The organism is Streptomyces sp. NPDC006458 (assembly GCF_040612135.1).
Lineage (GTDB): Bacteria > Actinomycetota > Actinomycetes > Streptomycetales > Streptomycetaceae > Streptomyces.
This window is the reverse complement of the sequence record NZ_JBEXPR010000001.1, coordinates 136,933-190,545: the sequence shown is the minus strand read 5'-3', so window position 1 is coordinate 190,545 and position 53,613 is coordinate 136,933. Positions and strand designations below refer to the sequence as shown.

Below are 53,613 nucleotides of genomic sequence, written 5' to 3'. Positions count from 1 at the left end.
GGCAGCTCTGGCTCGTCGACTACAAGACGTCGGCGAAGAAGCCGGCCGACACGGTGTACGACGAGCAGCCGCTGCAGCTCGCTGCGCTGCGGCACGCCCCCGAGTGGCTGCTGCCCGACGACAGCAGCGAGGCGGCGCCGCGGGTGCACCGTACGGCGCTGCTGAACCTGCGGCCGCGGTCGCACCGGTTCATCGAAGTGCCGTCCGGCCGCGAGCAGTTCGCCGCGTTCCTCGGTGCCATGCGCACCGCTCGATACCTGCACGGCGCCCCGAGCGTGTACCCGGCGGTCGTCCCGCCGTGGGCGCCGGGCGCATCCGAACGAAAGGCAGCGTGACCATGGGATCGCGCATCATGACCATGAGGCGGGCGGGCGCCGAACTCGGCCGGATCCGCACCGGGTACAGCACCCCTCACCCCGACCCGAAGAAGCGGGCGATCGCGCAGCGCAGCGCGACGTTCATCCTGTCGTCGCACTCGCGCGAGTACGTCGAGCGGGCGGCCGCCCTGTACGGCGGCACGGCCGAGGAGTGGACCCCGCAGGGTTCGAAGATCTCGCAGTTCCGGGTCATCACCGAGGCGCGTGAGCTGCGGGCGATCCTGCCGCCCGGCGACCCGCTGTCGCAGGACAACGAGCTGTGGACCGGGGGCGGTTGCGCCCGGCGCTGCGACGGGATCACCGAGAAGCTCTCGCGGCGGCCGTGCCTGTGCCTCGCCGAGCACGGCGAGCAGTGGCACGAGCAGCCGGCGGGCACCGTGTGCAAGCCGACGTCGCGCCTGAACGTCATGCTCGCCGACCTCCCCGACTTCGGCGTGTGGCGGCTGGAGACGCATTCGTACTACGCCGCCGACGCCATGGCGGGCGGGATCGACGCCGTGCTCGCGGCGACCGACGGCAAGAGCCCGATGCCGCTGCGTATGTGGATCGAGCAGCGCGAGGTGAAGCGCCGGGGCAAGACGAAGCGGTTCCCGGTCGTCATGGTGGTGCCCGCGATTCCCTCGCTGCGGCACGCCCTGTCGGGCCCGCTGTCCATGGCGGCCGCCCTCGACCCGAGCGCGATCGAGCGGCCCGCGATCGAGGCGGCGCCGGCCGAGGTGCCCGACTACCTCGACGAGGCGCGCAAGTGCCGGACGTCCGACGAGGTGCGGCAGGTGTGGCACAAGGCGAACCGCGCCGGCCACGTCGCCCGCGACGGGTCCGACGAGCTGTCGCGCGACCTCATGGCGATCGCCGAGGACATCGACAAGGGGATCGACCCCCGGACGGGCGAGGTCGGCGACCAGGACGACGACGGCGAGCAGCACGACGACGAGGGAATCGTCGACGCCGAGTTCGTCGACGACGACCAGGACGCGAGCAGCGAACCGCCGACCGCGCACCCGGCGGCCGCGTGGCCGACGGCGGCGCAGCCCGGATCGGGGGCCCGCCGATGACGTGGCACCTCGGGCGCCTGTCGGCGTTCGACCTTGAGACGACCGGTGTCGACGTCGAGACCGACCGGATCGTGACCGCCGCCGTGCACACCCGCGGCGGCGGGCTCGACCCCGACGCGGGCGAGTGGCTCGCCGACCCCGGCGTCGAGATCCCGGCCGAGGCGACCGCCGTACACAAGATCACGACCGAGTACGCGCGTGAGCACGGCGAGCCGGCCGAGCACGTCGTGAACGACGTCGCTGCCCGCCTCGCCTCGCACGTCGTGTTGGGCGGCGCGGCGATCGTCGGGCACAACGTCCCGTTCGACCTCACCATGCTCGACCGCGAGTGCCGCCGCTACGGGCTGCCGACCCTGCACGAGCGGCTCGACGGGCACCCGCTGCACGTCATCGACACGCGCGTACTCGATCAGCACGCGATCCCGTACCGCAAGCGCCCGAGCGAAGAGCAGGGGGCGCGGCAGCTCGTCACCCTCGCGCAGGTCTACGAGCTGCCGTGGGACGACGAGGCGGCGCACGGCTGCTCGTACGACGCGATCACCGCGGCGCGCATCGCCGGCCGGATCGGGCAGCTCGCGCACATGCGGCGGGCGGACTGGCCCGAGCACATCCGCGGCGAGCGCCGGGTGCGCTTCCACGCATTCCGCGACCTCACGCTCGCCGAACTGCACGACCGGCAGATCGAACTCGCCGCCGAGCAGGCGGCCGGCCTCGAAAAGCACTTCCGCAAGACCGACCCGCAGGCACGCGTCGACGGCTCGTGGCCGCTGCGTCCGTGGACCGAGCCGACCACCGAAGGGGCCCCCGCATGAACGACCGATTCATGTTCGTCGACCGCGAAGAGAACCCGCTCGTGTTCCTGATCGACGCGCACGGCGACGTCGAGGTGCACGGCGAAGACCAGGTGTGCAAGCTGCGCGCGGCCGCGATCCTGCGGTACGTCGCGGCGCAGTTCATCGCCGAGCACCCGCGGGGCGCCTGCACGCCGCAGCCGGACGCGAAGGGGCACCGGCCGGTCGAGCCGCTGCACAGCCACGCGGGCACCCTCGACCGCGACCGAAAGGTGTGGACCGACGGCACCGGCCACGCGTGGAACCTGTCCCTGCCGTGGGGCGACGTCGACGACCGTGCGTGGCGGTGGCGCGGTGTCCTCGACCGCCGAGGGACGCCGCTCATGCGGGCCGACGCCGAGGGCGACGACGAGGTGCAGCCGCTCGACGTCGTGCGGTCCCTGTACGGGCCGATCGCCCCGCTGTCGGGCGGTGCGGCATGACCGAGATCCCTGGACTGATCCCGGCCGACGAGGTGCCGCTCGACGACCGCGCCGCGGCACCGACCGACGTGCAGGTGATCGGGCTCGACCTGTCGATCACCTCGACCGGCGTCTGCCGGGTCGACGGCTCGACGTTCCGAATCCGGACCCGGCAGAAGGACGGACCGAAGCGCCTCACGGTGATTCGCGACCGGCTGACGATCGAGGTCGCCAAGCAGCAGCCCGACCTCGCGGTGATCGAGGATCTACCGACCAAGATGCACCCCAAGTCGCTCAAGCCGGTCGCGGCGCTGCATGGCGTCGTGCAGGCGCTGCTCGTCGACGCGGGTGTGCCGTGGGCGTACATCGCGCCGGCGACGTTGAAGAAGTTCGCGGCCGACAACGGCGGCGCGTCCAAGCGGGACATGACCGCGGCCGCGTTCCTCGCGGACGGTGCGACGTTCGAGGACGACGAGGGCGCCGACCAGGTCGACGCGTGGTGGCTGCGCGCCGCCGGGTTCGACTGGCTCGGGCTGCCGCTGTTCACCATGCCCGAGGCGCAGCGCGAGGCGCTCAGCAAGGCGGATTGGCCGGACACGTACGCGCAGCGCTACGTGATGGGGGCCGCCTCGTGATCGTCGAGGGATTCGGCGGGCCCGGTGGTTGGGCCGTCGCACTCAAGCGGCGCGGCGAGCGGCACGTCGGCATGGAGACCGACCGCGACGCGTGCGCCACCCGCGCCGCGGCCGGACACCCGACGATCCGGTGCGACGTGACCGCCTACCCGACCGCCCCGTTCCGCGGCCGCATCACGGGCAAGGTCGACTCACCGGTGTGCACGCCGTACTCGCGCGCCGGCAAGGGGCTCGGCAAGGTCGATCAGCCGCTCGTCGCGCAGGCGATAGACGACCTTGCGCACGGCCGGGACACCCGCGCCGCGTTGCGGGCCGAGTGCGCCGACAAGCTGTCGATCCTGGCGGCCGAGCCGATGCGGTGGCATCACGACCTGCGCCCCGAGTGGATCGTGATGGAACAGGTGCCCGACGTGCTGCCGCTGTGGCAGCAGTACGTCGAGGTGCTGACTCGCTGGGGGTACTCGGCGTCGGCGCGCGTGCTGAACGCAGCCGACTACGGCGTGCCGCAGACCCGGCGCCGGGCGGTGCTCGCCGCCTCGCGGATCCGCGACGTCGTGTGGCCGGAGCCGACGCACTACGACCCGAGCCGCGGCGACTGGTTGTGGGGTATGCCGTGGGTGTCGATGGCCGATGCGCTCGGGCTGCCGTCCGGCGTGGTGGTGAACACCCGCGGGGATCGCCCGACGGACGAACGCGGGCGGGCAGCCGGCGGCAACGAGTTCCCGGCCGACGGTCCGTGCCAGGCACTCACCGGCCGAGCCCGGTCATGGAAGCTGCGTTCCGGGCAGGGTTGGAATCTGCAGTCCGGGCAGAGCGTCGGCGGGAAGGGGCGTTACGAGCGGTCGATCAGCGAACCCGCGTTCACCATCACCGGCACGGCGGGCCGCTGCAAGTGGGTGAACGACGGGGTCGAGGAACGCAGCCTGCAGCTTGAAGAGGCGGCCGTGCTGCAGTCGTTCCTCGCCGACTACCCGCTCGCGGGCAGCCGCACCTCGCAGTTCCGGCAGGTGGGTAACGCCGTGCCCCCGCGGCTGGCCGAGGTCGTCATCGAGGCCGCGGCCGGCCCGGTCGCCGATCGCGACGGCAGCGGGCTGCGCGTCGAGGTCGCGGCATGAGGCGCCGCTGCGCCGCGCCCGGCGCCGCCACAATCCCCGGCACGGCTGTGACGCCGCGCCGCCGATCGGCGGACGAGATCACCGCGGCGCTATCGCGGCCGGTCCCGCCGGTCCCTGATCAGGGCGACCTCGTCGAGCACTGGCACGAGTGCGGACTGCTCGACGACGACCAGGTCGACGCCCTCGGCGGCGAGCAGCCGTGAACGGGATCGGGCCGACGATCGGCAACCCGCACCCCGGCTACGGGCTGCGGGTCCGCCTCGACAGCAACAAGGCGAAGAGCCTCGCCTCGGGTGACTTCAACTGCCCGTGCGGGCACGCCGAGGACGCTGTCGGGTACGCCGAGGTCGCGTCGCTCGTGATCCGGTACGGCCGGCACCGCCGAGACGACTGCCCGATTCCCGAAGTACGAGCAGCGGCCGCACGCCAGTACGCGGCGCTGCAGCACTCCATGAACAAGCGAAGGAAGTGATCCACCCATGCCGAGGCTGGAAGACGACGCCGAGGTCGAGGTCAAGCTCGACAGTGCCGCCGGGATGCTGCAGCAGGCGATCCCCGCGATCCTGCGCCGCGGGCTGTTCGAGGCGCCCGGCGCCCGGATCGTCGCGGTCGTCGAGTTCGCGAGCACCTCGTACACCGGTCACGCCGCGAACGAGGACAAAGACCCGCAGGTGAAAATGCGGGTCAAGTTGGCCGAGGTCGCCGTCGACGGCGATCAAATGCGGCTGCTGCGCGAAGTCATGCGCGCCATGTACCGGAAGCGCAAGATCGACGGGACGCTCGACGAGATGGGACCCGCCGCGTACGACCTCGACACCGCGGTCGAGCTGCTGCTCGCCGAGCACCCGACCGAGGGCGAGTTCGAGGCGCACGAGGCGCGCGAGCGGGCCGCGAAGCGTGGCAGCCGGGTCGAGCAGTACTGATGACACGGCCCCCGAGCAGCAGCAGCGGCGCCCGCCGGGTGCGATGCCGTTGTGGGCGGTTCGTGCTGCGGCAGCTCGTCGGCAACCGGGCGGCGCTCGATGTGACCGCCGACATCGACGAGTTGACCCCGGCCGAGGCGTTCAAGCTGCGCGAGCCGAACCGGCTCGACTGGTGTGTGCGCACCGCGTCGGGCGGGCCCGACCTGCAGTGGGCCCACTGCCACAGACGCAAGGCGGAGTGCACCCGCTCGCACGTGATAGATCACCAGTGCACGGCGCCCCCCGGCACCTCTGCCCTCGCCCACGGGCGCGGGCAGGGGCGCCGCCCCCGAACGACCTCGGTTCCCGAGGGACAGCTCACCCTCGGATAGGAGACAACCCCGATGGCTTGGCTCGCCGTTAGCGACAACGCCCACTCACACCCGAAGATGATCGCCGCCGGGAACGCGGCGCTCGGGCTGTGGCTGCGGTGCGGTGCGTACGCAGCGCAACACCTGACCGACGGCATCGTGCCCGGCGCCATCGCGAAGATGTACGGCTCGAAGCCGCAGATCGCAAGGCTGCTCGCGGCCGGACTGTGGCACGAGCACGGTCATAAGTGCCCGCACCCGAAGTGCGTACAGCCGCAGCCCGGCGACTTCTACATTCACGACTACCTCGCCCCGTACAACCCGTCGCGGGCCGAGGTCGAGCAGAAACGCGATCGGGCTGCCGAGAAGAAGCGGAAGCAGCGCGCGGCGCAGGACGCGCAGGGGAATCGCGGCGGATACGACGACGATCCGCACAGGAATCGCGAGGGATTCGACGAGGAATCGCCCGCAAATCCGTCGCGGAATTCTGACGGCGCCGCAGGTCACGGCGGTACGTCCCCAGGGGACGGCTCGGGGACTCGTGCGCGCGGGAACCCCTCCCCTCCCCGCCCCTCCCATGAGGGGGGTGCAGGTAGAGAGTCGGGCGGCCGCGGTCGCGCTGCTCTCTCTCCGATCCCCGCCGACTGGCAGCCGAGCGACGACGACGTGCAGGCGGCGCAACTCGCCCGTGCGGACGCCGGCCGCGAGCAGCTCACCGCGCAGCAGATCGCCACGGTGACCCGGAAGTTCGTCCGGCGCATGACTGACGACCAGGTGACGGCGGCCGCGTGGGGCGGCCGCTGGCAGCAGTGGGCCGAGAACGAGCGCCCCGAGCCGGCCGCCGGGCCCGGCGGTGTCGTCGTGCATCTGCCCGGCGCCATGACCAAGGGACAGCAGCAGCGAGCCGGACTCGACCGGCTGCGCGAGCGCATGAACGGAGGACACAGCGCATGACCCTCGACGAGACCCTCGAACTGCTCTCGCAGATCTCCCTCGTCGACGACCGCGTCGTGCGGCTCGACGACACCGAGCAGGCGGCGCAGCTCTCGATGTGGGCGGCGATCCTGCGGGACGTCCCCCTGCAGTTCGCCGGCGAGGCAGTCGGCCGCCACTACGCCGAGTCGGCGTGGGCGATCATGCCGAAGGACATCGCCGAGCGGTGGCGAGCCGAGTCCCGCCGCCGGCTCGAACGGGCCGTCGGCACCTTCGAGCCGCGCGCGCACCCGCAGCTCGACCCCGACGACATCCCCGGCTACCGGGCCGCGCTGCGCGCCGAACGCGAGGGCGTACGCCGCGGCGGATACGACCCCGTCGCGTGGCCCGAACTCATGGCGGGCTCGGACCCGATCACGGCCGGCTGCCCGAACGACGAGTACCTGCGAGCCCGCGAGGCTCTGCGCACAGCGCGCGAGGCCGCTCGCACCGCACCCCAGGAAAGCGAGGCGACGTCATGAAGAACCGACCGCTGCTCGCCGAGACCGTGCCCGACGGCACGTTCGGCGGCGCCCGGACCCGCCGCGAGCAGCAGCGCCTCGGGCCGGACCCCGACGCCGCGCGTCACTGGGCAGACCTCGGCGCCGCCGTCGCCGAGATCGACCACGCCCGCGGCTACGGCGTGAACCGCCGGTACCGGACCCGCGAGGGGTGCTCGTGACCGCCGCCATGCAGTTGGACCTCGCGGCGATCACCGCCCCCGCAGCCGGCTTCTTCGAGACGGACACCGCCGCGGCGAACGCCTTGCTCACGTGCTGGGGGCACTACCTCGGCCCGAGCGACCGGCCGTTCGGCTCGCAGGCGTGGCGGCTCGACGTCGGCGGCGAGCCCGTGAGCGTCGCGATCAGCGCCTCGACCGTGAGCGCGACCGTCGGCGGATACGCGCGCAGGCAGGTGGTCGAGTTGGCCCGTCTCTGCACCCGCCCCGGCGAGCAATGGGCAACGCGCGTGACGCTGCGGCTCTGGCGGCAGGTGGGTGCGCCCGCGTGGCCGTACTGGGACGTCGCGGCGGCGGTCGCCTACTCGGACAACAAGCGGCACCCCGGCCACATCTACCGCACCGACGGTTGGCGGCGGCTCACCGACCGCGCGGGCGCCCCTTCCGGCCCGAACGCCACGTGGTCAAAGCAGCGGGCCGAAGGGCACCCCGCCCGCGGCCGGAAGTCGCTGTGGCTCTGGCAGTACGACACACCGACGATCAAGGAAGTGCAGCGATGACCGACCCGAACATGACCGCCGTCGAGGCACTGCTCGCGTTTGCCCGCAGGGCTGTCGACGCCGAGGCGGCGCAGGCGCTCGTCGACGAGGCCACGCGCGAACTCACCGGCCGCACCGTCGTACGGCCCGACCAGCCGCTCAAGCCCCTGCGGTTCGTGCTGCGCCGCCGCCGGGACGTGTCCGGGATCAGCGGACTCGGCGACGTCGCCGACGGCGTGCTGTGGCCGGACGGGACGGCGAACGTCCGGTGGCGCGGCGAGCACCCCTCGGCCGTGTTCTGGGACCGCGGCCGCGTGTCCGTCGAGTTCATCCACGGCCACCAGGGCGCGACCGAGGTCGAGTTCATCGACCATGACGGCGAGCCGGTCGCCATGCCCTCGCCCGCGGGCGAGGGCGGCACGACGGCGGCCGCCCCGCTCGTCGTGCGGCGCGTCCTCGAACACGCCCTGCGCAGGCCGGTCCCATGCCCGAAGTGCACGCGCACCGCGAGCTGCAGGTGCATCGCCGACCGGACCGAGGCACGCGTCGACGTCGTGCTCGGCGCCCTCGCCCCGTGGCTCAACTCCGGTACCGGCGAGGCCGCGTGAGCGAGCCCGACGACCTCGACGGGCTCGACCAGGACGACGCCGAGGCGCTCGTCGACCTCGACCCGGTGCAGCTCGAACTCGCCCTCGCGTGGCTGCACCGAGAGAACCCGCTCGCCGGATACGGCACGCCCGTGACCCGGCAGCGGAAACCGAACGCGGTCGGCCGCGCCGTGCACGACGTACTGCCGACCCTCTGACCCGCCCGCCATCCACAGACTGTGAGGAACCCCGTGGAAAACGCGACCGTCACCGAGACCGCCGCCACCCCAAACGCCGCCGACCCGGCGCCCCATTACGCGCTCGTCGCCCTCGATGAGATCCGCACATGGCGGCACCGGCAGCCGCACAGTGACGCCCCGCGGTTCGCTGAACTCGACGCGATCCTCGACGCTGCCGCCGTCGGCCGGATCGAGCGCCGCCTCGATCTGCCCGAGCCGATGTCGCTGCCCGAAGCGGTCGCAGCGCATCACGCCGTGCTCGACCTGCGGCGCCGGATCCTGGCAGACGCCGGCCGGGCGTGGGATCTCGTCGAGGCGCGCGTGATCCGGCAGATCGCGCGGTTCATGCCGAGCGCCGACACCGAGATCGCGAGCGGCCGATGAGCGAAAACACCGTGGCGGCGATCGTCGTCGTCTGCGTGACCGCGATCGTCATCGCCCGCATATGGGCGTCGACCAAGCGCAAGTACCCGCGCTGAACGTGACGGCGGGGCGCCCCAAGCCGGCAAGCACCGGGCGCCCCGTCCCCTTCGCGGTGTGATCAGCCTACGCCCCACGCACCACAGGAGCGCTCACCATGCAGCACACCGCCCGCCCCCGTACCGCCCTCGACGACTTGCAGGTCGTCGTCGACCACTGGACCCACTTGCGCGCCCTGATCGACACCTCGCAGACCTCGGACACGTGGCCCCCGGCCATGGGCAAGGCCGAGTACCTGCGCACCCTCGACGAGCACGACCGCGACGAGACCGCCCTACTGCTGCAGCACGCGCAGCACCTCGTGACCAAGACCGACGAGCACGGCCGCCCGCGGTACGAGTGCCTGCACTGCGACTACGTCGGCGAGGGACGCAGCCACCTGCCGCGCCCGGACCGGCAGCCGGGGCAACTCGGCGAGCGACCGGTGCCGCTGCGGCTGCACGTCGTCGACGCGTGCCGCGCGGTCGAGGTCGCGCTGTGCTCACTCGCCGACCAGATCGCGGCCGAGATCCAGCGGGACACGGTCAAGGGCCTGCGCCGTCCGATCCCCGGCGACCCGGTCGGGCTCGCCCTCGGCATGCTCGCCGCCCGCGACGAGGCCGACCCCGCCCGGTGGCACTTCACCATGGGCGACCGCAGCGCGGTGCGCGCCGCCGAGTGGCTGCTCGGCCGGCTCCGCGGTGACGAGGGGCCATGCATGCCCCTGCGCGACCATCACCGGGCGTCGATCGGGCTCGTCGCCCGCGAGGCTGCCCGCCGGATCGAGCGGACGATCGGCGGCACCGTCGACCGGTACGCCGTGGCGATGGATCGGCCGTGCCCGTACTGCGGCAGCGCGCTCACGATGCACGCCGGCGGCGGCGAGGACGACGCCGTGACTTGCGCGGGCCCGGATTGCATGGCGCCGGTCGGGCTCGACGGCGGCCGCCGCACCTGGTCGACGCCGGCGCAGCTCGCTGTCCTGCAGCGGGAACTCGACGAGGCGGCGCGGCGCCGGAAGCGGGCCGATGACCGGGCTCGGCAGCGAGCAGCAGCTCGCGCTCGTGGGGCGGCCGCGTAGCGCTCACCCCTCGGCGGCGGTTCCCCACTCATGGGGCCCGCCGCCTCGCCATTCGATCAGGTCGGACTCGGCGACCTCGCTCGGGTCGAGTTCCAGGCCGGCGCGGCGCAGGAACTCGGCGACGTCGACGAGACTGTGCGCGAGCCCGAGAATCTCGCCGTCGACGCGCACCCGGCGGCCGCCGCTCGGCGAGGGCGGGTTCACGATCACGGGGCGCTCGGCGTCCATACGGCCATGGTCGGGCCGGACGCCGCCGCTCGCAGCGCGAGGTACCCCATGCGGACATGCGCAGACCCCGCCGCTTCGGGCGGGGTCGACTGGCGGCGGCGGAGCTACTTCGGGACGTCTACGTACACCACGACGGACACGTGCTGCGCGCGGCTGTCGGTGTCGCCGGGCGAGCTGCCGAGCCCATAGTGCCGCACGACGTCGACCACTACGAGCGGCGCCTTCATCTGGTCCCACAGGGTGACCGTCTCGCCCTTGACCGGCACCGTCATCGGCCCCTCGAACATCGCGAGGTCGATCTCGTTGTCGCCGTCGCGGTACACGAAGGACGTCGACTGCCGCACGCGTCCGTAGTCCTGCAGCTCGATGTTCCGGGCCCGCGCCTGCAGAGTGGTCTCGATGGCCTGCGGTAGTTCGCTGCTCATGGTCGGTGCCTTCCTGTTGTCGTGTAACCGGGTCACTGCTCGTCGCCTTGCAGGTCTGTACGTTCGCCGGGGCGCAGGTCTCGCGCGTCCCAGTAGCGGCGCACCTCGTCGAGATCCCACTCGTCACGGGTGCTGCCGGGGCGGCGGTGCGGCTGCGGGAAGTCCTCGTGCGTGCGGCGCCACGTGTGCACGTACTGCCGGGAAACACCGAGTTCGGCAGCGACCTTCGACATGTTCCCCAACCTCGGTTCCCCCTCGCCGCCGCCCGGCGTCGGCGGCTCTTCCCGCTCTGGCATGGCGCTCATCCTGCCCTAACCTTGTTGACACTGTAAAGCAGGTTCACCTACCGTCGAACCCGCAACAACGGAATGCCCCGGCCGGCGCCGCGAACGCCACATGGTCGGGGCAGACCGTGCCCCCAACCGTCAAGCAGAGGGCCGATCCGTGGCTGATAGTAACGGCGAGCACCACAGCACACCCGAGCGTGACCGTCCGCAGCTCACCACCCTGCAGCGCAGGATCATCGCCGGGGTGGCGCTCGGCGCTGCCGTGATCGCCCTGATCGGGTTCATCGGCTCGTACGCCGCGGTTCGCGCCCTCGCGGAAGCGAAGCACTTCGGACAGTTCGCAATGATCTTCCCGATCGGGCTCGACGCCGGGATTCTCGTACTGCTCGCGCTCGATCTGCTGCTTACATGGCTGCGCATTCCGCTGCCGATGCTGCGTCACATCGCGTGGCTACTCACCGCGGCGACGATCGCCTTCAACGGCGCGGCCGCGTGGCCGGACCCGATCGGCGTCGGCATGCACGCGGTGATCCCCGTTCTGTTCGTCGCCGTCGTCGAGGCGGCTCGGCACGCGGTCGGCGTCGCCGCGGACATCAGCGCCGCCAAGCACATGGAGTCAGTACGGCTGTCCCGGTGGCTGCTCGACCCCGTCGGCACGTTCCTGTTGTGGCGGCGCATGAAGCTGTGGGAACTGCGGTCGTACGAGCAGGTGATCAAGCTCGAACAAGAGCGGCTGATCGAGCGGGCCCGGCTGCGTCGGCGGTACGGGCGCAGGTGGCGCTCGAAGGCTCCGATCGAGGCTGTGCTCGCGCTGCGGCTCACCCGGTACGGCCGCCCCCTCGCGCCGATCGAGGGCGTGCTCGACGTCGGCGGCGCCCCGGCCGCTGCGCTGCCCGAGGGCGATCACGTCGGCGGGCACGACGAGGGCGCCCCGGCGATCGCACCCGCCCCGCAGGGCGCCCCGGCTCTGCCGCCCCCGCCCCCGGCCGACCCTGCCGACCCGAGCGAGGGCGCCCCGCAGCGCCCCGCCCCGGAACCCGAGGGCGCCCCGAAGGAACTCGACCCGGCGAACGAGGGCGCCCCCGAGCGCCCCGCCCCGGACGACCAGGGCGCCCCGCAGGGCGACGCCCCCGACAGCGAGGGCGCCCCGCAGGATGACGCGTCCGACCCCGAGGGCGCCCCGGAGCGCCCCGACGGCGAGGGCGACGACGAGGCGCCCCGCGACGAGCAGCGGCCCCCGACCCGAGCCGAGGTGAAGAAGAAGATCAAGGCGCTGTACGCCGAACTGAACGGCCGCCCCGGCGAGGGCGCGATCGTCAAGCTGCTGGAGTCCGAGCACGCGCTCGGCTACCCGTACAAGTCCCGCCGCCACGCGCAGAAGCTGCGCGACGAGGTCGAGGCGGACGACCCGAAGCTGCTCGAACTCGGCTCGCCCAACGTGCGGGCGCTCACCGGCTCGTGACGGTCTGACTGTGACTGCAACTGCAGTCACAGTTCGACCTCACCCCCCTCTGACCGGCCCATACACCCCTCACCACCACACCCCGCAGCACCACGACCGCAGTCGCAGTGAAGGAGCAACCCCGGTGTCAGACACCACAGCACCGCCCGCACCCACGGCGGCCGCGCCCGATCCGCCCGTCGAGGCGGCACCCGCGCCGCCGCCCGTACCCGCGCCCGAGCCGGCTGCCGAGGCGGCCGACGACCCCGCGCCGCGTGCCACCCGCGGCCGCGGCGTGCCCGCCGAGCCGGTCGTGATCGGGGTGAGCAACGCCTCGGCCATGGTGGCGACCGCCGCGTACCAAGCTGCCGGGCCCGCCGGGCTCGCCGTCGCAGCCGGAACCGTCGTGACCCTCGCGGTCGGGGGCGCCCTGCAGCGCCGCCGGACCGTACGCCGCCGTACGACCGCCGCCGCGGGGCGCCCTCGCGCCGGGGCGGGCACCTCGAACCGAGGGCGGACGCGGGGCGGGACGCTCGGCAGCACAGGGCGGGGCGGGGCGTCACGCCGGGGCGGGTCATCGGGGCGCGGCGGCGCCCTCGGGGCGGGGGTGTCGGGGCGGGGCGGCTCGGGCCGTACCCGTCGGGGCGCCCTCGGCTCGTTCGGCGGTCGGGGCGCGGGGCGCCTCAAGCAGGGCGGCTTGCCCTCGCCCGCGGGCGCGGGCAAGCACAAGCGCCCCAAGCGGGGCGGCACCTCGACGTCGCCCTCGACCTCGTCGACCAGGACGCGCACGCCCCGCTCGCGCGGGCTGCTCGGACGAGTACGCCCCGCCGCGAGCGCAGCTCGCCGCGGCATGGCCAGCACGGGGCGCGGCATCCGTGCCGCGGGGCGCGGGATCGCTCGCGCCGCCCGCGGTATCGGCCGCGCCGGGCGCTGGGCTGCCGCGCCCGCCCGCGCGCTGTGGCGCAACACCGCTACGGCACGACGAGCTGCTGCTCGCCGCATCGGCCGCGCCGCCGGGGCGCTGTGGGACGGCGCCCGCGCCGGGCTCGCCGGCTTCGCCTCGGCCGTGTGGAACCGCAGCGTGCGGGCCGGCCTCGCCACCCTGCGCGCCGTCTGGCAGCGCCGTCGGCAGCGGCGGGCCGCTCGCCGTACGGCCGCCGGTCCGGCCATGACGGGCCCGGCTGTCGCCTCGGCGCCGCCGCCCGTCGCCACGTTCGTACGCCGCCCGGCGACCGCCGGCGGCTCCCGCTCGACCTACGGAGGACACGCCATGCCGGGAACCGGCGGACACCACTTCCTTGCACCCGCAATGGAGATGGAACGCATCGCAGCCACCTACGACCCCGACGGCATGATGCAGGTCGGCCGCGACTTCGCGGCGCTGCCCGACGCCCTCGAACACGTCGCCAACTCGATGAAGATCTCGACGGCCCGCGCCGACGCCGAGCAGCCGCTCGACCCCCGGATCATCGGGATCATGCAGGAGGTCTACAAGCTGCAGATGAAGGCAGCCGAAGTCTCCCGCGCGCTGCCCGACGCGTTCCGCAAGTGCCACGCGGTCGACATCGAGCGCATCACCAACCCGCGCAAGGGCCGCGGCGCCGAGGCCATGTGGGACGTCACGCGCAACGCCGACGCGACTCTCTGAAAGGGCAGACAGTGCGTATCGACTGGGAGTCGGGTCACGGCCCGCTCACTGCCCCGATCAGCGCCGCCGGTTCCGCGCTCGCCGGCTCGTACGCGGCGAACGCGGCCGGCGCGTCCCCCTGGTGGGGTGTCGGCGTCGCGGGCGCCGGGCTCGTCGGCTCGTTCATCGCGGGCCGGCGGGCCGGTCTCGGGCGCGTCGACCTCGTGCTCAACGCCGCGGCGTGGGTCGGGGCGGGCGCGTGGTGCTCGTGGGCGCTCAACTCGGGCCCGTGGACCGTCAACTGCCTCGCCGCCCTCGCCTCGGGGGCGGTCGGGCTCGGCGCCGCCCTCGCGGGGCGCCGGGCTGCCCGGCGCCGGGCCGAGGCCGCGCGCGAGGCCGAGAACACCGCCGCCGCGCACGACGGGATCATGCGCCGGTACCGGGCGCTCGCCGATCAGTGGTCAGCACGGTTCTCGCGCGTGACCGGGATCGAGGGCGTGCGGGTCGTCGGCGTCGAGATGTGGCCGAGCGGCGGCATGACCCTCGAAGGGCGGTTGCCCGAGGGCGGGTATACGTGGCGCGACATTCAGCGGTACCAAGACGGACTAGCGGGCGACGCGCGGCTGCCGAACGGCTGCTCGGTCGAGATCGTCGAGGGTGCCGACCGCGGCTCGTTCCTCGCGAACGTCGAGACCGAGAACCAGGTCGCGGCCGGCCCGACCATGTACCCCGACGACTACTCGCCCCGCTCGCTGAACGACGGTCTGCAGATCGGCCGACACAAGGACGGCAGCGAGGCAGCGCCGTGCATCCGGCAACTGACCGCCGTGTTCACCGGCCGCAAGGGGTCGGGCAAGTCGAACCTGATGAACGTCACGATCGCGGGTCAACTCCGCATGATCGACGTGCTCGTGTGGGTGATCGACCTCAACGGCGGCTCGCTCGCGCTGCCGTGGCTGCGCGCGTGGCACAAGGCGGGCCGGCCCGGACGACCGCCGATCGACTGGGTCGCCGACACCCCCGAGAAGGTGCTCGCCATGGCCGAGACGCTGCTGCGCATCGCCAAGGCGCGCAAGCCGGGGTACGCCGACCTGCAGATCGAGGCGGACGACGACAAGATTCCGGTGAGCCCGGCCGTGCCCGGCATCATCGCGAACGCCGACGAGATCGCCGAACTGTACTCGGGCAAGGCTCGCCGCAATCCGACGATCCGTAAGGCCGGCGACGTGCTGCTGCAGGTCGTCGAACTCGCGCGGGCCGTGGCATGCAACGTGATCGCCTCGGCGCTGCGGGCGACGCAGGATGTGCTCGAAGAGCCGCAGCTCGTCGTGCAGTCCGGTCTCAAGATCGCTATGAAGTCTGACGAGCGAGAGATCGCCTACCTGATGGGGTGGAACGACAAGATCTCGCCCGAGGACATGCCGACGGCCGGTACGGGCGCGATCAAGGTTCTCGACGACCCCGCCCGCGCCCTGGTCGTGTACCGCATGACCCCGAGTGAGATCGCGAAGATCGTCGTCGCGACCGCCGAGTACCGGCCCGAACTCGACGAGCTGTCCCGCCGCGCCGCGGGCGAGGCGTACGAGCGCAGGTGGGAGAACACCGACCACCTGTTCAGCGCCGCGGCCGCGCCCGCCCCGGCCGCCGTCGCCGTTGCCGACCCGCCCGCCGAGCGCCCGGTGCGCGAGGGGTGGACCGACCCAACCGCCGGTTGGGACGACCCCGCCGAGCCGGCCGAGTCCGAGCCGATCCCGACCGGTGATGCGGCGATCGCCGACGCCGACGCCACTCTGCGCCGAATCCGGGGCGAGATCGACGAGACGACCTCGCGCGACCCGGACATCGAGGCCGAGGCGCGCGCGATCTTCGAGGCGAGCGGACTCTCGTACACCCCGCCCGTCACCCCCGACGAGGCGTCGTCGACCAGTGTCGACCCGCGCAAGGCGATCGCGTTCGAGATCGTTCTCAAAGCTGGCCCGGACGGGATCGGGCCGGAGGCGATCCGCGACGTGTTCGCCCGCCTGCACCCCGACCTCGAAGCACCGCACGCCGCCACGCTCGGCCGATGGCTCGGCGACGACCCTCGCGTGCACAAGCCCAAGTACGGGCGGTACGCCGTGCGCCCCGGCCAGGAACCGCCCGCGGTCGGCGTCTCACCCGAACTGATCCTGCACGCCGCCGAGTTGATCGTGAGCACGCAGTTCGGATCGGTCTCGATGCTGCAGCGGAAGCTACGCATCGGTGCCGCCGAGGCCGATCGCGTGATGAACGCCCTCGAAGAGCACCGGGTCGTCGGCCCGCGCGACGGCAACCGCGCCCGCGAGGTGCTCGTGCCGATCGGCGCCCTGCCCCTCGTCATGTTGAAGCTCGCCCAAGACTTGGGCCTCGCTGGAGGAGACACCGGCTCATGACCCGCCCCACGCCCGCCCGCCGTCGTACCGCGCGAGCCGTACGCGGGGTCGGTGAGACCGTGCGGATCCTCGCCCCGGTCGGCCCGATCGCCGTGCTGCTGCTCAGCCTCGACCCCGTCGACGGCCCGCCGCGCCTCGATCTGCCCGCCCTGCACCTGGTCGTCGTGCTGCTCGCCGGGCTCGGCGTCGACCGGCTCGGGCTGCTGCTGCGCGACCTCGGCCGCCACATCGAGCGACACCGCCCCAACACCGCGAGCTAGGACCCGCCATGCACCCCGAACGCCCCGCCGTACGCCCGGCGCCCCTCGCCCGGACCGTGACCCCGACCAGCGTCGTGCCCGCCGCCGAGCAGCACCTCGCGCCCGCCCCGCCGCCCGGTATGCGCGTGATCGGGTATGTGCGGATCGAGGGCATGCTTTACCCGCAGTACGGGCCCGAGTACGCACCGGTCGAGACCGTTGCGGCACCGGCAACACCTGTCCTCGACCCGCAGGCGCAGCGCACTGCCGCGAAGGGTGTACTCGCGGTCGGGGCGGGCGTCGGCTCGTACTTCGGCATGCTCGCGCTGCAGATCCTCGTCGACAGCCTCGTGCGGCTGCTCGCTGCCGCCGCGGTGGTCGCCGTCGCGTGGGTGGCGGGCGGCGGCCGCCGCGGGGCGACGACGTACGTCACGCACAATCGCGGGTTCCTGGCAGGCTGGAAGTCGCAGAACGGTCCGCGGAAGTAGCCACGGAGGAACCATGCCGAAGAAGATCGAGCACGCGCCCGCGGGCAAGTTCATGACCCTCGAAGAGATCGCGGCGTTCGTCGCCGACGCGTACGCGGCCGGCGCGACCGGATCGGACACCCCCACGGGCCGGCTGTCGTTCGGCGGGAAGCTGCAACAGCTCGTCGTCTCAGTCGCCGACCCCGAGTAGACCGCCCGCCCCACTGCGCCCCGTACCGCACCCCTCGCGGCACGGGGCGCAGGCACGAGAGGATCAGTCCATGACCGACGAGTTCCTGCAGTGGCTGCGCGCGCAGCTCGATTACGACGAGCAGATCGCACGCGCTGCGAGCGCACCCGACATACAGGGGCAGGACCCGCAACCCTCGTGGGCGGCACGGCACTACCCGACCGGAGACACGGGCGGACCCCGTCAGGCCACGGTCACCGCCCGAGGCACCCTCGTCGCATCCGAGCTGAACCCCTGGAACATCGACGTCGCTATGGCCCGAGTCGTGCACATGGCCGAGCACGACCCGGCGCGCGTGCTCGCCGAGGTCGAGGCCAAACGCGGCGTCCTGCGCCAGTACGACGAGTTGCGCGAGCAAGTGCGCCACCCCGTAAGCGCCGAGAGCCGAGCGCGGGCGCGCGCCCTGCAAGGCGAGATCGGCGACGTGCTGTGTTTGCTCGCATTGCCGTACGCCGACCGCCCTGGGTACCTCGACGAGTGGCGGCCGCACACCTCGTGACGCCCCACCCGACGCCCCGTTCGGCACAGCGCCGGGCGGGGCGCTTTGCTGTGCCCGTACACCTTTCTGCGCGGATTCCCACGAGGATTCGCACGCGATTCGCTCGCGATTCCAACGCGAATCGCTCGCCCTTTTTTGACGTCGTCGCAGGTCACCGCGTTGTGTCCCTGGGGGACTCCTGCGGGACTCGCGCGCGCGCGTTCCCCTCCCCTCCCATATATGGGGGGGTGGCCGTAGAGAGAGCACCTACAGGTAGTAGGGCGCGCGCGTACGAGCGCGATCTCTCTCAATCGCCGCCGCGCTTGACTCCGGACGATCACGTGTCGCATTCTTGGGCCCAAGTCCGCCATGCCCGGACACAGAATCTTCCCGAACGCCCCGCCCCTCCGCGGGGCGTTCGTCATTCCCCCCCCAATGCCGGTCGGCACACCCCACCGTCGACCGGCCGGCGCCGCCTCACCCCCCGAGGCGGCGCCGCCCCCACTCGCGCGGGGCGGGATCACTACGAACCATGGCGGGTTTGCTGACCGCCCCGCGCGTGCCACCTCGAACACTGGCCACACCCGACGGCGCACATGCACCATGGACCCTCACCCAGAACCACACGAGGGGGGCACCCGTGTTCGGCAAGAAGACCGACGAAGAAAAAGCCGCAGCACGCCGACAGCGGCAGATCACCCAAGCCGCCGCGCAGGCCGGCATAACCGTCATGGGCGGCAAGTTCCGCGCACCCAATCAGGATCCGATCCCGATCGACGGCGCCCGCATCACCATCGAACGCGGCGAGGACGCCGGCAAGCGCGTCACAGCGACCCGCGTACTGCTGACCGGAGTGTTCGCGCTCGCGCTGAAGAAGGATCAGACGCAGTTGTTCATCACGATCGAGAACGACGATCAGGTGATGATGTGCCCGGTTCCGGCGAAGAAGGAAGGTGCCGCGCGCGTCCTGGCGACCATGGTCAACGGCGAGGCAACCGGCGTGAACTGACACCGACTCGGAAGGGTCCCGCCCCATGCGCATACGGCTATCGGACGGGACCCACGAGGTCGAGATCAAAGCCAAGGGCTACAGCCGACGCCGCCTCGACGACGCCGAGAACGCTGCGCTGCGCATGCTCGACGCGCTGCGCAGCGAGCAGCCGACCGAGCGAGGCATGACGTTCGGGTTCGCACCCGGCGCCGCCCTCGACAGCAGCACAGAACGAGCCGATCCGTACGACGACGGTCGCGACCAGGACGACGAGGACGACGACTCATGAGCGGCGGTTGGGCAGGCAGCACGAGGCGGGCAGAGCTGCCGCCCGACTGGTACACCCGCATCCGGCCGTTCGTCCTCACCCGCGATCAGTACCGCTGTCAGTGGTTCGAGAACGGCACACGCTGCGCGAGGCCGGCGAACCAGGTCGACCACATCGGCGACCGCGACGACCACCGGCCCGAGAACCTACAGGCGCTGTGCGAGGACTGCCACGCACGCAAGAGCAGCCGACAGGGGAACGAGGCACGGTGGGCCGTACGCATGACCCGCCCCCGTGAGCGACACCCCGGTCTGCTCTGACCCCCGGCAACTCCACACCCCCCGCCCCGAGTTGCACCCCCCTGACCTGCACGTACGCACAGATGCCTGCATCGCCGCAGGTCAGAGAGGTACGAGCGAGGGTGTTCCCGACACGCTGCTCGACCAGCACCCGAACCGCACGGTCGAGGGTCATTCGACATGCACAAAGCTGCAGGTCAGAGCATCGCAACTCTCGTACGCGGCGCATGATTTGAGGACCGAGCGCACAACTACCGGACCGCGGACCAAATCGAGCAGCCTGCACGACGATCGCAACGCTCTGACCTGCACGTTTATGCATCGTTCAGTCGCAGGTGCAGGAACGACAGGCACGTACGACGAGGGGTGCACACCACATGCACCCGCAACGCTCTGACCTGCATGTTTGCGAGGCATTGCGCATAAGTGCAGGTCAGAGGCTTGCAACTGCCGTACGGGCGGCACAGTTTGCCGACCGCGACGGAAGAACGAACCGGACTCGATCCCCCGAGATCGCTCGCTGAATTCGAGGCTCCCCCCTGGGGGGTGACTCCCCTCCCCGCCCCCGTCTGGGGCTCGGGAGGTGCTGCGGCTAAGGATCTGTACGGGTCTGGGGAAAACGGCCACGCTGCGGGGCGTGGGCGGTCCGCTGGCGGGCGGGCAGGGATGCGGCAGGCTGATTTGATGGCGCGCGGTTGAGGGGCCGTACAGCGCCTCTCAGCCTGCCGCACTCCCGATACGAACCTGATACACGCAGGTCAGAGCGCTAAAAGCGTACGCCGCGGTATCATGGACTCATGACGACGAGGCGCGAGTGCGAGCACTGCGGGGGCCCGATGCCGATCACGGCCCGGTCTCACGCGCGGTTCTGTAAGCCTGCTCACCGCGCCGCCGCTCACCGCGCGGCCCGCACGGTCCCGGCCGAGTTGACGAGCCGGCCCCGGTGGATCCGGCGCACCTCGCGGAAGGTGCCGGTCACCGTCGACGGCGCGGCCGCGAGCAGCACCGACCCCGCGTCCTGGTCGACGCACCGGGATGCCGCCCGCTCGACCGCGGGCGCCGGGCTCGGGTTCGTCCTCGACGGCGACGGCGTCGTCTGCCTCGACCTCGATCACTGCCTCGACGCCGAGGGCGAGGTCGCCGGTTGGGCGCGCAACGTCCTCGACGCCGTCGGCGACTCGACGTGGGTCGAGGTGTCTCAGGGCGGCGACGGGCTGCACATCTGGGGGTACGGCGCACTGCCGCACGGCAGGCGCATCACGGTCGGCGGCGGCTCGGTCGAGCTGTACGGCACCGGCCGGTACATCGCGGTCACGGGGCGGACGTTCGGCGGCACGCCGCAGCGCCTCGGCGACCTGCAGCACGTAATCGACTCGCTGCTGTAGCGCCCGACACGGGTGTGCGGCGGCGCACCCGACACGGGAGGTACAGCACATGGGCGGCATGGGACCGGCGCCGAAGCCCAACGACAGGAAGGCGCGGCGCAACAAGGACGCGATCCCGCAGACCGTGCTCAGGTGGGAGCGGGCCGAGGCGCCCGAACTGCCCGACTTCCGGATCGAGCGCGACGGCGACCTCGTCGAGTTCGTGTGGCCCGAGCGCACCCGCGAGTGGTGGCAGATGTGGATCGACTCGCCGCAGGCCGAGCACTTCGGGTCGTCCGACTGGCAGTACCTGCTCGACACCGCACTGATTCACGCCCGGCTGTGGCGCGGCGATCTGTCGGCGGCCGGCGAACTGCGGCTGCGCGTCGCGGCGTTCGGGGCGACGCCCGCGGACCGGGCCCGGCTGCGCATGGTGTTCGCCGAGGCGGACGGCGCCGACCAGGGGCGCGGCAGTTCGGGCGTGCCGTCGGCGCGCGAGCTGTACGGCAACCTGCGGCCGATCCGAGGCGGGAAAACTGACGAGGGCACGAGCCCGTAGCAAGGGGGCGTCATGCCGTGGCGCGGGCCGGAGGAAGAGGGCGAGTTCCCCACGCTCGGTTGGTACGTCATCGACTGGATGATCGGGAACCTTGCGCAGCCCGGCCGTGACGACGGGGCGCCGTACATCCCGACAAAGGAACAGGCCGAGTTCCTGCTGCGGTACTACGAGCTGCACCCGGTGACCGGCAAGCGGGTCATTCACCGGGCGCTGCTCAGCCGGCCGCGAGGGTGGGGGAAGAGCCCGTTCGTCGGGGCGATCGCGCTCGCCGAGGCGTGCGCCGACGTCGTGCCGGACGGGTTCGACTCGTACGGCGAGCCGGTCGGCCGACCGTGGCACTCGATCCGTACACCGCTCGTGCGTATCGCTGCGGTGACCGAGCAGCAGACCGACAACACGTGGTTGCCGTTGCTGGAAATGGCACGCGGCCGGTCACTGTCGACCGACTACGGGCTCGAATGCCTCGACACCGTGATCTACCTGCCGCGCGGCGAGGTCTCCCCGATCACGTCGAGCGCGACGTCGACAAAGGGCGACCCCGCCTGTTTCGCGTCGCTCGATCAGACCGAGGAATGGACCGCGACGAACGGCGGCGTACGGCTCGCGAAGGTGATGCGGTTCAACGCCGCGAAACTGGGCGGGTCGCTGATCGAGACGCCGAACGCGTACACGCCGGGCGTCGGGTCGGTAGCCGAGAAGTCGGCGGCCGACTATCAGGCGATCATCGACGGCCGGTCGCGGGCTCGCGGAATCCTCGTCGACCACCGTGAGGCGCCGCCCGAGACTGACATGACCGACGAGCAGTCCCTCGTCACCGGGCTGCGGTACGCGTACGGCGACAGCAGCGATCACCCCGACGGGTGCGTGCTGCACGACCCGCCGTGTGCGCCCGGCTGGTCGCCGATCGAGCGGCTCACGTCAGAGTTCTGGGACACCTCGAACGAGCCGCAGGATCTGCGGGCCGACCTGTTGAACCAGATCACGCACGCGTCGGACGCGTGGCTGACCGAGCCCGAGGTGCGGGCGTCGTCCGACCTCGCCCGCGAGGTGCAGCCCGGCGACCGCATCGTGCTCGGGTTCGACGGCTCGCGGAAGCGGGCGCGGGGCGTGACCGACGCGACGGCGCTGATCGGCTGCCGGCTGTCCGACGGGCACCTGTTCACGATCGGCGTGTGGGAGCAGCCCGATCGGCTGCCGGTCGGTCCGGACGGCAAGCCGGTCGAGTGGCAGGTGCCGGTCGTCGAGGTGCTCGCCGCGATCGTCGAGGCGTTCGCGACGTACGACGTCGTCGGGTTCTACGCCGACCCGGCCAAGTGGGAATCGCACGTGGCCGATTGGGAAGCGGCGTACGGGCCGCGGCTGCAGGTGCAGGCGACCCGGCAGCACCCGATCGAGTGGTGGATGACGGGCGGCCGGTCGACGCTGATCGTCCGGGCGCTGGAGAAGTTCCACACCGCTTTGACCGAGGGCGAGTTGACGCACGACGGCTCGTCGGCGCTCGTGCGGCATCTGGTCAACGCCCGGCGTCGGCCGAGCCGGTCGGGCCTGCAGATCGCCAAAGCGCATCCCGACTCGCCGCACAAGATCGACGCCGCGGTCGCTGCCGTGCTCGCGTGGCAGTGCCGCCTCGACGCGATCGCGAAGGGTGTCGCGGCGGAGGAAGAACCCATGTTCGGCGGCACGTTCTGACAGAGAGGGGGCGACCGTGCTCGACGAGACACCCGATCTCGACAACCCCGATTACATGCTGCTGCGCCTTGGGCGCCGGCTGCGCAAGCGGCAGGGTGTGCTCGAAGGGTGGTGGATGTACTACCGCGGCCGCCCGCCGCTGCCCGAGCTGCCTAAGAATGCCGAGGCCGCATTCTTGGACTTCCAGCGCAAGGCGCGCACGAACTTTTGCGGGCTGATCGCGAACGCCTCGGTTCACCGGCTGCTCGCGCTCGGCGTGACCGGACCGGACGGCACACCGGACGACAACGCCTCGCGCTGGTGGCAGGCGAACCGCCTCGACTCGCGGCAGAAACTCGTATGGCGTTGCGGCATGGCGCAGTCGGTCGGGTACATGCTCGTCGGGCCGCACCCGACCCGCACCGAGGACAACGGCCGGCCGAGCCCGCTGATCACGCCCGAGCACCCGAGCGAGTGCATCGTCGAGCATCACCCCGAGACCGGCGAGCCGTACGTCGGGCTCAAGGCGTTCACGAACGACATCGACGGATACGGCTACGCGCGCGTCATGTACGACGACCGCTCGTTTCCGTACCGGACGACGGAGCCGTGCGGCCGCCGGCTGCCATGGGGGCCGGACTCGTGGGAGTACATCGGCGACCAGGACGACGGCGAGCCGCACGACCTCGGCGGGCTGCCGCTCGTCGAGTTCGCCCGCATGCCCGACCTCGGCGAGCACCCCGAGCCCGAGTTCGCGTGCGTCATGGACACCCAAGACCGAGTGAACCTCGGTGTGTTGAACCGCATGGCAGCGAGCCGGTACTCGGGATTCCGGCAGAAGTGGGTGCGCGGGCACAAGTTCGCGCGCAAGGTCGACCAGGCGACCGGTATCAAGGTCGTCGAGCAGCCGTTCACGCCCGGACCCAACACGGTGTGGGTGTCCGAGGGTGAGAACGCACAGTTCGGGCAGCTCGACGCGACCGACCTCACCGGGTTCTTGAAGGAACACGAGTCGGACGTGCGCGACATGCTGATCTTGTCGCAGACACCCGCGTACTACTACGCGAGCGACCTGATCAACATCAGCGCCGACACCGTCGCCGCCCTCGACCTCATGCACGTCGCGAAGTGCCGCGAGCACATCGCATCGTTCGGCGAGGGACTCGAAGACGTGATGAGCCTCGCCGCGGCGCAGGCCGGCGTGACCGACGATTACACCGAGGCAACGGTGCGGTGGGCCGACCCGCAGTACCTGAGCCCGGCCGTCATGGCGGACGCTGCGACGAAGCTGTCGAGCATCGGCTACCCGCTCGACGTCATCGCCGAGCGGCTCGGCGAGACGCCGCAGCAGGTACGGCGGATCAGTTCGAGCGCTGCCGCGGCGAAGCTGCTCGCCGCCTCGCTGCTGCCGGCGAACCCGGCGCCGACGGCGGGCAACGTCGACGAGGGGGCGAACGGTGGGTGAGGCGCTGCAGGCGGCGCTCACCGAGCGGTACGACTCGCTGTCGACGAGCCTGCGGGCGCGGGTGATTCAGTTCGTCCTCGACGCGTTCGACAGCCTGAGCGGGTACCGCGACGCCGACGCCGCGGCGTTCGTCGAGCAGGTGCTGCCGACCGTCCTCGCCGCGCAGGCGCAGGTCGGGCAAGTCACCGACGCGTACCTCTCGGCGATGATCGCCGACATGCTCGGCACCGCGACGCCGGCGGCGGGCGTGCAACTCCCCGAGGCGCTGCGCGGTGTGCCGCCCGACGAGGTGTACACGCGCCCGTTCGTCACCACGTGGACGGCGCTCAGCAAGGGCAAGGCGTTCACGCAGGCGGTCGCCGAGGGGCGTACGCGGCTGCTGTCGATCACCGAGACCGACCTGCAGCTCGCCCGCACGCACGCCGCGCAGCAGTCCATGGAACGCGGCGGGGCGAAGTTCTTCCGGCGTCGGCTCACCGGCACGAAGAGCTGTGCATTGTGCACGATCGCGTCGACGCAGCGGTATCGGGTCGAGAACTTGATGCCGATTCACCCCGGCTGCGACTGCAAGGTCGAGCCGCTCGTCGGTAACAAGGATCCGGGGCAGGTACTCGACGAGGCGACGCTGAAAGCAGCGCACTCCGCCGTCGCGAAGGGTGTCGGCGCCTCGGATGCGGGCGGCCGCGCCCCCGACTACCGCGACGTGATCATCACGCGCCAACACGGCGAGTACGGGCCGCTGCTCGCGGTTCGCCGACAGAACTTCACGGGCCCGGACGACATCCCCGGCCCGTGATTCCCGCGCCGACACGGCGCACTGCTACAGGCTCACCTCACCCCGACACGGGAGACACCACCATGCACACGCGCACTCTGCCTCGTCATGCCCGTACCGGGCAGCTCGCCCTCGGGTGGCGCAAGGCTCGCCCGAGCCGCGGCGAGGACCCGACCGAGCTGTACCCGATTTGGCCGATCGCCGGCGGCGCCCCGGACGGCGGCGGCGACGGAGACGGCGACGGCGGCGACGAGGGAGACGGCGACGACGGCGACCAGGACGGCAACGGCGACGGCGACGGGTCCGACAAGGACGGCGGAGACGGTACCGACTGGAAGGCCGAGGCCGAGAAGTGGAAGGCCAACAGTCGCAAGCATGAGACGCGCGCGAAGGAGAATGCGAGCGCCGCGAAGGAACTCGCGAAGATCAAGCGCGAGGGCATGCCCGAGCAAGAGCGGGCGGTCGCCGAGGCGGTCGCAAAGGCGCTCGCCGAGGAACGCTCGAAGAACGGCGCCAAGCTCGCGCGACAGGCGTTCCTCGCCGCCGCGAAGGGACTGATCCCGAACCCCGGCGACGTCGCCGACGACGTGAACCTGCAGAGGTACGTCAACGACGACGGCGAGGTCGACGAGGAAGGGCTCGCCGAGCTCGTGAAGCGGCTCGCGCCGAAGCAGTCCGACAAGGACGAGAACGACGAGGACGACGACCGCGAGGGCGGGCGCGACACGCGCCGTCGGCGACGCGGCGGCGGATTCGACCAGGGCACCCGCCGAGGCAAGAACGGCGGTAAGGGCGGCGTCGAGGCAGGCGCCGAGCTGTACCGCAAGTACCTCGGCGCGGGCGCCGACAAGAGCTGACAACACGGAGGAATCGACCATGATTCTGGCTCAGACGACTGAGTCGTTCGGGTCCGATGATCAGTCGTGGCTCGGGTCCGCGCATGGCACGGACGCGACCGAGACGATCTCACTCGACACCAGCACATTCACCCCGGCGACCCACTACCCCGACGGGTATTTCAAGTCGGGCATTCCGCTCGGCGCCATCACGGCGACGCCGGGCAAGTACGGCCCGTACGACAACGCCGCGGCCGACGGCCGGCAGACCCTCGTCGGGTTCCTGTTCGCCGCCGTCAAGGCGCCGTCCGTCAACACGATCGACCCGTCGGCGGCGATGCTCACGCACGGCAAGGTGCGCGAGTCGCGGCTGCCCGTCGCCGTCGACGCCGCCGGTAAGACCGACGTCGCCGGCTCGATCCGGTTCGTCTGAGAGGGGATGATCTGAGATGAGCTGGACTCTCGACACCGAGTTCATTGAGCCGACCGAACTCACCGGACTGATCCGGGCAGCGCTCGCCGACCTGCAGGTGAACCGCTTCACGCTGTCGCGGTGGCTGCCGAACGTGTCCGTCGACGACATCGCGTACGAGTTCACCAAGGGCGGCGGCGGGCTCGCCGAGACCGCCTCGTTCCGCTCGTGGGACGCCGAGTCGAAGATCGGCCGCCGCGAGGGGATCGGAAAGGTCATGGGCGAACTGCCCCCGATCTCCGAAAAGATCCCGCTCAACGAGTACGACCGGCTGCGGCTGCGGAAGCTCGACCAGAACGACGAGCGCGTGCTCGCGCTGCTCGCGCGGGATGCGCAGCGCATCGCCCGCAACATCGCCGCGCGGTTCGAGGTCGTGCGCGGGCAGGTGCTCGTCAACGCGCAGGCGCCGATCACCGAGCTGCAGCAGACCGTCGACTTCGGCCGGATCGCTGCGCACTCGGTTGTCGCCGCCGTGCTGTGGTCCGATCACACGAACGCGACGCCGCTCACCGATCTGCGGTCGTGGGTGAACACCTACGAGGACACGAACGGCGAGACGCCGGCCGTGATCCTGGCACCCGTCGGCGTCGTGACGCACTTCGGCATGTGCCAGCAGGTGATCAGGCAGGTGTACCCGCTCGCCCCGGCCGGCACGGCACCGATGCTGAACACGGATCAGGTGAACTCGGTTCTGCGGTCGCTCGATCTGCCGCCGTTCGAGGTGTACGACGCGCGGGTCAAGGTCGACGGCGTGTCGACCCGGATCACCCCGTCGAACGCGATCGCGCTGCTGCCCGCGGCCGGCGCGACGAGTGCGGCGCAGCCGACCGACCTCGGCGCGACGCTGCTCGGTACGACCGCCGAGGCGCTCGAAGCCGAGTACGGTCTCGTCGCGTCCGAGCAGCCCGGCGTCGTCGCGGCGACGTACAAGTCGAAGGATCCGATCCGGCTGTGGACGCACGCCGCGGCGGTCGGTCTGCCGATCCTGCGCGAGCCGAACCTCACGTTCAAGGCGCAGGTGATCGCATGACCCGGCGACTGATCGCGTACGTGCACGTCGACGGCAAGGCGTACGGGCCCGACAGCGAGGTGCCCGCCGACGTCGCGAAGCGCATCGGCGACCACGCATGGGCCGACGCCGATTCCACTGCCGAGGCGCCCTCGCCCGCGGGCGTGGGCGACAGTGGGATGACCAAAGAGGCGCCGCCCCGCTCGGGCCGCGGCTCGGGCGTCGAGGCATGGCGGGCGTACGCCGAGCAGCACGACCTCGACGTCGCCGCCGACGCGAGCCGCGAGGACATCATCGCGGCCGCCGAGGGCGCCGGCCTGATCGAGCGAGAGGAGTAGGGCGGTGGCGGCGTACGCAACGGTCGAGGACTACGAGGCGCGCGCCGCCGTCACCCTCGCCGAGGGCAGCCCGAAGCGGGCGCAGGTCGCCGCATACCTCGACGACGCGTCGGCGATCATGCGGCGGCACATCCCGACCGGCTACACGCCCGACGAGGCGACCCTGCGCGCGATCTGCGTCGCGGTCGTCCGTCGGGTCATGGCCAACCCCGGCGGGTACCGGCAGCGCACGATCGGGCAGTACAGCGAATCACTCGGCGAGGACGGCGGGCTGTACCTCACCGAGGACGAGATCGCCCAACTGCAGCCCGAGGACGAGACCGACCCGGACGCCGATGCGGCGTACTCGGTCGAACTCGCCGATCACGGGCTGCCGGGTTGGCGCCCCGACCCGGCGTGCTACGGGCGGCGGTTGCTGTGATCCCCGAGGACGTACTGCCACACCTCGTCGACGTCGAGCATCCGGGCCGGACGACGGACCGGTACGAGAACGAGGTCGACGACTGGTCGGCGGGTGCGACGACGCACGCCGAGGTCGCCGCGTGGCTGCAGCAGAACACGGGCGCCGAGGACACCGACCAGCGGTCGGCACAGATCGGCGAGTGGCTCATGCTCTGCAACCCGGTCGACACCGCGGGCAACGCGCTCACGGTGCACGGCTCGGCGCGCGTGCACTGGCAGGGGCTCGACTTCGAGGTGATCGGCCCGCCTGGACCGGCGTACACGCCGGCCGAGTTCCACCACTACGAGATCAGGCTCAAGACAGTCGAGGGGTGATCGCATGGCCGGATCGAGGTTCGTCCCCAACCGAGCGAACATCGCCTCGTTCCTGCGCACGCCCGAGACGCGGGCGCTGATCGAGCGGAAGACACGGGCGGTCGCGGCGGCGGCCGCCTCGGCATCCGAGGCCGGCGGGCTGTTCCGGGTCGACGTCGAGACCGGCGAGCAGCGAGTGCGCGGCGCCGTGATCGGCGACTACTCGACCAACGACCCCGAGGTGTCACGGCGGGCGTTGCTGCGCGCCCTCGACGCCGCCCGCGGGGTCGAGTGATGGGGGCGCCGGTCGAGTTCCCCGACGGCGTCGACATCGTGCGCCGGTACCTGCGCGAGGCGCTCGTCGAACGGGGCGACGACGTACCGGTCGTCACCCGTGTGCCGAGTACGCGGCCGACACGGTTCGTGCGGATCGAGCGGGTCGGCGGCAGCCGGCTCGACCGGGTCACGGACCGGCCCCGGCTGGACATCCACTGTTGGGGCGCCGACGAGGGCGCAGTCGCCGACCTGGTCAAGGTCGTGCGCGCGCTCGTGTTCGCGATCCCCGGTTGGCGGGGCGCCGTGGCGTACGACGTCGCCGAGGTCGGCGGGCCCGACTCGGCGCCCGACCCGGTGAGCGGGCAGGAACGATCCTCGTTCGCCGTCGAGGTGTCCCTGCGCGGCCGCGCCCTCCCCGCCCCCTGATCACGGGCTCACCCGCCCCCAGACACCGCACCCCCGGACCGCTCGGCGGCCGGGGGTTTCTCACGGAGGAACCCCAGCATGAGCACACCCCTTGAGACCGGGCTGCACACCGAGTACATCCGCAAGCAATTGGTGCAGGCCGTGTTCGCCGCGGACTACGCGACCGCGGCGATCACCGCACCGTTCAACCCGACCGACGGCACCCTGACGGCGATTCCCGCCGGGTACAAGGCGGTCGGCTACACCACCGACGACGGGCTCACCTTCACGAGCGACCTGTCGATGTCCGACGTCACCTCGTCGCAGTCCGTCGAGCCGACCCGCTCGGACGTCGAATCAGACGTGCTCAGCGCGCAGTTCACGCCGCAGGAGACGAACGACGTGACCGTCGCCCTGTTCGAGGGTCTCGCGCTGTCGGGTACCGGGGCACTGCCCGCGATGGGTACCGCCTGGCAGTGGGACCGGCCGTCGAGCCCGGTCAATCCGTTTCGCCGGCTGCTGTGCATCGGCCTCGACTACGGCGACGACGGCGGAGAGATCTACGTCGTGAAGTTCTTCCCGCGCGCGAGGCTCACCAGCAAGGACGACGAGCAGTGGGCCCGCAGCACGGAGACGCAGCGCCCGGTCACCTTCAACGCCTACCGCGATTCGGCCGTCGGCACGTCGTGCCGCAACTGGATCGACGGGCCGGGGTGGCGCTCCCTCGCCGCGTAACGGCCCCCCTGATCGGGCGGGGGGCGGCGGTTCTGGGTGAGCCCCGACCGCCCCTCGCCCTCACATGCTCACCCGCAGCTCACCCGAGAGAGAGACACGATCATGAGCAAGCCCAACGGGAAGCGGTACCGGCTGGAGACCGTCAAGCGCTCGTACGTCGACGCGGTCGGCGGCGAGCGGGTCGAGTTCGAGGTCGGACCCGAAGAGGCGCCCGCGGTGTTCAGCTTCCCGCACCCGATCTTCACGCCCGACGACATGCAGCGCGAACTCAACAAGGCCGAGGGCGACGAGGCCGGCGCGCGCATCCTGCTCGGCGACCAGTTCGAGGAATTCCTCGCGGCCGGCGGCGACATCAACTCGGTGATGCTGCTGTACGTCGGCATCCGCAACGAGGCGCAGGACAAGGTCAGCAAGGTACGCCCTACGAAGGGGTAGGCGACGGCGACGACGGCGTCGAGACCTACACGTACACCGTCCTCGACGTCCTCGGCGAGCAGCCCGAGGCGGTCGAGGCAGACCTCGCCCACCACTACCCCGGATACGGACCCGGTGGGCCGCTCGCCGCGTACTGGCGAGGCGAGATCACTCTGCGGACCCTTCGCGTCCTGGTCGAGCACCTGCCGCCGGACGGGGCGACCGCCCGCGCGCACAACGGCCACGCGTGGCAGCAGGGCGACTACACGGCCGCGGACACGCGCGATCTGCTCGCGCTGCTGCTGACGGCGTTCGTCAACGCCAACCGCGACCCGAAGAAGGGCGGCAGCCCGCTGCCCTGGCCCAAGCCGTCGTGGCGGCCGGGCGACCCGGTGCCCGACGAGGGCAAAGCCGAGCGGGACAAGGCGCGCGCGAAAGCGGCGTACGAGCACATCCTCGCGCAGACCAAGGGGGAATGACGTATGCCGGTCGAGGTCGGCGTCGGGTATGTGTCCGTCGTCCCCGAAGCGAGGGGCTTTGGCCGGCTGCTCAATCAGCAGATCAGCGGCGAGTCCGCGCGGGTCGGCACCTCGGCCGGACAGGACGCCGGGCAGGGGTTCCTCGGCGGCATCGGCGGCGCCCTGAAGAAGGGCGTCGCCGGCGTCGCCGCGGGCGCGGGCGTGCTGTTCGCTGCCGGGTTCGCCGAGGCGGTCGAGCAGGACAAGAGCAACGCGAAGTTGGGCGCACAGCTCGGTCTCACCGAGAAGGAATCGGCGCGCGCGGGCAAGGTCGCGGGCTCGGTCTACGCCAAGGGGTACGGCGAGTCGATCGACCAGGTCAACGACAGCTTGAAGGCGCTTGCGCAGAACGGCGTCGCGAGCATCAACGCCCCGAAGAAGGAACTCGCCGGCCTCAGCAAGGCGGCGCTGAACTTGGCCGAGACGTTCGACGCCGACGTCGGCGAGTCGACAAAGGCGGTCGGACAGCTCATCCGGACCGGGCTCGTCAAGGACGGCAAGGCCGGGTTCGATCTGCTCACAGCCGGGTTCCAGTCGGGCGCCGACAAGGCGGGCGACTTGATCGACACGGTCAACGAGTACTCGACGCAATGGCGTAAGGCCGGGCTCGACGGCGCGACCGCGATCGGTCTGATCAATCAGGCGCTGCAGGCCGGCGCCCGCGACGGCGACGTCGCCGCCGACGCGATCAAAGAGTTCTCGATCCGGGCCGTCGACGGCAGCAAGACGAGCGCCGACGGTTTCAAGGCGCTCGGGCTCAACGCCGACGACATGGCCGCGAAGTTCGCCAAGGGCGGCAAGACGGCGACGGGTGTCCTCGACCTCACGCTCGACCGGCTGCGCGGGATCAAGGACCCGGTACTGCAGTCGCAGATCGCCGTCCAGCTCTTCGGGACGCAGGCCGAGGATCTCGGCGCCGCGTTGCTCGCGATGGACCCCTCGTCGGCGGCGAAGGGGCTCGGCCAAGTCGGCGGCGCGGCCGACAAGATGGGCAAGACCCTGCACAACACCGCCTCGAATCAGATCGAGGTGTTCAAGCGGCAGGCGCTGCAGGGGCTCGCCAACTTCGCGGACAAGTACGCGCTGCCCGCGCTCAAGTCGTTCGGTACGTTCCTCAACGACTACGTGCTGCCGCCCGCGCAGACCGTCGGCGGCGCCCTGGTCGACGTCCTCGTGCCCGCCGCGAAGGGTGTCGGCGACGCGTTCGCGGGCGGCGTGCAGTGGGTCAAGGAATACGGCGCGTGGCTCATCCCGCTCGGCGTCGCGATCGGCGGCGTCGCCGTCGTGGCCGGCGTGTCCACGATCGCCACGTGGGGCATGACGTCGGCTTTCTCGATCTATCGCGGCGTGATCCTCGCGGCGACCGCGGTCACCCGTGGGTGGGCCGTGGCGCAGGGCATCCTCAACGCGGTCATGTCGGCGAACCCCGTCGGTCTGATCGTCGTCGGGATCCTCGCGCTCGTCGCGGCCGCCGTCGTCGCCTACAACAAGGTGACCTGGTTCCGCGAGGCAGTGCAGGCGACGTGGGCCGGCATCAAGGCCGGTTGGGATCTGCTGTGGAACGGGGCGCTCAAGCCAGGGTTCGAGTACCTCAAGATCGGGCTGCAGGCGATCGGCACGGCCGCGGTGTGGCTGTGGTCGAACGTGCTGTCGCCCGTGTTCTCGGCGATCGCGACCGCAGGCAAGGTGCTGTTCACGGTCCTCGCTGTCCTCGTGATCGCGCCGATCGTGATCGCGTTCAAGACGCTCGCCGCAGTCGGCACGTGGCTGTGGACGAACGCACTGCAGCCGGCGTTCAACGGGATCGCCGCGGGCGCGATGTGGCTGTGGAACAACGCGCTCGCGCCCGCCTTCAACGGGATCTTGACGGTCATCGGCTGGTTCTGGACCGGCGCGCAAGTGATCTTCGGGTACTTCACGGCGGGCGTGCAGGCGCTCGGCGCGATCGGCACATGGCTCTACCGCAACGCCCTGCAGCCCGCGTTCCAAGGGATCGTGACGGTCGTCGGCTGGTTCTGGACCGGCGTAAGCGTGATCTTCGGGTACGTCAAGACAGGGCTGCAGGCAGTCGGCTCGGTCGGGACGTGGCTGTACAAGAACGCCCTGCAGCCCGCTTTCACGGGGATCAGTTCGGCCGCCTCGGTGCTGTGGTCGAAGGGGCTCAAGCCTGCGTTCGACGCCATTAAGACCGGCGTCGGACTCGTGGGTGACGCGTTCGGCACCGCGAAGGAAGCGATCGGCACCGCGTTCGGCAAGATCGAGTCGATCACGAAGAAGCCCGTCAACTTCGTGATCGAGTGGGTCTACACGAAGGGGATCAAAGCCGTCTGGGACAAGGTGGCCGGGTTCGTCGGACTCGACAAGCTGCCGGCCGGTCCGAAGCTGCTCGCCGAGGGCGGCCGCACCCACGGCGGTACACCGGGCAAGGACTCGATCCCCGCCCTGATGATGGCCGACGAGTTCGTCGTCAAGCGGTCGTCGGCCCGCAAGGTCGGGTTCGACACCCTGAACTACATAAACCAGTACGGGCAGTTGCCCGTGCAGCGGTTCGCCGGCGGCGGCATCGTGGGCGACGTCGCCGGATGGATCGGCGACAAGGCGAAGAAGGTCGGCGGCGCCCTGATGGACGGCGTCGACTTCCTCGCCAACCCCGGCAAGCTGTGGGACAAAGCGACCAAGTTCATCCGAGACAAGATCGCGAAGATCGGGCAGAACAAGTTCGCGCAGATGATCGGCAAAGTGCCGCTCAAGATGCTCACGGGCCTGAAAGACAAGGTCGTCAACGCGGCGACGAGCATGTTCGGCGGCTCGTCGGGAGACATCGGCGGCTCGGGCGTCAAGCGCTGGTCGGGCGTCGTGCTGCAGGCGCTCAAGCTCGTCGGGCAACCGGCGAGTCTGCTCGGCACCACGCTGCGCCGGATGAACCAGGAGAGCGGCGGCAACCCGCGCGCGATCAACAATTGGGACATCAACGCCAAGAACGGGACACCGTCCAAGGGGTTGATGCAGGTCATCGATCCGACGTTCAACGCGTACGCCGGGAAGCTGCGCGGCCGCGGCATCTGGGATCCGCTCGCCAACGTGTACGCGTCCATGCGCTACGCGCTGTCGAGGTACGGCTCGCTCGCCTCGGCGTACAACCGCCCCGGCGGATACGCCAACGGCGGCCGGCCCCGGCCGGGCGAGGTCGCGTGGGTCGGCGAGAACGGGCCCGAACTGCTGCAGTTCGGCGGCGGGCAGACCGTCCTCGACAGCGACTCGTCGATCGCTGCGGTCGGCGCCGCCGTCGTGCGGGGCATGGCCCGGAACCTGCCGCAGCCTGTGCCGGCCGCCTCGGCGGTACGGGCGGCGCTGCCGTCCGGCAGCGGGCAGACAGTCGCCGGGTCCGGCGATACGTACAACTTCTATCCGCGCACGCTCGACATGACCGTGCGCGACCTGGAGCTGCTGCAGCGGCGACAGGATGCGCTCGCTCGGGTGGGGAGGCCACGGTAAATGCCGCTGATCACCGCACCGGTTGTCACCCCGCCCCCGACGGGCGGGGGCGGCAGTACGCCGGTCCCCCTTCCCGAGATCGGGTTCGCGACCGCCTCGTACACCGACCCGACCGGCAAGGTCTGGCCGCTCACGAACGAGGACGCCGGTTGGTTCACGCTCGCCGACGGCGTGTCCGGGCTCGGCGCGACGCCGTACTCACTGACAACCGACGCCCATCCGCGGGGCGGGGCGCGCCTGCGGTACGCCCAACCGCAGGCGCGGGCGATCGTGTGGCCGCTGTACGTCTACGGCGAGACGCACGACGAGTTCGTCGGTCGTTGGCGGTCGCTCGCGACGGCGTTCACGCGGACGCTCCGCGACGGGCCGGGGTGGCTGGAGATCGCACGGCCGAACGGCGGCCGGCGCCGCATCGCCGTGCACTACCAAGAGGGGTTCGAGGGGCGCGGCGCGAAGGGGTACGGGATCGTCTCGGACGCTGCGGCAATCACGCTGTGGTGCGAAGACCCGTACTGGATCGACCCGACCGAGATCGGCGTGCACCGGGAGACAGGCGCGCTGTCAAGTTTCCTCGCCCCGTTCCCGACCGTCTCGTCGTCGCAGGTGCTCGGGAATACGACGGTCAGGAACCCCGGTGACGTGACCGTGTGGCCGAAGTGGACCGTCACCGGTCCCGCCTCGCTGATCACGTTCACGGTCACCCGAACCGCGATCGTCGACGGCGTCGAGGTCGTCACGACTGAGTCGTTCACCCTCGACCCGACCGAGGTCGGGCACGGCAACCTGCTCGCCGGTCAGCAAGTCACGATCTCGACCGACCCGCCCGCGGTGCGTTACCAGGACGGTTCCAACTGGGTCGGCGCGCTCGACTGGCCGAGCGCCGTTCTGTGGGGGCTCGCCCCCGGCGACAACGCCGTGACGTTCCAACTCGACGGATCCGGCCCCGGCAGCGCCGTCGATCTGACGTTCAACCCGCGGTACGAGACCGCCTGATCGAAAGGGGGCGGCGGTCGGGTGGCCGTGCAACTGCTCATCACCGACAGGAACCTCGTCGTGCAGGGCGACCCGATCGACGGGTGGACGAACCTCGACGCGACGAAGAAGTTCAACGAGCCCGGCTCGGGCAGCGTCGACGTGCCCGCACGGCCGGACGTCATGGCTCAACTGCAGCCCGGCAACCGGCTCGTGCTCATCCGCGACGGCGCGGTGTGGATGTCCGGCCCGCTGGAGATCCCCGCCGACTTCACGTGGTCGGTCACCGAAGAGCCGGGCTACGGGAAGGTGACCGTCAGTTTCTCGGACGACCTCGCGATCGTGGCCGGATACATCACGTGGCCGACCCCGGCGAACGCGTGGACGGCGCAGCTCGCCAACACGTACCGGCAGATCACGAGCACGAACGCCGAGACGATCATCAGGCAGTTGGTGAACGAGAACTGCGGGCCGGGCGCCCGCGCCGAGCGCCGCATTCCGTCGTTCGCGCTCGACGCGGTCGCCGGCGTCGGCACCTCGACCACCGTCAAGACGAGGTTCGAGGCGCTGCTCGACACCTGCAGACGCATCGCCGTCGACGGCGGGGCGATCGGGTTCCGCACCCGGCAGACCGCAGGGCAGATCCTGTTCGGCTGCTACGCGCCGCGCGACCTGACCGCGACGGCGCGGTTCAGCATCGGTCTGGGCAACCTGCGCTCGATCACCTCGAAGCAGTCGGCGCCGACCGTCACGCACGCACTGATCGCCGGGACCGAGCCAGAGACCGGCACGTCAGGACGGACATACGTACAGACCGCCAACACCGCAGCGGCTGCGTCCTGGTGGCGCGTCGAGAAGTACCTCGACGGCTCGGCCGAGAACGACACGAACGGCGAGCTGTCGCAGGCCGGGAAGGAAGAGATCGCCGCAGGCGCCGCCCCGGTCGAACTCGCCACGGTGACCGTGGACACCCCCGACCTCAAGGCCGGCCGCGATTTCGATCTCGGCGACAAGGTCACTGTCGCGCTCCCGTACGGCGTCGAGGTCGCCGACCTCGTGCGCTCCATCCATCTGCAGGCGACCCCGGATTCCGGCGAGTACGTCACGACGCTGATCGGCTCCCCAGAAGCGACGTCCGACCCCGCGACGGTCAAGGCGATACGCACGCTCGGCCGCCGACTCGGCCGGCTCGAAACCCGATAAGGAGGTGCCCGCGTGGCTCAGGACTCTTGGCCGAGCCCGGCGCACAACGCTCGCGCGGTGACTGACAGCGAGTACGAGAAGATCGCCGCTCGTTTCTCCGGTGACGGCGTGTACGGCGACCCCGCGAGCAGTACCCCAGTAGTCACCGCGGGTACCGGATGGTCCGTCAACATCAAGGCGAACGCCTATGCCTCGGTGCGCGGGCACGCGTGGTACTCCGGTGCGTCCGTCGAGAACCTGCCCATCGCTGCGAACGTGTCGGGTTCCACTCGCGTTGACCGGGTGGTGCTGCGGCTCGACCGGTCCACGTGGACCGTACGGGCCGTCGTCCGGCAAGGCGCCCCCGGCGCGGGCGCCCCTGCCCTCGTGCAGGACACGGGCGACACCGGGCTGTACGAGATCCCGCTAGCTCAGGTGACGATCCGCAACGCAGCGTCGTCCGTGACGGTCAGCCGGGAAGAGTTGTACGTCGGCGTCCGTATCCGGCCGTGCACCTCGACGACCAGGAACCCGAACCCGGCGCCCGGAGAGATGTGCTTCGAGACCAACACCGGGCGCGTACGGGTGTGGACGGGCGACTCGTGGGCCGGCCTGTTCGACGACTCGGGCGTGATCGAGATCAACTCCCCGTTGTCCGCGTGGACCGTCACGACGGACAGCGTCCTGCAGAAGCGCAACGGCAACGTGCACTTGCGCCTCGGATCGTTCCAGCGCGCGGCCGGCACCCTCGCGGGCGGCGACGAGTCCCGCCTGCCCGTACTGATCCCGGCCGCCTACCGGCACCCGAACCGCGACCAGTTCGTCATGTGCTACACGACCGGCGTCGAGATCAGCCGGCTGACGATCTACTCGGCCGCCTCGGACCGACCCGGTCAGGTGTGGCTCACGAACCATCCCGCCATCGCGAAGGGTGAATACGTGCTCCCGAATTCCGGCGTCAGTTGGGTGGTGGACTGACCATGCGGTACGAGTTCGGCGCAGGAATCGGCGACTTTGTCGTGCGCCCGTCCGACGGTCTGTGGGGGGTCGCGGCCGGCTCGGTCGTCACCTTCTACGACGCGTCGACCGGCGGCACGCAGTACACCGATCTACTCGACGCCGGCAGCCTGCCGATCACCTCGATCACGACCGACGAGTACGGGGCGCTGCCCCGGTTCTTCGGCCCCGACGGCGTCGAGGGGATGTGGGCCGACGCGGGCGGCAGCACGCGCGCGTGGATCGAGGCGCACAACATCGGCACCGACGAGGCTGCGGCCGGCTCGGTACGTGACTGGCTCAACGTGCTCGACTTCGGCGCGAAGGGCGACAACGTCACCGACGACTATCTCGCGATTCAGGCAGCGATCGCCGCGTGCCCGATGGGCGGCATCGTCTACCTGCCCGGTCTGCCCTACCGCACGAGTGAGCCGCTTACGGTTCCGCCCGCGGTCACGCTGATGAGCACGCACACCAACCTCATGACCGTGCCGGGATTGACCGACCCGCCGTGCTACATCCGGCCGTTGCCCACCTTCGAGGGCGAGGCGGTTATCAGGCTGGTGGACGCCGCGACGGGCGGTTACTCGACGATCAGCGCCGAACACCGGATCTTGAATCTGATGATCGACGGGCGAGATCTGCCCGAAGGATCCGGGGTCGACGGGCTGCAGGCCAAGGGGAACATTCAGAACGTCGGACTGCGCGACTTCACCGTGCGGCAGGTCACCGGGAACGGTATCTATTGCGGCGAGAACGAAGGCATCAACCCGTACTCGTGGCGCCTGCACCGCGTGATGCTGGACAACTGCCACGGACATGGGCTGTCGGTTCAGATCATGACTGACTTGACCCTGATCGACGTGCAGGCGATCGGCAACTTCGCGAACGGGTTCAACATCATCAACGCCGCGAACTCGCAGGCGATCGGCTGCCGCGCCGAGTGGAACGGGAACAACGGCTATCACCTGACCGGCGATTGGGCGGTCGGCACCGGCTCGGGCGGCATGCTGTTCTCGGGCTGCTCGACGGACCGCAACGGGTTCAACGGCGTGTTGGTCGACGCCGTCGGGAACGCCCCGCTGCAGTTCGAGAACCTGCTCACCCGCCGCGACGGCCGCAACGGCGGATTGGGCGGCGGCGCGTACGCCGGGCTCAAGGTGGACACGGCCGGCGTGCCCGTCATCGTCGGCATGGTCACCTGCTACCCCGGCACCGACGACAACGGCACGCAGGCCAACAGCCCGCAGTACGGCGTGCGCGTCGAGGATTCCGAGTACGTGTCGGTCGCGTCCGGGTTCCTGCACGCAGCAACGGCCGGTTGGTCGGACGGCGGCGGTAACAACGTGCTGCGCCGCGGGCTCAACATCGCCGAGCGCACCGGCACGACCGCCGCGCCCGTCGACGTCTACGCCCCGCCGACCGACGTCGGCGGGAACCTCAACGTCGGCGGGTACCTGGCTGCGGCGTCCGGGCAGTCCGGCGGCGTGTGGAACATCTGGGCCGGCGCCGCGAACGCGCTGAACCTCGGCTCGGCCGGCGGCGGCGTCGCGATCAAGGAAGGCGCCAACGCGCGCATGGGCGTCGCCACGCTCGCGGCGGGCACGGTCACCGTGGCCAACACCTCGATCACCGCGAACACGCGTGTTCTGCCGTTCCGGCAGGCGCTCGGCGGCGCGGCCGGGCACCTCTCGATCACGAAGAACCCCGGCGTCGGGTTCACGATCACGTCGAGCAGCGGCACCGAAACGTCGACCGTGGCGTACGTCCTGTTCGAACCCGCGTAGCCGCACCCCGACGTACCTCACGCTCGCCCCTCGCCGACCGGCAGGGGCCTTTTTCATGCCCGACAGGAGGGGCTCACCCATGGGTGACACAGAACGGCCGATCCCCGAGCGGCTCGGCGACCAGGAAGAGCAGGCGCAGCACCTCGTGCGCACCGGCAACGGGCCGACCGTCGACGACGAGCAGGCGCTGCTCGCGCAGGTGCACGGCGCCCCGGACATGGCCGGGTTCTACAGCGGCCCCGAGGCCGCCGTCGACGAGGGCGCCGACCAGGACGCGCCCGCCGAGGACGTCGAGGGCGTCGACCAGGACGCGCCCGCCGACGGCGACGACACCGCGAAGGGGGGCGCGTCCGCATGAGCGTCGAGGCGATGATCAGCGCGTTCGAGCGGTGGATCGGGACCGGCGAGCCGAACGCGATACAGACGTGGTACCGGCAGCGCAACGGCGCCGCGTACGCCTACAACTTCCCGTGGTGCGACGCGACGATCACCCGCGCCGCGGTCGAGTCGGGCGAGTACGAGGCGGTGTGCTTCGGCACCGACTACGCGTACACCGTGGCGCACGCCGCCCGCTTCAAGGCGGCCGGACAGTGGCACGCCGGCGCGAAGGGGATCAAGCGCGGTGACATCGTGTTCTTCGATTGGGGCGGCACGAACGAGATCGCCCGGATCGACCACGTCGGCATCGTGACCTCGGTCTCGGGCGCGTACGTGTACACGATCGAGGGCAACACAGCGAACGTCTGCGCCCGCAGGGTGCGCACCGAGGCGGACATCGCCGGGTACGGCCGACCGAAGTACAAGGCGGCGAGCAGCAGTTCGGGGTCGGCGTCGTCGACGACGTACACCGTCAGGGCGGGCGACACCCTCGGAGAGATCGCGGCCGCACACAAGACGACCGTGAAGATCCTCGCCGACCTGAACGGGATCAAGGACCCCGACAAGATCAGCGAGGGACGCAAGCTCAAGCTGCCCGCGGGCACGACCGCGGCCGCGAAGGTCGTGAGCCTGGCCAAGCTCGTGAAGGCGTTCAAGGCCGACCCGCCCAAGCCCGGTACGCCGGTCTCGTACGCCCCTGTCGAGTACGTCGAGGCTGCCCTCGTCGCCGAGGGGCTGCTCGCGAGCAAGTACGCGGACGGGCACGCCGGAACGGCCACCAAGAGCGCGTACGCGCTGCTGCAGCGCCGCTACGGCTACAGCGGCGCCGACGCCGACGGCATCCCCGGCGAGACCTCACTCAAGCGGCTCGCGAGGGCACACGGGTTCACCGTCGTCGCCTGATCTCCCCGGCCGGCGATCGCCGCCGACCACTCACCCACCACCGAAAGGGGGCCGGTATGTCTGCTGGCCTGTTCGTCTCGTACATGAGAACCGTCGTGCCGTACCTGGTCGGGCTGCTGCTCGCCCTGGTCGCCCGCGCCGGGTTCGACATCGACTCGACCACCGTCATGGCTGCGGTCACCTTCGCGGCCGGCGTCGCCTATTACCTCGTGTTCCGGCTGCTCGAACTGCTCGGCGAGCGGCTGAACGGCACCTTCCTGCAGAACCTCGCAGGGGTGTTCCTCGGGTGGGCGCGGCCGCCTGCGTACCCCAAGTTCGAGGCTCTCGAACCGGTCGACGGCGCGCGGTACCTGAGCAGCGGCGACTCGACGAGCGGGTGACGCCGGCCTTACGGCCGCAACGACCCCCCACTGCACAACCGGAGGTAGCGCGTGGACGCTGCGACGCTCGGCGCCGTCGGAACCATCGTCGTCGGGCTCGCGGCGGCCGCCGCCGCCCTGATCGGGCACCGGGGCGCGAACGCCGCCTCGCAGTCCGGCGTCGTGATCACCGGATCGCTCGGGCTCGTCAACGAGCTGCAGGAAGAGCGCGACAAGCTGCGCGACCGCCTCGTCGAGAACGAGCGGCTGCTCGCCGCGGCGTACGCCGAACTCGCCAGTGAGCGCGCGGACAAGGCGGCGCTGCAGGGGCAGATCACGACGCTCACGCAGGAGAACACGCGGCTGCGCGAACGGATCGTCGAGTTGGGAGGGCAACCTACGTGAACGGCCGTCATGCTCAGCCGATCCTCGCGCAACGGTGGCGGTCGCTCGCGGTCGCCGCCGTGCTGCTCGTGCTGTCGGGCGCCGTCGTCCTGGTGTGGCTGCGGATCGACGCCGAGGCACGTCGGGCCGACGCGCTCGCCGCCGAGGCGAATTTGAGGGGCGACGCCGTCTCGGTACTCGCGGGCGACGTCCGCGTGCTGCGCGAGCAGATCAAGGCCGAGGGCAAAACGCCGGCGGCGCCGGACCCTGCGAGGGCGGTCGACGATCTGCCCTCGCGGGCCGAGGTGCCCGTACCGATCCCCGGTCCCGCGGGCCCCCGCGGGCCGCAGGGTGAGCCGGGCAGTCCGGGGCCGGCCGTGACAGGGTCGCCCGGACCATCCGGCGCGCAGGGCGAGCCCGGCGCCACGGTGACCGGGCCGCCGGGACCGGCCGGGCCGACGGGCCCCGCCGGTCCCCCCGGTCCTGCGGGACAGGACGGTAAGGACGGCACCGACGGTCGCGACGGTCAGACGTGCCCGGACGGGTACTCACTGCAGGCGCCCGCCGACGACCCCGACGCCCTGATCTGCAGGCGCGACGGCGCCCCGCCGCCCGAGGAACCGTCGCCGAGCCCCTCGTCGAGGCTGCTCGGGCTGCCTGCCGAGCGCCGCCGCATCGCATGAACACTGCGCCCCTGTCCGGCCTTACGGCCGGGCGGGGGCGCTTTTGTGCGTTCTGCTGCCGTTGACGTCGGCCGTACCCTGGCGATACGGCACCGGCTCGTGAAGGAGCGGCATGGACCCGTCCGGCGAACTGTCCACAGGTGAACGAATCCGTATGCTGCGGGAATCCCGTGGCCTTACCCGCGAGGCGCTCGCGCAGATGTGCGGCCGCGGCGTCGAGTGGCTGAAGAAGATCGAGACCGGCGAGCGTGAACTGCGGTCGCACACCCTGCTCGTACGGCTCGGCGCCGCACTGCAGCTCTCGGATCTATCCGCTATCACCGGGCAGACCGACGGCCCGGCGCAGCCGGTACCGACCGGCCGGCTTTCGCATCCCGGACTGCCCGACGTGTGGGCGGCCGTGATGAACCGGCCGATGTCCCTCGCCTCACCTGCTCGTCGGCAGTCAATCGACCCCGCGGTGCTGCAGGGACGCGTCGACCAGTCTTGGAACCTGTGGCACACCTCGCAGCACAACCGATCCGAGGTCACGGCGCTGCTGCCCGACTTGATCCGCGACGGCGAGGCAGCCGTGCGCGCCCTCGACGGCGCCGAGCGGCGTGCCGCCCTGGTCGCCCTGTCGGATATCTACCGGCTCACCGGGCAGGCGACGGCGTACGTCGCCCCGGCCGAACTCGCATGGGTCGTCGCCGACCGTGCGCTCACCTCGGCGCAGGAAGCAGACCGGCCGGACGCGATCGCCGCCGCAGCATGGAACCTCGGCAACATCCTGCGCGAGACGAGCTACCCCGAGGAAGCGCTGCGCGTCGTCGTCGAGGCGTCCGAACTGATCCGCCCGCACCTCGACGAGTCCCCCGATGACTGGCGCGGCGTGTACGGGGCGCTGCAGTTGCACGCCGCCGTGACCGTCGCCCGCGACGGCCGCGAGGGCGACGCGTGGCGATACTGGGACAAGGGCGACCAGGTCGCGAAGAGCCTGCCCGCCTCGTACGTGCACCCGTCGACCGTGTTCGGACGCGCGAATGTCGACTTCCACGCGGTCAGTGTCGCGACCGACCTGCGGAAGTCGGCGCGGGCGATCGGGCTAGCCGACGACATCGACCCCGACGTCATGCCGTCGGTCGAGCGCAAGGCCCGGCTGTGGGTCGAGGTCGCCCGCGGGCACCTGCAGCGAGGCGACCGCACGGCGGCGCTCATGGTGATGAAGATGGCATACGAGATCGGCGCTGAAACCGTCGCTTACACCCCGTCGGCCCGGTCCGTGGCTGCCGATCTGTGGCGGCACGCCCCTCGCGCGATGCGCCCCGAGGCGAGCCGGCTCGCCGAGGCGATCGGCGTACCGACGGCGGTCTGACCAGGGGTACAGCTTGGGACAGGGGTACATTCTGTACCCGTTACCGGTCGGTAGACGCTCTACGGTACGTGACCCACCGACTACCGACCGGGGGTCACAATGTCCCGCGTACATGCATCGCTACGCCGAGGCTCGACGCCCGCCTGCGACGGGCGGACGGGCGAGGTGCGCGTACCGCTCACCCTGTACGACCTCGACGAGCCGCAGGATTACCCCGACCTCGTGATGTCTCGATCCGAGGCCGAGGCGCTGTTCGCGCACCTGCGCTTCGCCCTCGTTCCCGTTCCCGAGCAGCCGACGGCACGGCCGGAGGTAGTCCGGTGACCGAGCAGCACAAGCGGGTCGACGACAGCGTGCGACTCACAGCCGGCGCACCCGACCCGGCCGCCCTCGAATGGATCAGCAGAGTCGGCGCGAGCGTTACCGGCGCCCTCGCCTCGTGGGATCAAGGCAGGCTCGTCGACGTGCCCGTCGGTACAGCATGGGACGTCGTCCGCCTGCCTCGCGCACTCGGCTGGAAGACCGTCACGCAGATGCGGCACGCCGGAACGCCCGTCGGTCCCGTGCAGCACACCCCCGACGGCGTCGAGGTTCTCGTGCCGGTCGGCTCTGCCGCACGGTGGGAGCTACCCGACGTCGAGGTGCTCACCGAGGGCGACCTCGTCGCCGTGCCGCACCCCGCGATGGTCGCCCCGCACACGCAGATGGGGCACACGTGGATCGTCTCGCCGCAGGAGTTCGGGCCGGTCACCGACGCCGATCTGCTGTACGAGGCGTACACCGCAGCGCTCGCGCTCCACAGGGGGGGTGCTCGGTGACCACAGAGACGAGGACGGCCGAGGCCGTGCCGATCGCGACGCTTGCGACCGTCAACACGCGCACGTGGGTCGACACCACCGACGACGGCGCCCCGATCCCCTGCCTGATGATCACCTATCCGGCGCCGCGGTTCGAGGACGCCGACCCGGCCGTCGTCGAGGCGACCATGCGGCAGGTTGCGCGCTCCCTCGGCGCCGTCCCGGCCGGCGACCCGGTGCCCAATGTCGGTGTGCGGCTGACCCTGTGTGGCGGCGCGGCGCTGCTGTGGTTCCCTGAAACCTTGTACGCGCTCAAGGTGCAGCACCCCCGATGGGTGCGCGCACTGGAACAGTACGGCGGCGCACTGCTCGCGGTCGGGCTCGACGAACTGTCGCAAGTCGCCTCGGTCGCCGAGGTCGACGAGTACCGGCAGCACTCCCGCGAAACCGGCCGCCTGCACTTCGCGCTCGCCGACCTCGGCCGCGCCGTAGGGGGTGCCTCGTGAAGGCGATCACCCGGCCGGACGTCGTCCCGTTCATCGCGGCGTGGTCCGGCGAGCAGCAGCTCGCGCGCGAGGTCGTCTACTCGGGGCAGGGCGGCATCGCGTACGCCGACGAGACGCCCGAGGACCGCGATCAATACGGCGTGTTGTGGAACGGTCGCTCCCTCGCACGAGGCGCCGGCCGCCCCGAGTACGGCAATGTGCACCCGGAACGGCAGCGCATCGCGATGCAGTACCTCTTGTGTCAGGTGTGCGGCCATACGGCGGACCGCGACGACCGCGGCGTGCTGTGGGTCGTCGAGGATCATCGGGGCGAGTGGGACCGGTGGCCCGAGGGGCTCATGACGACGCACCCGCCGCTCTGCGTGCCCTGCGCTCGCAAGGCGGTCGAGGTGTGCCCGCACCTGGTCGACAGCAGCATCGCGATACGGGTCATCGGCAGCGAGGTGTGCGGGGTGCACGGGCGCATCTGGTCGTCGTCTCCGTTCGGCCGCCCCGTGCGTAAGGACGTGAAGGAAGTCGTCACTTTCGGCTCGCCGGCCGCGCGGTGGGTCACGGCCGGGCAGCTCGTTCGGTCCCTGCACGGCTGCACGTTCGTCAACCTGCGGTACGAACTCGCTCAGCACTCCTAGACCGGGCCGCCCGGCGGTCGACGCTCCCCCCTCGTGTCCCGCCGGGTGGCCCACCCAATCATTCGAATACGCGTTCGACTACGATCGGGTGTTTGGCATATGCACCGCCCAGGGGATCACCCTCAAGCGCAGTTGACCGCAGGTCAAGGCGCTCCCCCGAGCGGGTGCGATAGGTCCCTCACGCGCGAGGTTCCGTTCCGTCCAAAGCACGGACTCGCACCCTGACCGCCCCGGCCGCCCGTACAGTGGCAGCCGGGGCGGGCCCCGTTCGGGTGGACGGGATCGCGTCAAAGTCGAGGATTTCTAGGGCAAGCGCCTTTCCTTAGTTTGGTCCAAGGCGACCTGCAAAAACGCAGGTAAGCACATCGCTAAACGCGTGACACCTTCTAAGCGCTTGGCCGCAGGTTCGAGTCCTGCCGGGGGCACAAAGTTCCCTTGACCAGCGAAGACGCTGATCTTCTCGCATATGCGGGGCAGCGCACAACGTTGTCAGGCCAGGCGCCTGTACACGCCTTCGCTCCGGCTCAGCTGCCGCAGATCGACCAGATATCGCCGCAGGCTCACATGGTCGACCTCGCCGTCCTCGCACCAGGCGCCCAGCTTCTCGTCGACCACTCGCTCCGGATAGGCGATGCCCGGCACGAAGGTCTGCTCGGCGATGTGCCGCAGGACCAGTTCCCGGCGGTTCCAGCGGGCCGGGAGCCGTACCAGCCGGCCCTCGCGCACGAAGGTGCGCAGCACCATGTCGGTGCGCTCGTCCCCGGTGCCGGGGTCGTCGGCGGCCGGCCGGGGCCGTGCCGTACGGGCCAGCTCGCGGAAGAGGTCGTAGGCGACGGTCGGCTCCCCGTCGGCCCCGCTCGTCACCACGCCGTGTTCCCGCAGCCGCAGCAGGGCCGTGGCCGCGCCCTTGGCGGTGAGGCCGGCCAGCTCGGCCACTTCCGCGGGGCTCGCCGCCCCGAGAGCCACCGCCGCGAAGGCCCGCACCCGGCTCTCCTCGGCGAACAGCCCGATCAGCCGTTCGGGGGAACGTTCCGCGTCAAGGCCGGTGCCGGGTCCGGTGCCCGCTGTCGCGTCCTGTGCCGTCTGCACGCTCGTCGTCATCCCGCGAGGCTAGTGCAGGTCGCCGCCGGGCCGGAGGTGAATTTCCCGGGCCGGCGCGGGGGCGCGTCGCCCACCCGCGCGGGGCCTCCCGCGCCTGTTCGGACGGAGCGTCGCCCTCTGTTCGGAAAGGGTGATCCGTGGATCCCCACCGTGACCCGCCCCCACCCCCCGCGTTGAACGGGAAGTGCGGCGGCGAGTCCTGCCGTCGCGCTCACCAGTCGAGCAAGAAGGAGAACGTGATGTCTCGCATCGCGAAGGCGACCGGGGTGGCCCTCGGCACGGGTGCCATGGTCATCGGCGGGGCCGGCCTGGCCCTGGCGGACGCGGGCGCCCAGGGCGAGGCCGTCGGGTCGCCCGGAGTGCTCTCGGGCAACGTCGTCCAGGTCCCCGTCCACGTGCCGGTCAACGTGTGCGGCAACACGATCGACGTGGTCGGTCTGCTCAACCCCGCGTTCGGCAACACCTGCGCCAACGTGGACGGCCACGAGGACAACGGCGACTACGGCTACGGCGGCTGACGGTCCGTCCGTGACCGCACACGAGAGCCCCGGCACTCCGAGCGCCGGGGCTCTCGCCTGTTCCCACCGGGAGCGTCAACGTCCAGGCGCGGCGGCGGTGCCGAGGACGGCACGGCTCACGCGCGGCGGCGGAGCCGAGGACGCCACCGCCCAGGCGTAGCGGCAGATCCGAGGGCATCCCGCTCAGGCGTAGCGGTAGATCCGGCTGACGTCCTCCAGCCGGTCCGGCGTCACGTCCCACGGCGGCAGCTTCTCCAGGCGGGCCACGACCCGGCCCCGCTGCGGATCGCCCGGGCCCGGCGGACGGGCGGGCAGATAGCGGTGCACACTGTGCCTCCGCTGCCAGCGCTGCCACAGTAGGTCGATGAAGGCGTGGTGCAGCCAGAAGACCGGGTCGTTCACCGAGGCCCCGCCGACCATCACGCCGCCGACCCAGCGGTGCACCCGGTTGTGGTTGCGCCAGGCCACGCTGCCCCGCCCGCTTCCCCACCCCTCCAGCTTGTTGCGGAAGCCCTTGGCGGACGTGGAGTTCCAGGGCGACACGTCGTACACCGGGTCCTTCAGCGCCCACTCCACATCGCTCGCCGTCGGCAGCGCGATCGGGTCGCGGGCCCGGCCCAGGTCCCGGGTGAGGAACTCCGCGTCCGTCACGCCCTCCTTGAGCGTCCAGTCGCCCGTCCGGTACGCGAACGGCCCGGTGGTCACCTGCCGGTCCCAGCTGCGCCCGTTGCCGCCGAGCAGTTCCGACGTCCACGGCACGGAGTTCGCGGTGCGGTTGCGCGTCCAGTCCCAGTACGGCAGCGTCACCGCCGGATCGACGCGCCTGAGCGCCTTCTCCAGCTCCAGCAGGAACTGCCGGTGCCAGGGCAGGAAGGACGGGGCCATGTGGGCGGTGCGCAGGCCGCCCTCCCCGTCGGCGACGTAGTACGCGATGTGGATCCGCACGAACTCGTCGTACTCGCCGCGCCGTTTGAGCTCCAGCACGGCCCTGACGAACCGGCGCCGCTCGGCGCTCGTCAGGGTGCTGACTTCCTTACGGACGTACGCCATGACGGTGTCCCCCCTGCTGGGTGTCGTGATGGGCGTGACCGGGCGCCTTCCGCAGGTGCTGGGCCGGGCCGAGTTCCTCGACGGCCGCGCGGGCGGCCTCCAGCGGGGTGGCGTAGGAGGCGTAGTGGTCGACCATGGTCAGCCAGGTGCCGTCGGCGCGGCGCATCAGGTGCAGCGGGCGGCCGTCGACGGTGACATGCCACTCTCCGTCGCCGAAGGTGCGGCCCGGCAGGGTCTTGATCCCGCGGATGTGGTGGCCCAGGTAGACCTCGTCGAACGCCTCCTCGCCCGGACGGCCGGCGGCCGGCTCCGCGCGCACCGGACGGGAGGCGGCGACCACCGGCGCGAGCGCCAGCGCGCCCGCCGAGGCGGTCAGAACGCGCAGCACGTCCCGCCGTGTCCCGCTCGCCCGTCTCGCGGGACCCTGCTCCGCCCCGACCGCCACTCCGCCGACACCAACGACCATCGCGCTCTCCTCGTCCGGTTCGGTGTGCCGTGTGCACTCCGCCCCGGTAAACCGCCGGCCGGCCCGCGCGGTCACCTTCCGTACGTCCATATGAGGAACGCCGCACGTGCGGGGCCCGGACGGGGTTTCCCGCCGGGGCCGCGCACGGGCCCGCCGACCGCGGTCGTACGGCCGTGGCCACGGGCCTACAGCCCCGCACCGACTCCCAGGTCCGCGCCGGGAACCGTCCGCAGCACCGGCGTGAGTACGCCCGCCTGCGGGAGCCTGGGCTCCGGGAGGCCGAACGCGTCCGGGTCCGGCGGGGTGAGCGGGGCGTCCAGGGTCAGGCCGGGGGCGAGGGTCTGCAGGTCGGCCGCGGGTGCGCCGACGGCGAGGTGGTCGAAGTCGTCGCCGAGGACATGCGGCAGCGGGGCGCGCAGATCCGCGCCCGGCAGGCCGCCGCTGACCGGCAGCTGCGGCAGGGCGCGGTCCGGGACCAGCCGGCCCGCGACGTAGCTCGGACCCTCGGGCGCGCCGGGCGCCGGCACCGGCAGTTCCCCGCCGGCCTCGGGCAGTTCCATGTCCAGGGACTGCTCGACGCCCTCCAGCGGCACGGGGACGGGGACCGTGCCGGCCGCCGAGGCGGGCGTCGCGGCGGCGGCGGCACCCACGGCGGCCGCGACACCGGTGAGGAGGGCGGCCAGGGTTCCTCGTGTGCTCGACTTCATTTCAGGCACGGTCCTTTGCGAGGTCGGAGGGCTCAACGTCCGTAGCGGACAACGATCTGGGGCGCGCCCGCAGCGCGCAATTCCCCCGGATGCCGCAGTCGTACGAGGATCAGCTCGTCCAGAAATCCCACCAACGTGTCAGCACGAGCATGCCGATCACCCCCAGGTGCAGCACGGGCGGCACCCAGGTGAACTCGTCGAGGAACGCGCGGGCCCAGCCCGGCGCGGGCAGGAAGCCGTGGCGGACGGTGTGCGAGAGGACGTACCAGAACAGGACGGTCGTCGCGATCCACGCAAGGCAGCACCACAGGCACAGCGCGTTGATCCGGTACAGCGACTCGAACTGGAGCCAGGAGACGAAGCCGATGCCGAACACACAGCCGGCCAGGAAGGTCAGCCAGTACCAGCGGGGGAAGACCGCCCCGGTCAGCAGGCTGACGCCGACGCAGATCACGACGCCGTAGGCGACCAGGCCCAGCATCGGGTTGGGGAACCCGAACGCCTCGGCCTGGTCGCTCTCCATGACGCTGCCGCAGGACACCACCGGGTTCAGGCTGCACCCCGGTGTGAAGTCGGGGTCCTCCAGGAGCTTGAACTTGTCGATGGTGATGACCCAGGCGGCGAGCAGTCCGGCCGCGCCCGTGATCACCAGCAGCAGGGCGAAGGCGCGGCCGGAGCCGGCCGTGTGCCGCACCCGCTGTCCCGCGGTGGCGGTCATCGTGGCTCAGACGCGCAGGCTGCGCGCGGGCAGGACCACATGCGCGGCGGCGGTGAGGGTCTCCTCGGCGCCCGCGAACGCGGCCAGCGCCTCGGGCTCGATCGGCCTGCCGGGCGCTGCCTCGGGCCAGGGGCGCGTGGTGAACACCAGGTAGGCGTAGCCGCGTTTGCCGACGGCGGCGAGCCACTCCGGCGGCGCGGGGCACTGGGCGTTCAGCGGCGGCAGGGTGAGCACGGCCTGGCCGGCCTCGACCAGCAGACTGGCGGGCACGTTGGACGTGACGTTGCCGTCGACGAGGTCGCCGCCGACCGGCAGGCCCTTGTCGGCGAGCAGCCGGGCCACGGCCTCGCTGGTCGCCTCGGGGCCGCCGGGGCCGTCGCCGAGGCAGTAGGCGAGCAGGTAGGGCATGTCGCCGCCGTCGGGGGCCTCGCCGCTCCACGCCATGACGACGAGGGTGCCGAGGTCGGCGGGGTGGACGGGGCGGGTTGCGCTGGGGGTTGAGGTCACCGCGCGACCTTATCGACGGGGCGGAACACCGCCGGGCGGGTTCTCACCCGACCGGGGGACGCTGTGCGCGGGCTCCACACGATCGAGGGAAGGAGCCTCGAACAACGCCGAGAGAGCCGATGCCGTGCGCTGCGCCCCGCGCGCCGGAAAGGCGCGTGACGCGGCACGGTATCGGCTCTCTCGGCGCTTTCACGGGCCCCGGAATCGCGGAAAGGGGCCGGGAATCAGTCAGCCCTGGAGCGGCAGACCGCCGAGCAGACCGCCTGCGGAGTTCAGGGCGGTGGTCGCGCCCTTGACCGTGTTCAGCACGGAGTCGGGGTTCTCGGTGTTCAGCGCGTCCGACTGGTGCTGGAGCGGCATCGCGTCGGCGACACCAGGCTGCAGACGGCCACTGGTGACGTTGTTCACGGCGCCGGTGAGGCTGGTGGGCGTGAGGTCGGCGGAGCTGGCGGCGAACGCGGGTGCGGCGGCACCGGCGAGGGCCAGGGAACCGGCAACGACAGCGGCAGCCTTCAGGGACTTCATCGTGTTCCTTTCTTCGACAACTCGTGTCACCAGAGGGAATTCTGACGCCGTGCACAACGAGGTGACGGCGGAGGGGAAACTCGAACGCGGAGGAAATTTCCGTACCCCCGGTCCCTCGTACGCCCCACTGGGTGGCCTGCTCCGCCGGGAGCCGGCCGTTCTCCGCCTTGAGCGCGGAGTGGACGAGGTCGGTGACAGGGGTGAGGACGGTGCCTATGTCGCCCAGGCTCTGCACCTGGGCGAGGAGCGAGTCGGCCCCGGGGACGGGCGTTCGGGACGCCGCCTGGGTGTGCGCTCCTGACCGGAACCGCTGTCGGCCGCGACCGCAGCCGGGCCGGCGATTCCGAGAATGAGGCAAGCGAGCGATCGCGCCACGTGTCACACCTGTCGCATCCGACCGTCACCGGCGAGGACATCACCCCAGGTCGAAGGCGGCACGGAGGGCGACCCGCGCCCTTCGCGCGGAGCCCCCCGTTCGGAGCAGGCCGCCGTACGCGTCCGCAACGACGAGCCGGCCGCCCTCCCTGCAACGGGAGAACGGCCGGCTTCGCGAGAACGCGTCAGTCGTTGACGCAGGTGTTGCCGAAGGCCGGGTTCAGCAGGCCGATGACGTTGACGGTGTTGCCGCAGACGTTGACCGGAACGTGGACCGGAGCCTGGACGACGTTGCCCGACAGCACGCCCGGGGAGTGGGCGGCGCCGCCCACCGCGTCGGAGTCGGCGGCGGCCACACCGGCAGCGCCGGCTACGGCCGCGACAGCGGCAGAGGTCAGGACCAGGCCCTTCGCGATACGCGACATGGAGAGGAGCTCCTTGGGATTGACACAAACACCAGGGCGGGGATGCCCGGCGCTGTGAAAACGCACGGCACGCCGAGGAGTTGTGCCGCCAATGGGGTGATCTCGCCGAAAGCCGGGCTTCACGATTCCGACACACTTGCCCATTTTCGGGGGATTAATACGGATAGCGGCTAGAGTTGCGGACCTCCCGACCCACCCTTATAGCCAGCAAATCGCACGAAAGGGAAAGCCGGTCATGCGCATTTCCCCGGCTCCATCGCGGGACGACGCCTCCAGACCACTGGACGACGTGCCGAATCCGACGACCGGCGGGGCGGCGGGGGCGCGTGAACCGGCGTACGCGCACAACGCCGGCCCCGGCCCGGACGCGTTCGAACCGACCGCGGGTCTGCGGCGCGGCGGTGACCAGCCGGGCTCCCGACTCGTTCCCTCACGGGACGCGGCATGGGCCGGCGTGCTCTCTGTCGCCGTCGACGCCCAGCAGTGAAGCGCGTTCCCGCACGTCCCCAGCGTCACCCGTGAGCGAGGAAACCGCGCATGCACCAGTCAGCAACCGACCCCCCGCCGCGGGTCCTGCACATCACGCAGCCCGTGGACGGCGGGGTCGCCCGAGTGGTCGTCCAGTTGGTCGGCGCCCAGCTCGCGGCGGGGCTGCGGGTGAGCGTGGCCTGCCCGAAGGGGCCGCTGACCGGATTGCTGCACAAGGCCGGTGCCCAGGTCCTGCACTGGCCGGCGGCCCGCTCGCCCGGTCCCGCCCTGGCCCGCGAGGTGCGCTCCCTCGGACGTCTGGTCGAGGAGGTGCGGCCCGAACTGGTGCACGCGCACAGCGCGAAGGCGGGTCTGGCCGCACGGCTCGCGGTGCGCGGGCGGATTCCGACGGTGTTCCAGCCGCACGCCTGGTCGTTCGAGGCGGTCGGCGGTGTCACCGCCTCGCTCGCCCTCAACTGGGAGCGCTTCGGGGCGCGTTGGGCCCGGCGGACGGTGTGCGTGAGCGAGGCCGAGCGGGAGCGGGGCGTGCGCGCCGGGATCGCCGCGCGGTGGAGTGTCGTCCCGAACGGCGTCGACACCGAGGTCTTCCACCCGGCCGCCGTGGACACCGTACGGGCGTCCCTGCTGCCGGACTGCGACCCCGCGGCCCCGCTGGTGGTGTGCGTGGGGCGGCTGTGCGAGCAGAAGGGGCAGGACGTCCTGCTCGACGCCTGGCGCCGGGTGCTGCGGCGGGTGCCCCGCGCACGGCTCGCGCTCGTCGGGGACGGGCCACTGCGACAGCGACTCGCCGCGACGGCACCGGAGTCGGTGCTGTTCGCCGGTGCGGTGGCCGACCCGGTGCCCTGGTACCAGGCCGCCGATCTGGTGGTCCTGCCCTCGCGCTGGGAGGGCATGGCGCTGGCGCCGCTGGAGGCGATGGCGTGCGGGCGGCCGGTGCTCCTGACGGACGTGGACGGCTCCCGCGAGAGCCTGCCGTACGGACTCGCGCCCCGCTGTCTGGTGCCCCCGAGGGCCCCGGCCGCGCTCGCCGAGGCCCTCGCCGC

71 protein-coding genes and 1 pseudogene (2 of these 72 cut by a window edge) are annotated in these 53,613 nt (G+C 71.4%); 61 read left to right on the top strand and 11 right to left on the bottom strand.

Annotated features, from left to right (window positions below; translation table 11 throughout):
- The 18 genes from ABZZ79_RS00990 to ABZZ79_RS00905 all read left to right on the top strand — a co-directional run.
- On the top strand, positions 1 to 335 hold the 3' end of the coding sequence (locus ABZZ79_RS00990; protein ID WP_356685070.1) for a hypothetical protein. It extends 493 nt beyond the left edge of the window; 335 of the gene's 828 nt are visible here — the last part of the coding sequence; the start codon falls outside the window, past its left edge; it ends in the stop codon at positions 333 to 335.
- 17 nt (positions 336 to 352) lie between these two features.
- Entirely contained in the window at positions 353 to 1,432 is a 1,080-nt protein-coding gene (locus ABZZ79_RS00985; protein WP_356685068.1) for a hypothetical protein, read from the top strand.
- A complete protein-coding gene (locus ABZZ79_RS00980) occupies positions 1,429 to 2,244 on the top strand; it encodes an exonuclease domain-containing protein (protein WP_356685066.1) in 816 nt (271 codons plus the stop codon). Before ABZZ79_RS00985 ends, ABZZ79_RS00980 begins: the two co-directional genes overlap by 4 nt.
- Positions 2,241 to 2,705 (top strand): phiSA1p31-related protein, encoded by a 465-nt coding sequence (locus ABZZ79_RS00975; protein ID WP_356685064.1) that lies wholly within the window; start codon positions 2,241 to 2,243, stop codon positions 2,703 to 2,705. Before ABZZ79_RS00980 ends, ABZZ79_RS00975 begins: the two co-directional genes overlap by 4 nt.
- Before the next feature lie 32 nt (positions 2,706 to 2,737).
- Entirely contained in the window at positions 2,738 to 3,319 is a 582-nt protein-coding gene (locus tag ABZZ79_RS00970; RefSeq protein WP_356685062.1) for a crossover junction endodeoxyribonuclease RuvC, read from the top strand.
- The gene (locus tag ABZZ79_RS00965; RefSeq protein ID WP_356685060.1) at positions 3,316 to 4,434 is read left to right on the top strand and encodes a DNA cytosine methyltransferase; all 1,119 of its coding nucleotides are present in this window, start codon (positions 3,316 to 3,318) and stop codon (positions 4,432 to 4,434) included. Before ABZZ79_RS00970 ends, ABZZ79_RS00965 begins: the two co-directional genes overlap by 4 nt.
- Entirely contained in the window at positions 4,431 to 4,637 is a 207-nt protein-coding gene (locus tag ABZZ79_RS00960) for a hypothetical protein (RefSeq protein WP_356685058.1), read from the top strand. Before ABZZ79_RS00965 ends, ABZZ79_RS00960 begins: the two co-directional genes overlap by 4 nt.
- Positions 4,634 to 4,906, top strand: coding sequence for a hypothetical protein (locus tag ABZZ79_RS00955; RefSeq protein WP_356685056.1), 273 nt, complete (start codon positions 4,634 to 4,636; stop codon positions 4,904 to 4,906). Before ABZZ79_RS00960 ends, ABZZ79_RS00955 begins: the two co-directional genes overlap by 4 nt.
- A gap of 7 nt (positions 4,907 to 4,913) precedes the next feature.
- The gene (locus ABZZ79_RS00950; protein WP_356685054.1) at positions 4,914 to 5,357 is read left to right on the top strand and encodes a hypothetical protein; all 444 of its coding nucleotides are present in this window, start codon (positions 4,914 to 4,916) and stop codon (positions 5,355 to 5,357) included.
- Positions 5,357 to 5,728: a hypothetical protein gene (locus ABZZ79_RS00945; RefSeq protein ID WP_356685052.1), complete on the top strand. Its 372-nt coding sequence runs from the start codon at positions 5,357 to 5,359 to the stop codon at positions 5,726 to 5,728. The genes ABZZ79_RS00950 and ABZZ79_RS00945 overlap by 1 nt, the downstream gene beginning before the upstream one ends.
- Positions 5,729 to 5,740: 12 nt before the next feature.
- On the top strand, positions 5,741 to 6,661 hold the full coding sequence (locus tag ABZZ79_RS00940; protein ID WP_356685050.1) for a hypothetical protein: 921 nt from the start codon (positions 5,741 to 5,743) through the stop codon (positions 6,659 to 6,661).
- Positions 6,658 to 7,161: a hypothetical protein gene (locus ABZZ79_RS00935; protein ID WP_356685048.1), complete on the top strand. Its 504-nt coding sequence runs from the start codon at positions 6,658 to 6,660 to the stop codon at positions 7,159 to 7,161. Before ABZZ79_RS00940 ends, ABZZ79_RS00935 begins: the two co-directional genes overlap by 4 nt.
- The gene (locus ABZZ79_RS00930; RefSeq protein ID WP_356685046.1) at positions 7,158 to 7,361 is read left to right on the top strand and encodes a hypothetical protein; all 204 of its coding nucleotides are present in this window, start codon (positions 7,158 to 7,160) and stop codon (positions 7,359 to 7,361) included. Before ABZZ79_RS00935 ends, ABZZ79_RS00930 begins: the two co-directional genes overlap by 4 nt.
- Positions 7,358 to 7,918, top strand: a complete 561-nt coding sequence (locus ABZZ79_RS00925; RefSeq protein ID WP_356685044.1) for a hypothetical protein — start codon at positions 7,358 to 7,360, stop codon at positions 7,916 to 7,918. The genes ABZZ79_RS00930 and ABZZ79_RS00925 overlap by 4 nt, the downstream gene beginning before the upstream one ends.
- The gene (locus tag ABZZ79_RS00920; RefSeq protein ID WP_356685041.1) at positions 7,915 to 8,505 is read left to right on the top strand and encodes a hypothetical protein; all 591 of its coding nucleotides are present in this window, start codon (positions 7,915 to 7,917) and stop codon (positions 8,503 to 8,505) included. Before ABZZ79_RS00925 ends, ABZZ79_RS00920 begins: the two co-directional genes overlap by 4 nt.
- Complete coding sequence (locus ABZZ79_RS00915; RefSeq protein ID WP_356685040.1) at positions 8,502 to 8,702, top strand: hypothetical protein; 201 nt, start codon at positions 8,502 to 8,504, stop codon at positions 8,700 to 8,702. Before ABZZ79_RS00920 ends, ABZZ79_RS00915 begins: the two co-directional genes overlap by 4 nt.
- A 33-nt stretch (positions 8,703 to 8,735) precedes the next feature.
- Positions 8,736 to 9,107, top strand: a complete 372-nt coding sequence (locus ABZZ79_RS00910) for a hypothetical protein (RefSeq protein ID WP_356685038.1) — start codon at positions 8,736 to 8,738, stop codon at positions 9,105 to 9,107.
- 193 nt (positions 9,108 to 9,300) lie between these two features.
- Positions 9,301 to 10,263 (top strand): hypothetical protein, encoded by a 963-nt coding sequence (locus tag ABZZ79_RS00905; protein WP_356685036.1) that lies wholly within the window; start codon positions 9,301 to 9,303, stop codon positions 10,261 to 10,263.
- A 3-nt stretch (positions 10,264 to 10,266) separates the two neighbouring features.
- Here the strand turns inward: ABZZ79_RS00905 and ABZZ79_RS00900 are convergent, their stop codons facing one another.
- The 3 genes from ABZZ79_RS00900 to ABZZ79_RS00890 form a co-directional block, all read right to left on the bottom strand.
- Entirely contained in the window at positions 10,267 to 10,491 is a 225-nt protein-coding gene (locus tag ABZZ79_RS00900; RefSeq protein ID WP_356685035.1) for a hypothetical protein, read from the bottom strand.
- A 104-nt stretch (positions 10,492 to 10,595) separates the two neighbouring features.
- Entirely contained in the window at positions 10,596 to 10,916 is a 321-nt protein-coding gene (locus tag ABZZ79_RS00895) for a hypothetical protein (protein WP_356685033.1), read from the bottom strand.
- 32 nt (positions 10,917 to 10,948) lie between these two features.
- Positions 10,949 to 11,149 (bottom strand): hypothetical protein, encoded by a 201-nt coding sequence (locus tag ABZZ79_RS00890; RefSeq protein WP_356685031.1) that lies wholly within the window; start codon positions 11,147 to 11,149, stop codon positions 10,949 to 10,951.
- Positions 11,150 to 11,423: 274 nt separating this feature from the next.
- Here ABZZ79_RS00890 and ABZZ79_RS00885 point away from each other — a divergent pair, with 274 nt between their 5' ends.
- The 40 genes from ABZZ79_RS00885 to ABZZ79_RS00690 all read left to right on the top strand — a co-directional run bounded on the left by ABZZ79_RS00885 (position 11,424) and on the right by ABZZ79_RS00690 (position 45,689).
- Complete coding sequence (locus tag ABZZ79_RS00885; protein ID WP_356685836.1) at positions 11,424 to 12,665, top strand: DUF2637 domain-containing protein; 1,242 nt, start codon at positions 11,424 to 11,426, stop codon at positions 12,663 to 12,665.
- Positions 12,666 to 12,789: 124 nt separating this feature from the next.
- The gene (locus ABZZ79_RS00880) at positions 12,790 to 14,292 is read left to right on the top strand and encodes a hypothetical protein (protein WP_356685028.1); all 1,503 of its coding nucleotides are present in this window, start codon (positions 12,790 to 12,792) and stop codon (positions 14,290 to 14,292) included.
- 11 nt (positions 14,293 to 14,303) lie between these two features.
- Positions 14,304 to 16,682 (top strand): DNA translocase FtsK, encoded by a 2,379-nt coding sequence (locus tag ABZZ79_RS00875; protein ID WP_356685026.1) that lies wholly within the window; start codon positions 14,304 to 14,306, stop codon positions 16,680 to 16,682.
- A complete protein-coding gene (locus ABZZ79_RS00870) occupies positions 16,679 to 16,942 on the top strand; it encodes a hypothetical protein (protein ID WP_356685024.1) in 264 nt (87 codons plus the stop codon). The genes ABZZ79_RS00875 and ABZZ79_RS00870 overlap by 4 nt, the downstream gene beginning before the upstream one ends.
- A gap of 8 nt (positions 16,943 to 16,950) precedes the next feature.
- A complete protein-coding gene (locus ABZZ79_RS00865) occupies positions 16,951 to 17,409 on the top strand; it encodes a hypothetical protein (RefSeq protein WP_356685022.1) in 459 nt (152 codons plus the stop codon).
- A gap of 13 nt (positions 17,410 to 17,422) precedes the next feature.
- Positions 17,423 to 17,599 carry a hypothetical protein gene (locus tag ABZZ79_RS00860; protein WP_356685020.1) on the top strand — a complete coding sequence of 59 codons (177 nt, stop codon included), beginning with the start codon at positions 17,423 to 17,425 and terminating at the stop codon, positions 17,597 to 17,599.
- A 70-nt stretch (positions 17,600 to 17,669) separates the two neighbouring features.
- Positions 17,670 to 18,137 (top strand): DUF6221 family protein, encoded by a 468-nt coding sequence (locus tag ABZZ79_RS00855; RefSeq protein WP_356685018.1) that lies wholly within the window; start codon positions 17,670 to 17,672, stop codon positions 18,135 to 18,137.
- A gap of 619 nt (positions 18,138 to 18,756) precedes the next feature.
- Positions 18,757 to 19,125: a hypothetical protein gene (locus ABZZ79_RS00850; RefSeq protein WP_356685016.1), complete on the top strand. Its 369-nt coding sequence runs from the start codon at positions 18,757 to 18,759 to the stop codon at positions 19,123 to 19,125.
- A gap of 25 nt (positions 19,126 to 19,150) precedes the next feature.
- Positions 19,151 to 19,396, top strand: a complete 246-nt coding sequence (locus tag ABZZ79_RS00845; protein WP_356685013.1) for a hypothetical protein — start codon at positions 19,151 to 19,153, stop codon at positions 19,394 to 19,396.
- Entirely contained in the window at positions 19,393 to 19,695 is a 303-nt protein-coding gene (locus ABZZ79_RS00840) for an HNH endonuclease (RefSeq protein ID WP_356685011.1), read from the top strand. Before ABZZ79_RS00845 ends, ABZZ79_RS00840 begins: the two co-directional genes overlap by 4 nt.
- Positions 19,696 to 20,471: 776 nt before the next feature.
- Positions 20,472 to 21,059 (top strand): bifunctional DNA primase/polymerase, encoded by a 588-nt coding sequence (locus ABZZ79_RS00835; protein ID WP_356685009.1) that lies wholly within the window; start codon positions 20,472 to 20,474, stop codon positions 21,057 to 21,059.
- A gap of 49 nt (positions 21,060 to 21,108) precedes the next feature.
- A complete protein-coding gene (locus ABZZ79_RS00830) occupies positions 21,109 to 21,597 on the top strand; it encodes a hypothetical protein (RefSeq protein ID WP_356685007.1) in 489 nt (162 codons plus the stop codon).
- Between the two features lie 180 nt (positions 21,598 to 21,777).
- Positions 21,778 to 23,286 (top strand): terminase, encoded by a 1,509-nt coding sequence (locus ABZZ79_RS00825; RefSeq protein ID WP_356685005.1) that lies wholly within the window; start codon positions 21,778 to 21,780, stop codon positions 23,284 to 23,286.
- A 16-nt stretch (positions 23,287 to 23,302) separates the two neighbouring features.
- On the top strand, positions 23,303 to 24,730 hold the full coding sequence (locus tag ABZZ79_RS00820; protein WP_356685003.1) for a phage portal protein: 1,428 nt from the start codon (positions 23,303 to 23,305) through the stop codon (positions 24,728 to 24,730).
- Complete coding sequence (locus ABZZ79_RS00815; protein ID WP_356685001.1) at positions 24,723 to 25,526, top strand: hypothetical protein; 804 nt, start codon at positions 24,723 to 24,725, stop codon at positions 25,524 to 25,526. The genes ABZZ79_RS00820 and ABZZ79_RS00815 overlap by 8 nt, the downstream gene beginning before the upstream one ends.
- Positions 25,527 to 25,588: 62 nt before the next feature.
- Positions 25,589 to 26,362, top strand: a complete 774-nt coding sequence (locus ABZZ79_RS00810) for a hypothetical protein (protein ID WP_356684999.1) — start codon at positions 25,589 to 25,591, stop codon at positions 26,360 to 26,362.
- Positions 26,363 to 26,381: 19 nt separating this feature from the next.
- Complete coding sequence (locus ABZZ79_RS00805) at positions 26,382 to 26,774, top strand: head decoration protein (RefSeq protein ID WP_356684997.1); 393 nt, start codon at positions 26,382 to 26,384, stop codon at positions 26,772 to 26,774.
- A gap of 16 nt (positions 26,775 to 26,790) precedes the next feature.
- Positions 26,791 to 27,843: a major capsid protein gene (locus tag ABZZ79_RS00800; RefSeq protein ID WP_356684995.1), complete on the top strand. Its 1,053-nt coding sequence runs from the start codon at positions 26,791 to 26,793 to the stop codon at positions 27,841 to 27,843.
- Positions 27,840 to 28,160, top strand: a complete 321-nt coding sequence (locus ABZZ79_RS00795) for a hypothetical protein (RefSeq protein ID WP_356684993.1) — start codon at positions 27,840 to 27,842, stop codon at positions 28,158 to 28,160. The genes ABZZ79_RS00800 and ABZZ79_RS00795 overlap by 4 nt, the downstream gene beginning before the upstream one ends.
- 4 nt (positions 28,161 to 28,164) lie before the next feature.
- Entirely contained in the window at positions 28,165 to 28,581 is a 417-nt protein-coding gene (locus tag ABZZ79_RS00790; RefSeq protein WP_356684991.1) for a hypothetical protein, read from the top strand.
- Positions 28,578 to 28,937: a hypothetical protein gene (locus ABZZ79_RS00785; protein ID WP_356684989.1), complete on the top strand. Its 360-nt coding sequence runs from the start codon at positions 28,578 to 28,580 to the stop codon at positions 28,935 to 28,937. The genes ABZZ79_RS00790 and ABZZ79_RS00785 overlap by 4 nt, the downstream gene beginning before the upstream one ends.
- A 4-nt stretch (positions 28,938 to 28,941) precedes the next feature.
- Positions 28,942 to 29,211, top strand: a complete 270-nt coding sequence (locus tag ABZZ79_RS00780) for a hypothetical protein (RefSeq protein ID WP_356684987.1) — start codon at positions 28,942 to 28,944, stop codon at positions 29,209 to 29,211.
- Positions 29,211 to 29,618: a hypothetical protein gene (locus ABZZ79_RS00775; protein WP_356684985.1), complete on the top strand. Its 408-nt coding sequence runs from the start codon at positions 29,211 to 29,213 to the stop codon at positions 29,616 to 29,618. The genes ABZZ79_RS00780 and ABZZ79_RS00775 overlap by 1 nt, the downstream gene beginning before the upstream one ends.
- Before the next feature lie 78 nt (positions 29,619 to 29,696).
- Positions 29,697 to 30,332, top strand: a complete 636-nt coding sequence (locus ABZZ79_RS00770) for a phage tail protein (protein ID WP_356684984.1) — start codon at positions 29,697 to 29,699, stop codon at positions 30,330 to 30,332.
- A 102-nt stretch (positions 30,333 to 30,434) separates the two neighbouring features.
- A complete protein-coding gene (locus ABZZ79_RS00765; protein ID WP_356684982.1) occupies positions 30,435 to 30,767 on the top strand; it encodes a hypothetical protein in 333 nt (110 codons plus the stop codon).
- A 461-nt stretch (positions 30,768 to 31,228) separates the two neighbouring features.
- Entirely contained in the window at positions 31,229 to 34,759 is a 3,531-nt protein-coding gene (locus ABZZ79_RS00760; RefSeq protein WP_356684980.1) for a phage tail tape measure protein, read from the top strand.
- Positions 34,760 to 35,752, top strand: a complete 993-nt coding sequence (locus ABZZ79_RS00755; protein ID WP_356684978.1) for a phage tail protein — start codon at positions 34,760 to 34,762, stop codon at positions 35,750 to 35,752.
- A gap of 21 nt (positions 35,753 to 35,773) precedes the next feature.
- Complete coding sequence (locus tag ABZZ79_RS00750) at positions 35,774 to 36,934, top strand: siphovirus ReqiPepy6 Gp37-like family protein (protein WP_356684976.1); 1,161 nt, start codon at positions 35,774 to 35,776, stop codon at positions 36,932 to 36,934.
- 57 nt (positions 36,935 to 36,991) lie between these two features.
- Positions 36,992 to 37,891 carry a hypothetical protein gene (locus ABZZ79_RS00745; protein ID WP_356684974.1) on the top strand — a complete coding sequence of 300 codons (900 nt, stop codon included), beginning with the start codon at positions 36,992 to 36,994 and terminating at the stop codon, positions 37,889 to 37,891.
- Positions 37,892 to 37,893: 2 nt separating this feature from the next.
- Positions 37,894 to 39,696 carry a glycosyl hydrolase family 28-related protein gene (locus ABZZ79_RS00740; RefSeq protein WP_356684972.1) on the top strand — a complete coding sequence of 601 codons (1,803 nt, stop codon included), beginning with the start codon at positions 37,894 to 37,896 and terminating at the stop codon, positions 39,694 to 39,696.
- Positions 39,697 to 39,775: 79 nt separating this feature from the next.
- Entirely contained in the window at positions 39,776 to 40,054 is a 279-nt protein-coding gene (locus tag ABZZ79_RS00735) for a hypothetical protein (RefSeq protein ID WP_356684970.1), read from the top strand.
- Complete coding sequence (locus tag ABZZ79_RS00730) at positions 40,051 to 40,977, top strand: LysM peptidoglycan-binding domain-containing protein (RefSeq protein WP_356684968.1); 927 nt, start codon at positions 40,051 to 40,053, stop codon at positions 40,975 to 40,977. Before ABZZ79_RS00735 ends, ABZZ79_RS00730 begins: the two co-directional genes overlap by 4 nt.
- A gap of 56 nt (positions 40,978 to 41,033) precedes the next feature.
- A complete protein-coding gene (locus ABZZ79_RS00725) occupies positions 41,034 to 41,357 on the top strand; it encodes a hypothetical protein (RefSeq protein WP_356684966.1) in 324 nt (107 codons plus the stop codon).
- Between the two features lie 51 nt (positions 41,358 to 41,408).
- Complete coding sequence (locus ABZZ79_RS00720; protein WP_356684964.1) at positions 41,409 to 41,741, top strand: hypothetical protein; 333 nt, start codon at positions 41,409 to 41,411, stop codon at positions 41,739 to 41,741.
- Complete coding sequence (locus ABZZ79_RS00715; protein WP_356684962.1) at positions 41,738 to 42,403, top strand: collagen-like protein; 666 nt, start codon at positions 41,738 to 41,740, stop codon at positions 42,401 to 42,403. Before ABZZ79_RS00720 ends, ABZZ79_RS00715 begins: the two co-directional genes overlap by 4 nt.
- A gap of 112 nt (positions 42,404 to 42,515) precedes the next feature.
- Positions 42,516 to 43,757 carry a helix-turn-helix transcriptional regulator gene (locus ABZZ79_RS00710; protein WP_356684961.1) on the top strand — a complete coding sequence of 414 codons (1,242 nt, stop codon included), beginning with the start codon at positions 42,516 to 42,518 and terminating at the stop codon, positions 43,755 to 43,757.
- Between the two features lie 165 nt (positions 43,758 to 43,922).
- Positions 43,923 to 44,081 carry a hypothetical protein gene (locus ABZZ79_RS00705; RefSeq protein WP_356684959.1) on the top strand — a complete coding sequence of 53 codons (159 nt, stop codon included), beginning with the start codon at positions 43,923 to 43,925 and terminating at the stop codon, positions 44,079 to 44,081.
- Positions 44,078 to 44,575 carry a hypothetical protein gene (locus ABZZ79_RS00700; protein ID WP_356684957.1) on the top strand — a complete coding sequence of 166 codons (498 nt, stop codon included), beginning with the start codon at positions 44,078 to 44,080 and terminating at the stop codon, positions 44,573 to 44,575. Before ABZZ79_RS00705 ends, ABZZ79_RS00700 begins: the two co-directional genes overlap by 4 nt.
- Positions 44,572 to 45,060: a hypothetical protein gene (locus ABZZ79_RS00695; RefSeq protein ID WP_356684955.1), complete on the top strand. Its 489-nt coding sequence runs from the start codon at positions 44,572 to 44,574 to the stop codon at positions 45,058 to 45,060. Before ABZZ79_RS00700 ends, ABZZ79_RS00695 begins: the two co-directional genes overlap by 4 nt.
- Positions 45,057 to 45,689: a hypothetical protein gene (locus ABZZ79_RS00690; RefSeq protein ID WP_356684953.1), complete on the top strand. Its 633-nt coding sequence runs from the start codon at positions 45,057 to 45,059 to the stop codon at positions 45,687 to 45,689. Before ABZZ79_RS00695 ends, ABZZ79_RS00690 begins: the two co-directional genes overlap by 4 nt.
- Before the next feature lie 489 nt (positions 45,690 to 46,178).
- Here ABZZ79_RS00690 and ABZZ79_RS00685 read toward each other — a convergent pair whose 3' ends face one another.
- Positions 46,179 to 46,790, bottom strand: coding sequence for a DUF2087 domain-containing protein (locus ABZZ79_RS00685; RefSeq protein ID WP_356684951.1), 612 nt, complete (start codon positions 46,788 to 46,790; stop codon positions 46,179 to 46,181).
- A gap of 287 nt (positions 46,791 to 47,077) precedes the next feature.
- On the opposite strand from ABZZ79_RS00685, the gene ABZZ79_RS00680 reads away from it, so the two are divergent.
- On the top strand, positions 47,078 to 47,308 hold the full coding sequence (locus ABZZ79_RS00680) for a chaplin (protein WP_356685834.1): 231 nt from the start codon (positions 47,078 to 47,080) through the stop codon (positions 47,306 to 47,308).
- 183 nt (positions 47,309 to 47,491) lie between these two features.
- Here ABZZ79_RS00680 and ABZZ79_RS00675 read toward each other — a convergent pair whose 3' ends face one another.
- The 7 genes from ABZZ79_RS00675 to ABZZ79_RS00645 form a co-directional block, all read right to left on the bottom strand.
- Positions 47,492 to 48,358, bottom strand: coding sequence for a tyrosinase family protein (locus tag ABZZ79_RS00675; RefSeq protein WP_356684949.1), 867 nt, complete (start codon positions 48,356 to 48,358; stop codon positions 47,492 to 47,494).
- Entirely contained in the window at positions 48,342 to 48,824 is a 483-nt protein-coding gene (locus tag ABZZ79_RS00670) for a tyrosinase family oxidase copper chaperone (protein ID WP_356684947.1), read from the bottom strand. Before ABZZ79_RS00670 ends, ABZZ79_RS00675 begins: the two co-directional genes overlap by 17 nt.
- A gap of 185 nt (positions 48,825 to 49,009) precedes the next feature.
- Positions 49,010 to 49,531, bottom strand: a complete 522-nt coding sequence (locus tag ABZZ79_RS00665) for a hypothetical protein (protein ID WP_356684945.1) — start codon at positions 49,529 to 49,531, stop codon at positions 49,010 to 49,012.
- Positions 49,532 to 49,640: 109 nt separating this feature from the next.
- Complete coding sequence (locus tag ABZZ79_RS00660) at positions 49,641 to 50,249, bottom strand: vitamin K epoxide reductase family protein (protein ID WP_356684943.1); 609 nt, start codon at positions 50,247 to 50,249, stop codon at positions 49,641 to 49,643.
- A 6-nt stretch (positions 50,250 to 50,255) separates the two neighbouring features.
- The gene (locus tag ABZZ79_RS00655; RefSeq protein WP_356684941.1) at positions 50,256 to 50,756 is read right to left on the bottom strand and encodes a DUF5949 family protein; all 501 of its coding nucleotides are present in this window, start codon (positions 50,754 to 50,756) and stop codon (positions 50,256 to 50,258) included.
- A gap of 228 nt (positions 50,757 to 50,984) precedes the next feature.
- Positions 50,985 to 51,281 carry a hypothetical protein gene (locus ABZZ79_RS00650; protein ID WP_356684939.1) on the bottom strand — a complete coding sequence of 99 codons (297 nt, stop codon included), beginning with the start codon at positions 51,279 to 51,281 and terminating at the stop codon, positions 50,985 to 50,987.
- A gap of 560 nt (positions 51,282 to 51,841) precedes the next feature.
- A complete protein-coding gene (locus ABZZ79_RS00645; protein WP_356684938.1) occupies positions 51,842 to 52,081 on the bottom strand; it encodes a chaplin in 240 nt (79 codons plus the stop codon).
- Between the two features lie 235 nt (positions 52,082 to 52,316).
- Between ABZZ79_RS00645 and ABZZ79_RS00640 the strand changes: the two genes are divergently transcribed.
- Together ABZZ79_RS00640 and ABZZ79_RS00635 are read left to right on the top strand one after the other, a co-directional pair.
- Complete coding sequence (locus ABZZ79_RS00640) at positions 52,317 to 52,568, top strand: hypothetical protein (RefSeq protein ID WP_356684936.1); 252 nt, start codon at positions 52,317 to 52,319, stop codon at positions 52,566 to 52,568.
- Positions 52,569 to 52,618: 50 nt separating this feature from the next.
- Positions 52,619 to 53,613: pseudogene (locus ABZZ79_RS00635) on the top strand (glycosyltransferase) (its annotated part continues 127 nt past the right edge of the window); the annotation flags it as partial.

Coding starts and splice junctions, on each gene's coding strand:
- ABZZ79_RS00795 (WP_356684993.1), top strand. CDS start 27,840: ATGACCCGGCGACTGATCGCGTACGTGCACGTCGACGGCAAGGCGTAC.
- ABZZ79_RS00920 (WP_356685041.1), top strand. CDS start 7,915: ATGACCGACCCGAACATGACCGCCGTCGAGGCACTGCTCGCGTTTGCC.
- ABZZ79_RS00805 (WP_356684997.1), top strand. CDS start 26,382: ATGATTCTGGCTCAGACGACTGAGTCGTTCGGGTCCGATGATCAGTCG.
- ABZZ79_RS00680 (WP_356685834.1), top strand. CDS start 47,078: ATGGTCATCGGCGGGGCCGGCCTGGCCCTGGCGGACGCGGGCGCCCAG.
- ABZZ79_RS00765 (WP_356684982.1), top strand. CDS start 30,435: ATGAGCAAGCCCAACGGGAAGCGGTACCGGCTGGAGACCGTCAAGCGC.
- ABZZ79_RS00675 (WP_356684949.1), bottom strand. CDS start 48,358: ATGGCGTACGTCCGTAAGGAAGTCAGCACCCTGACGAGCGCCGAGCGG.
- ABZZ79_RS00810 (WP_356684999.1), top strand. CDS start 25,589: ATGCACACGCGCACTCTGCCTCGTCATGCCCGTACCGGGCAGCTCGCC.
- ABZZ79_RS00840 (WP_356685011.1), top strand. CDS start 19,393: ATGAGCGGCGGTTGGGCAGGCAGCACGAGGCGGGCAGAGCTGCCGCCC.
- ABZZ79_RS00650 (WP_356684939.1), bottom strand. CDS start 51,281: ATGAAGTCCCTGAAGGCTGCCGCTGTCGTTGCCGGTTCCCTGGCCCTC.
- ABZZ79_RS00905 (WP_356685036.1), top strand. CDS start 9,301: ATGCAGCACACCGCCCGCCCCCGTACCGCCCTCGACGACTTGCAGGTC.
- ABZZ79_RS00670 (WP_356684947.1), bottom strand. CDS start 48,824: ATGGTCGTTGGTGTCGGCGGAGTGGCGGTCGGGGCGGAGCAGGGTCCC.
- ABZZ79_RS00725 (WP_356684966.1), top strand. CDS start 41,034: ATGTCTGCTGGCCTGTTCGTCTCGTACATGAGAACCGTCGTGCCGTAC.
- ABZZ79_RS00890 (WP_356685031.1), bottom strand. CDS start 11,149: ATGTCGAAGGTCGCTGCCGAACTCGGTGTTTCCCGGCAGTACGTGCAC.
- ABZZ79_RS00935 (WP_356685048.1), top strand. CDS start 6,658: ATGACCCTCGACGAGACCCTCGAACTGCTCTCGCAGATCTCCCTCGTC.
- ABZZ79_RS00775 (WP_356684985.1), top strand. CDS start 29,211: ATGGGGGCGCCGGTCGAGTTCCCCGACGGCGTCGACATCGTGCGCCGG.
- ABZZ79_RS00730 (WP_356684968.1), top strand. CDS start 40,051: ATGAGCGTCGAGGCGATGATCAGCGCGTTCGAGCGGTGGATCGGGACC.
- ABZZ79_RS00980 (WP_356685066.1), top strand. CDS start 1,429: ATGACGTGGCACCTCGGGCGCCTGTCGGCGTTCGACCTTGAGACGACC.
- ABZZ79_RS00830 (WP_356685007.1), top strand. CDS start 21,109: ATGGGCGGCATGGGACCGGCGCCGAAGCCCAACGACAGGAAGGCGCGG.
- ABZZ79_RS00950 (WP_356685054.1), top strand. CDS start 4,914: ATGCCGAGGCTGGAAGACGACGCCGAGGTCGAGGTCAAGCTCGACAGT.
- ABZZ79_RS00960 (WP_356685058.1), top strand. CDS start 4,431: ATGAGGCGCCGCTGCGCCGCGCCCGGCGCCGCCACAATCCCCGGCACG.
- ABZZ79_RS00860 (WP_356685020.1), top strand. CDS start 17,423: ATGCCGAAGAAGATCGAGCACGCGCCCGCGGGCAAGTTCATGACCCTC.
- ABZZ79_RS00780 (WP_356684987.1), top strand. CDS start 28,942: ATGGCCGGATCGAGGTTCGTCCCCAACCGAGCGAACATCGCCTCGTTC.
- ABZZ79_RS00740 (WP_356684972.1), top strand. CDS start 37,894: ATGCGGTACGAGTTCGGCGCAGGAATCGGCGACTTTGTCGTGCGCCCG.
- ABZZ79_RS00710 (WP_356684961.1), top strand. CDS start 42,516: ATGGACCCGTCCGGCGAACTGTCCACAGGTGAACGAATCCGTATGCTG.
- ABZZ79_RS00975 (WP_356685064.1), top strand. CDS start 2,241: ATGAACGACCGATTCATGTTCGTCGACCGCGAAGAGAACCCGCTCGTG.
- ABZZ79_RS00855 (WP_356685018.1), top strand. CDS start 17,670: ATGACCGACGAGTTCCTGCAGTGGCTGCGCGCGCAGCTCGATTACGAC.
- ABZZ79_RS00945 (WP_356685052.1), top strand. CDS start 5,357: ATGACACGGCCCCCGAGCAGCAGCAGCGGCGCCCGCCGGGTGCGATGC.
- ABZZ79_RS00665 (WP_356684945.1), bottom strand. CDS start 49,531: ATGAAGTCGAGCACACGAGGAACCCTGGCCGCCCTCCTCACCGGTGTC.
- ABZZ79_RS00845 (WP_356685013.1), top strand. CDS start 19,151: ATGCGCATACGGCTATCGGACGGGACCCACGAGGTCGAGATCAAAGCC.
- ABZZ79_RS00770 (WP_356684984.1), top strand. CDS start 29,697: ATGAGCACACCCCTTGAGACCGGGCTGCACACCGAGTACATCCGCAAG.
- ABZZ79_RS00895 (WP_356685033.1), bottom strand. CDS start 10,916: ATGAGCAGCGAACTACCGCAGGCCATCGAGACCACTCTGCAGGCGCGG.
- ABZZ79_RS00645 (WP_356684938.1), bottom strand. CDS start 52,081: ATGTCGCGTATCGCGAAGGGCCTGGTCCTGACCTCTGCCGCTGTCGCG.
- ABZZ79_RS00660 (WP_356684943.1), bottom strand. CDS start 50,249: ATGACCGCCACCGCGGGACAGCGGGTGCGGCACACGGCCGGCTCCGGC.
- ABZZ79_RS00735 (WP_356684970.1), top strand. CDS start 39,776: ATGGGTGACACAGAACGGCCGATCCCCGAGCGGCTCGGCGACCAGGAA.
- ABZZ79_RS00640 (WP_356684936.1), top strand. CDS start 52,317: ATGCGCATTTCCCCGGCTCCATCGCGGGACGACGCCTCCAGACCACTG.
- ABZZ79_RS00940 (WP_356685050.1), top strand. CDS start 5,741: ATGGCTTGGCTCGCCGTTAGCGACAACGCCCACTCACACCCGAAGATG.
- ABZZ79_RS00835 (WP_356685009.1), top strand. CDS start 20,472: ATGACGACGAGGCGCGAGTGCGAGCACTGCGGGGGCCCGATGCCGATC.
- ABZZ79_RS00900 (WP_356685035.1), bottom strand. CDS start 10,491: ATGGACGCCGAGCGCCCCGTGATCGTGAACCCGCCCTCGCCGAGCGGC.
- ABZZ79_RS00870 (WP_356685024.1), top strand. CDS start 16,679: ATGACCCGCCCCACGCCCGCCCGCCGTCGTACCGCGCGAGCCGTACGC.
- ABZZ79_RS00930 (WP_356685046.1), top strand. CDS start 7,158: ATGAAGAACCGACCGCTGCTCGCCGAGACCGTGCCCGACGGCACGTTC.
- ABZZ79_RS00685 (WP_356684951.1), bottom strand. CDS start 46,790: ATGACGACGAGCGTGCAGACGGCACAGGACGCGACAGCGGGCACCGGA.
- ABZZ79_RS00755 (WP_356684978.1), top strand. CDS start 34,760: ATGCCGCTGATCACCGCACCGGTTGTCACCCCGCCCCCGACGGGCGGG.
- ABZZ79_RS00760 (WP_356684980.1), top strand. CDS start 31,229: ATGCCGGTCGAGGTCGGCGTCGGGTATGTGTCCGTCGTCCCCGAAGCG.
- ABZZ79_RS00985 (WP_356685068.1), top strand. CDS start 353: ATGACCATGAGGCGGGCGGGCGCCGAACTCGGCCGGATCCGCACCGGG.
- ABZZ79_RS00800 (WP_356684995.1), top strand. CDS start 26,791: ATGAGCTGGACTCTCGACACCGAGTTCATTGAGCCGACCGAACTCACC.
- ABZZ79_RS00865 (WP_356685022.1), top strand. CDS start 16,951: ATGCACCCCGAACGCCCCGCCGTACGCCCGGCGCCCCTCGCCCGGACC.